The organism is Variovorax sp. Root434 (genome assembly GCF_001426595.1).
GTDB lineage: Bacteria > Pseudomonadota > Gammaproteobacteria > Burkholderiales > Burkholderiaceae_C > Variovorax.
In genome coordinates, this window is sequence record NZ_LMEK01000025.1 from 567,793 (window position 1) to 624,062 (window position 56,270).

52 protein-coding genes (2 of these 52 only partly in view) are annotated in these 56,270 nt (G+C 66.9%); 24 read left to right on the plus strand and 28 right to left on the minus strand.

The window, feature by feature from the left end; all coding sequences use genetic code 11:
• From ASD05_RS23360 to ASD05_RS23375, 4 genes are all read right to left on the minus strand, one after another.
• Window positions 1-298 carry the start of an NYN domain-containing protein gene (locus ASD05_RS23360; RefSeq protein ID WP_056597546.1) on the minus strand. Its footprint begins 536 nt before the window's first position, so the window shows 298 of its 834 coding nt (coding positions 1-298); the start codon lies at window positions 296-298; its stop codon lies beyond the left edge, outside the window.
• Window positions 299-458: 160 nt separating this feature from the next.
• On the minus strand, window positions 459-1,490 hold the full coding sequence (pyrC, locus tag ASD05_RS23365; RefSeq protein WP_056597547.1) for a dihydroorotase: 1,032 nt from the start codon (window positions 1,488-1,490) through the stop codon (window positions 459-461).
• Window positions 1,487-2,029 (minus strand): RNA polymerase sigma factor, encoded by a 543-nt coding sequence (locus tag ASD05_RS23370; protein WP_056597548.1) that lies wholly within the window; start codon window positions 2,027-2,029, stop codon window positions 1,487-1,489. Before ASD05_RS23370 ends, pyrC begins: the two co-directional genes overlap by 4 nt.
• Window positions 2,030-2,032: 3 nt before the next feature.
• On the minus strand, window positions 2,033-2,248 hold the full coding sequence (locus ASD05_RS23375) for a DUF2892 domain-containing protein (protein ID WP_056597549.1): 216 nt from the start codon (window positions 2,246-2,248) through the stop codon (window positions 2,033-2,035).
• A gap of 175 nt (window positions 2,249-2,423) precedes the next feature.
• Between ASD05_RS23375 and ASD05_RS23380 the strand changes: the two genes are divergently transcribed.
• From ASD05_RS23380 to ASD05_RS23395, 4 genes are all read left to right on the plus strand, one after another.
• On the plus strand, window positions 2,424-2,780 hold the full coding sequence (locus tag ASD05_RS23380) for a TfoX/Sxy family protein (protein ID WP_056597550.1): 357 nt from the start codon (window positions 2,424-2,426) through the stop codon (window positions 2,778-2,780).
• A gap of 146 nt (window positions 2,781-2,926) precedes the next feature.
• Window positions 2,927-3,268, plus strand: coding sequence for a Rieske (2Fe-2S) protein (locus ASD05_RS23385; RefSeq protein WP_056597551.1), 342 nt, complete (start codon window positions 2,927-2,929; stop codon window positions 3,266-3,268).
• Between the two features lie 26 nt (window positions 3,269-3,294).
• On the plus strand, window positions 3,295-3,870 hold the full coding sequence (locus ASD05_RS23390; protein WP_056597552.1) for a YbhB/YbcL family Raf kinase inhibitor-like protein: 576 nt from the start codon (window positions 3,295-3,297) through the stop codon (window positions 3,868-3,870).
• A gap of 75 nt (window positions 3,871-3,945) precedes the next feature.
• A complete protein-coding gene (locus ASD05_RS23395) occupies window positions 3,946-5,445 on the plus strand; it encodes a GGDEF domain-containing protein (protein ID WP_200955475.1) in 1,500 nt (499 codons plus the stop codon).
• A gap of 7 nt (window positions 5,446-5,452) precedes the next feature.
• On the opposite strand, the gene ASD05_RS23400 is transcribed toward ASD05_RS23395, so the two are convergent.
• A complete protein-coding gene (locus tag ASD05_RS23400; protein WP_056597553.1) occupies window positions 5,453-6,367 on the minus strand; it encodes a LysR family transcriptional regulator in 915 nt (304 codons plus the stop codon).
• Between the two features lie 142 nt (window positions 6,368-6,509).
• Here ASD05_RS23400 and ASD05_RS23405 point away from each other — a divergent pair, with 142 nt between their 5' ends.
• From ASD05_RS23405 to ASD05_RS29710, 13 genes are all read left to right on the plus strand, one after another.
• Complete coding sequence (locus tag ASD05_RS23405; protein WP_056597554.1) at window positions 6,510-8,645, plus strand: 3-hydroxyacyl-CoA dehydrogenase NAD-binding domain-containing protein; 2,136 nt, start codon at window positions 6,510-6,512, stop codon at window positions 8,643-8,645.
• 32 nt (window positions 8,646-8,677) lie between these two features.
• Window positions 8,678-9,868: an acetyl-CoA C-acyltransferase gene (locus tag ASD05_RS23410; RefSeq protein WP_056597555.1), complete on the plus strand. Its 1,191-nt coding sequence runs from the start codon at window positions 8,678-8,680 to the stop codon at window positions 9,866-9,868.
• Window positions 9,869-9,878: 10 nt separating this feature from the next.
• On the plus strand, window positions 9,879-11,087 hold the full coding sequence (locus tag ASD05_RS23415) for an acyl-CoA dehydrogenase family protein (RefSeq protein WP_056597556.1): 1,209 nt from the start codon (window positions 9,879-9,881) through the stop codon (window positions 11,085-11,087).
• Window positions 11,088-11,098: 11 nt separating this feature from the next.
• Complete coding sequence (locus ASD05_RS23420) at window positions 11,099-12,253, plus strand: acyl-CoA dehydrogenase family protein (protein WP_056597557.1); 1,155 nt, start codon at window positions 11,099-11,101, stop codon at window positions 12,251-12,253.
• Window positions 12,250-13,065 (plus strand): oxepin-CoA hydrolase, alternative type, encoded by an 816-nt coding sequence (locus ASD05_RS23425; protein ID WP_056597558.1) that lies wholly within the window; start codon window positions 12,250-12,252, stop codon window positions 13,063-13,065. Before ASD05_RS23420 ends, ASD05_RS23425 begins: the two co-directional genes overlap by 4 nt.
• A gap of 70 nt (window positions 13,066-13,135) precedes the next feature.
• The gene (locus ASD05_RS23430; RefSeq protein WP_056597559.1) at window positions 13,136-14,344 is read left to right on the plus strand and encodes a CaiB/BaiF CoA transferase family protein; all 1,209 of its coding nucleotides are present in this window, start codon (window positions 13,136-13,138) and stop codon (window positions 14,342-14,344) included.
• 40 nt (window positions 14,345-14,384) lie between these two features.
• Entirely contained in the window at window positions 14,385-15,374 is a 990-nt protein-coding gene (locus tag ASD05_RS23435) for a Bug family tripartite tricarboxylate transporter substrate binding protein (RefSeq protein WP_056597560.1), read from the plus strand.
• Between the two features lie 105 nt (window positions 15,375-15,479).
• Window positions 15,480-17,366 (plus strand): acyl-CoA synthetase, encoded by a 1,887-nt coding sequence (locus tag ASD05_RS23440; RefSeq protein ID WP_414930060.1) that lies wholly within the window; start codon window positions 15,480-15,482, stop codon window positions 17,364-17,366.
• 32 nt (window positions 17,367-17,398) lie between these two features.
• Entirely contained in the window at window positions 17,399-18,394 is a 996-nt protein-coding gene (locus tag ASD05_RS23445) for a Bug family tripartite tricarboxylate transporter substrate binding protein (RefSeq protein ID WP_056597561.1), read from the plus strand.
• Window positions 18,395-18,440: 46 nt separating this feature from the next.
• Window positions 18,441-19,190, plus strand: coding sequence for an electron transfer flavoprotein subunit beta/FixA family protein (locus ASD05_RS23450; protein ID WP_056597562.1), 750 nt, complete (start codon window positions 18,441-18,443; stop codon window positions 19,188-19,190).
• Between the two features lie 84 nt (window positions 19,191-19,274).
• Window positions 19,275-20,207 (plus strand): electron transfer flavoprotein subunit alpha/FixB family protein, encoded by a 933-nt coding sequence (locus tag ASD05_RS23455; RefSeq protein ID WP_056597563.1) that lies wholly within the window; start codon window positions 19,275-19,277, stop codon window positions 20,205-20,207.
• Between the two features lie 15 nt (window positions 20,208-20,222).
• Window positions 20,223-21,194 carry an NAD(P)H-dependent flavin oxidoreductase gene (locus ASD05_RS23460; RefSeq protein ID WP_056597564.1) on the plus strand — a complete coding sequence of 324 codons (972 nt, stop codon included), beginning with the start codon at window positions 20,223-20,225 and terminating at the stop codon, window positions 21,192-21,194.
• A 472-nt stretch (window positions 21,195-21,666) separates the two neighbouring features.
• A complete protein-coding gene (locus ASD05_RS29710) occupies window positions 21,667-21,936 on the plus strand; it encodes a hypothetical protein (protein ID WP_082572263.1) in 270 nt (89 codons plus the stop codon).
• A 490-nt stretch (window positions 21,937-22,426) separates the two neighbouring features.
• Here the strand turns inward: ASD05_RS29710 and ASD05_RS23465 are convergent, their stop codons facing one another.
• Both ASD05_RS23465 and ASD05_RS23470 read right to left on the minus strand, forming a co-directional pair.
• Window positions 22,427-25,762 (minus strand): hypothetical protein, encoded by a 3,336-nt coding sequence (locus ASD05_RS23465; RefSeq protein WP_157610240.1) that lies wholly within the window; start codon window positions 25,760-25,762, stop codon window positions 22,427-22,429.
• A 544-nt stretch (window positions 25,763-26,306) separates the two neighbouring features.
• Window positions 26,307-27,272 carry a GlxA family transcriptional regulator gene (locus tag ASD05_RS23470; RefSeq protein ID WP_056597566.1) on the minus strand — a complete coding sequence of 322 codons (966 nt, stop codon included), beginning with the start codon at window positions 27,270-27,272 and terminating at the stop codon, window positions 26,307-26,309.
• Between the two features lie 106 nt (window positions 27,273-27,378).
• Between ASD05_RS23470 and ASD05_RS23475 the strand changes: the two genes are divergently transcribed.
• The 4 genes from ASD05_RS23475 to ASD05_RS23490 all read left to right on the plus strand — a co-directional run bounded on the left by ASD05_RS23475 (window position 27,379) and on the right by ASD05_RS23490 (window position 30,886).
• Window positions 27,379-27,846: a tautomerase family protein gene (locus tag ASD05_RS23475; RefSeq protein WP_056597567.1), complete on the plus strand. Its 468-nt coding sequence runs from the start codon at window positions 27,379-27,381 to the stop codon at window positions 27,844-27,846.
• A gap of 18 nt (window positions 27,847-27,864) precedes the next feature.
• Entirely contained in the window at window positions 27,865-28,692 is an 828-nt protein-coding gene (locus ASD05_RS23480) for a dienelactone hydrolase family protein (RefSeq protein ID WP_056597568.1), read from the plus strand.
• A gap of 68 nt (window positions 28,693-28,760) precedes the next feature.
• Window positions 28,761-29,732, plus strand: coding sequence for a nucleoside hydrolase (locus ASD05_RS23485; protein ID WP_056597569.1), 972 nt, complete (start codon window positions 28,761-28,763; stop codon window positions 29,730-29,732).
• Between the two features lie 104 nt (window positions 29,733-29,836).
• The gene (locus ASD05_RS23490; RefSeq protein ID WP_056597570.1) at window positions 29,837-30,886 is read left to right on the plus strand and encodes an alpha/beta hydrolase family protein; all 1,050 of its coding nucleotides are present in this window, start codon (window positions 29,837-29,839) and stop codon (window positions 30,884-30,886) included.
• 85 nt (window positions 30,887-30,971) lie between these two features.
• Here the strand turns inward: ASD05_RS23490 and ASD05_RS23495 are convergent, their stop codons facing one another.
• From ASD05_RS23495 to ASD05_RS23520, 6 genes are all read right to left on the minus strand, one after another.
• On the minus strand, window positions 30,972-31,709 hold the full coding sequence (locus ASD05_RS23495; RefSeq protein ID WP_056513337.1) for an amino acid ABC transporter ATP-binding protein: 738 nt from the start codon (window positions 31,707-31,709) through the stop codon (window positions 30,972-30,974).
• A 39-nt stretch (window positions 31,710-31,748) separates the two neighbouring features.
• Window positions 31,749-32,438, minus strand: a complete 690-nt coding sequence (locus ASD05_RS23500; RefSeq protein ID WP_007838246.1) for an amino acid ABC transporter permease — start codon at window positions 32,436-32,438, stop codon at window positions 31,749-31,751.
• Window position 32,439: 1 nt separating this feature from the next.
• Window positions 32,440-33,171, minus strand: a complete 732-nt coding sequence (locus tag ASD05_RS23505) for an amino acid ABC transporter permease (protein WP_056597571.1) — start codon at window positions 33,169-33,171, stop codon at window positions 32,440-32,442.
• 97 nt (window positions 33,172-33,268) lie between these two features.
• Entirely contained in the window at window positions 33,269-34,168 is a 900-nt protein-coding gene (locus ASD05_RS23510) for an amino acid ABC transporter substrate-binding protein (protein WP_056597572.1), read from the minus strand.
• Between the two features lie 168 nt (window positions 34,169-34,336).
• The gene (locus ASD05_RS23515) at window positions 34,337-35,791 is read right to left on the minus strand and encodes an aspartate ammonia-lyase (protein ID WP_056597573.1); all 1,455 of its coding nucleotides are present in this window, start codon (window positions 35,789-35,791) and stop codon (window positions 34,337-34,339) included.
• Between the two features lie 171 nt (window positions 35,792-35,962).
• A complete protein-coding gene (locus ASD05_RS23520) occupies window positions 35,963-36,952 on the minus strand; it encodes a LysR substrate-binding domain-containing protein (RefSeq protein WP_056597574.1) in 990 nt (329 codons plus the stop codon).
• Between the two features lie 60 nt (window positions 36,953-37,012).
• On the opposite strand from ASD05_RS23520, the gene ASD05_RS23525 reads away from it, so the two are divergent.
• Window positions 37,013-38,458: an amidase gene (locus ASD05_RS23525; RefSeq protein WP_056597575.1), complete on the plus strand. Its 1,446-nt coding sequence runs from the start codon at window positions 37,013-37,015 to the stop codon at window positions 38,456-38,458.
• A gap of 281 nt (window positions 38,459-38,739) precedes the next feature.
• Here the strand turns inward: ASD05_RS23525 and ASD05_RS23530 are convergent, their stop codons facing one another.
• Both ASD05_RS23530 and ASD05_RS23535 read right to left on the minus strand, forming a co-directional pair.
• Window positions 38,740-39,678 carry a 2-hydroxyacid dehydrogenase gene (locus ASD05_RS23530; RefSeq protein WP_056597576.1) on the minus strand — a complete coding sequence of 313 codons (939 nt, stop codon included), beginning with the start codon at window positions 39,676-39,678 and terminating at the stop codon, window positions 38,740-38,742.
• A gap of 40 nt (window positions 39,679-39,718) precedes the next feature.
• Window positions 39,719-41,551 carry an ABCB family ABC transporter ATP-binding protein/permease gene (locus tag ASD05_RS23535; RefSeq protein WP_056597577.1) on the minus strand — a complete coding sequence of 611 codons (1,833 nt, stop codon included), beginning with the start codon at window positions 41,549-41,551 and terminating at the stop codon, window positions 39,719-39,721.
• Window positions 41,552-41,592: 41 nt separating this feature from the next.
• Here ASD05_RS23535 and ASD05_RS23540 point away from each other — a divergent pair, with 41 nt between their 5' ends.
• On the plus strand, window positions 41,593-42,018 hold the full coding sequence (locus ASD05_RS23540; RefSeq protein ID WP_007834091.1) for an acyl-CoA thioesterase: 426 nt from the start codon (window positions 41,593-41,595) through the stop codon (window positions 42,016-42,018).
• Window positions 42,019-42,024: 6 nt separating this feature from the next.
• Here the strand turns inward: ASD05_RS23540 and ASD05_RS23545 are convergent, their stop codons facing one another.
• The 13 genes from ASD05_RS23545 to ASD05_RS23605 all read right to left on the minus strand — a co-directional run bounded on the left by ASD05_RS23545 (window position 42,025) and on the right by ASD05_RS23605 (window position 55,710).
• Window positions 42,025-43,131 (minus strand): ABC transporter substrate-binding protein, encoded by a 1,107-nt coding sequence (locus ASD05_RS23545; RefSeq protein WP_056597967.1) that lies wholly within the window; start codon window positions 43,129-43,131, stop codon window positions 42,025-42,027.
• A gap of 183 nt (window positions 43,132-43,314) precedes the next feature.
• Window positions 43,315-44,079 (minus strand): enoyl-CoA hydratase, encoded by a 765-nt coding sequence (locus ASD05_RS23550; protein WP_056597578.1) that lies wholly within the window; start codon window positions 44,077-44,079, stop codon window positions 43,315-43,317.
• Window positions 44,080-44,117: 38 nt separating this feature from the next.
• Window positions 44,118-44,711 carry a 2-hydroxychromene-2-carboxylate isomerase gene (locus ASD05_RS23555; RefSeq protein WP_056597579.1) on the minus strand — a complete coding sequence of 198 codons (594 nt, stop codon included), beginning with the start codon at window positions 44,709-44,711 and terminating at the stop codon, window positions 44,118-44,120.
• A 306-nt stretch (window positions 44,712-45,017) separates the two neighbouring features.
• Window positions 45,018-45,764, minus strand: coding sequence for an SDR family oxidoreductase (locus ASD05_RS23565; RefSeq protein WP_157610242.1), 747 nt, complete (start codon window positions 45,762-45,764; stop codon window positions 45,018-45,020).
• A gap of 5 nt (window positions 45,765-45,769) precedes the next feature.
• Window positions 45,770-46,606 (minus strand): acyl-CoA thioesterase, encoded by an 837-nt coding sequence (locus tag ASD05_RS23570; RefSeq protein WP_056597582.1) that lies wholly within the window; start codon window positions 46,604-46,606, stop codon window positions 45,770-45,772.
• Between the two features lie 29 nt (window positions 46,607-46,635).
• A complete protein-coding gene (locus tag ASD05_RS23575) occupies window positions 46,636-47,535 on the minus strand; it encodes an alpha/beta fold hydrolase (protein ID WP_056597583.1) in 900 nt (299 codons plus the stop codon).
• A 130-nt stretch (window positions 47,536-47,665) separates the two neighbouring features.
• Window positions 47,666-48,862 (minus strand): acetyl-CoA C-acyltransferase, encoded by a 1,197-nt coding sequence (locus tag ASD05_RS23580; RefSeq protein ID WP_056597584.1) that lies wholly within the window; start codon window positions 48,860-48,862, stop codon window positions 47,666-47,668.
• Window positions 48,859-49,275 carry an endonuclease domain-containing protein gene (locus ASD05_RS29720; RefSeq protein WP_157610243.1) on the minus strand — a complete coding sequence of 139 codons (417 nt, stop codon included), beginning with the start codon at window positions 49,273-49,275 and terminating at the stop codon, window positions 48,859-48,861. Before ASD05_RS29720 ends, ASD05_RS23580 begins: the two co-directional genes overlap by 4 nt.
• Before the next feature lie 59 nt (window positions 49,276-49,334).
• Entirely contained in the window at window positions 49,335-51,734 is a 2,400-nt protein-coding gene (locus ASD05_RS23585) for a 3-hydroxyacyl-CoA dehydrogenase/enoyl-CoA hydratase family protein (RefSeq protein ID WP_056597585.1), read from the minus strand.
• Window positions 51,735-51,774: 40 nt separating this feature from the next.
• A complete protein-coding gene (locus ASD05_RS23590) occupies window positions 51,775-52,209 on the minus strand; it encodes a DUF2147 domain-containing protein (protein WP_056597586.1) in 435 nt (144 codons plus the stop codon).
• A 46-nt stretch (window positions 52,210-52,255) separates the two neighbouring features.
• On the minus strand, window positions 52,256-54,052 hold the full coding sequence (locus ASD05_RS23595; protein ID WP_007834069.1) for an acyl-CoA dehydrogenase C-terminal domain-containing protein: 1,797 nt from the start codon (window positions 54,050-54,052) through the stop codon (window positions 52,256-52,258).
• A 73-nt stretch (window positions 54,053-54,125) separates the two neighbouring features.
• Window positions 54,126-54,812, minus strand: coding sequence for a TetR/AcrR family transcriptional regulator (locus ASD05_RS23600; protein WP_056597587.1), 687 nt, complete (start codon window positions 54,810-54,812; stop codon window positions 54,126-54,128).
• A gap of 139 nt (window positions 54,813-54,951) precedes the next feature.
• On the minus strand, window positions 54,952-55,710 hold the full coding sequence (locus ASD05_RS23605) for an SDR family oxidoreductase (protein WP_056597588.1): 759 nt from the start codon (window positions 55,708-55,710) through the stop codon (window positions 54,952-54,954).
• Window positions 55,711-55,818: 108 nt separating this feature from the next.
• On the opposite strand from ASD05_RS23605, the gene ASD05_RS23610 reads away from it, so the two are divergent.
• Window positions 55,819-56,270, plus strand: the 5' portion of a protein-coding gene (locus ASD05_RS23610) for a LysR family transcriptional regulator (protein WP_056597589.1). The gene runs 436 nt beyond the window's last position; the window shows 452 of its 888 coding nt (coding positions 1-452); it begins with the start codon at window positions 55,819-55,821; the stop codon falls past the right edge of the window.

The following is a 56,270-nucleotide window of genomic DNA, read 5'->3' on the forward strand; positions in this document are numbered from 1 at the left end:
GCGCGAAGTCGGAGTCGGACGACACCAGCACCACCACGTCGGGACGCTCGTCGATCACGAGGTCGATGGCGTCGACGGCCAGCGCGATGTCGGTGCTGTTCTTTCCGGTCGACAGGTTCACCATCGGCCGCACCGAGAGGCGCTTGAAGAGCGCCTGCCGGTTCACCGCCATCTCGGCATTGCAGTAGGCGCGGCGCACGTGGATGGCGCCGTACTCGTCCATCGTGCGCTGCACGGCCTGCTCGATCACGTCGGCCGAGACGTTGTCGGCGTCGATCAGCAGCATCACGCGAGCCATTGGCTCACCCCCAGGCTGCGCGCACTTCGTGTCGCTTCTCCCACCCCCTCACCGGGGGCAACACCAACGGCCCGGCAAAGCCGGTTCCGTGGTTTTTCTCGACGGGATCTTGCCAACCTCAGATGCCGCGCGTTGAGCGACTGATCGCGTGATGAAGTACTCACAAGAGCTTCCAGTTCACGGTTTCGCCGCCGCGCAGCGGCTTCAGCGTGGCATCGCCATAGGGCACGGTTTCCGGCACGGTCCAGCTTTCGCGCTTGAGCGTGATGGTGTCGGTATGACGCGGCAGGCTGTAGAAGTCGGGGCCGTGGAAGCTCGCGAAACCTTCGAGCTTGTCGAGCGCTTGCGCGTTGTCGAAGGCTTCGGCATACAGCTCGATGGCGGTGAGCGCGGTGTAGCAGCCGGCACAGCCGAGTGCGTGTTCCTTCAGGTGCGCCGGGTGCGGCGCGCTGTCGGTGCCCAGGAAGAAGCGGTCGCTGCCGCTGGTGGCCGCCTCGACCAGCGCCACGCGGTGCGTCTCGCGCTTGAGCACGGGCAGGCAGTAGTAGTGCGGGCGGATGCCGCCGGTGAAGATGGCGTTGCGGTTGTAGAGCAGGTGGTGCGCCGTGATGGTGGCTGCCGTGAAGCGGCCGGCGTCGCGCACGTAGTGGGCGCCTTCCTTGGTGGTGAGGTGCTCGAACACCACCTTCAGTTCGGGGAAGTCGCGGCGCAGCGGAATCATCACGCGATCGACAAACACGGCCTCGCGGTCGAACAGGTCGATGGCGGGGTCGGTCACCTCGCCGTGCACCAGCAGCAGCAGGCCGTGCTTCTGCATGGCCTCGAGCGTCTTGTAGGTCTTGCGGATGTCGGTCACGCCGGCATCGCTGTTGGTGGTGGCGCCGGCCGGGTAGAGCTTGAGCGCGCGCACGCCGGCCTCGGCGGCCAGCGCGATTTCCTCGGGCGGCAGCTTGTCGGTCAAGTAGAGCGACATCACGGGCTCGAAGGTGGTGCCGTCGGGCACGGCGGCGCGGATGCGGTCGCGGTAGGCCATGGCCTGCGCGGCGGTGGTTACGGGGGGACGCAGGTTCGGCATGATCAGCGCGCGGCCGAACTGGCGCGCGCTGTGTGGAACGACGGCTTCGAGGGCGGCGCCGTCGCGCACGTGCAGGTGCCAGTCGTCGGGGCGGGTGATCGTGAGGGTGTCTGTCATGGCCCGGCAATTGTCGCATCGCCCCCCAGCAAATACTCGCGCACCAGCGCCCGCGCGCGGTGCAGCCGGCTCTTCACTGCGCCCGGCGGTTCGTCGAGCCGTTCGGCGATCTCGGCGATGGTCAGCTCCTCGAAGTCGCGCAGCAGCACCACTTCGAGGTAGTGCGCGGGAAGCGACTCCAGCGCGTGCGCGAGGTCGATGCGCAAAGCGCCGTCGCTGCGGCTGGCCAGCTGCCGCTCGGCCACCTCGTCGTCGAGCGGTTCGTGCCGGAACATCGCGCGCTGCAGCCTGAGGCATTCGCGCCGGATGACGGTGAAGAGCCACGACGAGAAGGCCGCGGCCGCCTTCAGCCCCCGGACCTTGCGGGCGATCACCAGCAGCGATTCCTGCACGGCGTCGTCGACGTCGCTGGCCTGGCAGTGCCGCCAGGCGTAGCGCCGCGCATCGGCCTGGCAGACCGCGAGCAGGCCCGCGATGGCAGCGGGGTCGCCGGTCTGCGCGGCCTGGATCAGGCCGGTGCGGTCGATGCCCACGCCCATGGCTCAGCGCCCCTTGACAGGCTTGCGCCCGACCATGGCGCACATCGGGCAGAAGCCGAACAGGCCCGTCAGCGCGAGCGTCGCGCCCGTGAGCCCGGCGATCACCGCGAGCCCGAAGCCGGCCGTGCCCCAGCTCATGGCGGCGAAGAGCAGGCCGGCGAGGCCCATGACGATGCGCAGCGCGCGTTCCCAACCGGGGACATTCTTGACGTAGACCATGGTGACTCCTTCGATCCTTGGGTGCATGAGGAAGACCCTCGGAAACAAGGAGGCGTCGAACCCGCCGAACGGTTCGCGGGAATCCACAAATTTTCCACTGCCGTGAGCCGACGCAGCGTGGCCGGACTCGGCGACACTGAGCTCTTTTCATCGCGCGCCTGGCGCCAGCAGCATCATGTCGGAAGCCTCGTCGCAGTTCGTCGACTTCATCATTGACCGTCTCCGCGGAATCCCGCGCATCGCCAAGACCCGATTCTTCGGCGGAACGGGGCTGTCGGCCGACGCCACGCAGTTCGCGATGATCATGGGCAGCACCGTGTACTTCGTCGTGGACAAGGACACCCGGCCGAAGTACGAGAAGCTGGGCAGCAAATGCTTTGCCTACGACACGAAGGCTCGGCGGGTCCAGGTCAGGAAGTACTTCGAGGTCCCCATCGAGATCATCGAAGACCATGAAGCGTTGGCAGCCCTGGCAAGGGAAGCTGTTCTGGTGGCACAAAGCCTGAAGAAGCCGGCCGGCAGGGGCACGTAGCCTTGCGGGTCGACGGGAGCGGCATCGCTCATGCGCTCCTACGCGAGATCGGCCATGCAGACTGCTTTGCCTCGCCCCACCTCGCAGGAGATACTGTTTCCTTCGCTCAGGCCGCCCAGGCTTCCTTGCGAAATGCAGTCAAAAGAATGATGAGCACGACAGAGCCCCAGTTGATCTCCCCGGCACTCGCCGACAACGGCCCCGCTGCGCTGTTCACCGCGCCCGGCGGCGCCCAGGCCTTTGCCGTGCGCTGGCAAGGCGGCGTGCACGGCTATCTCAACCAATGCCCTCACGCGGGCGGCCCGCTTGATTTCGAGGGCCAGGTGCTGGAGAGTTCAGGCCGCTTTCTGATGTGCGCGCGGCACGGCGCCATCTTCGAGCCCGACACCGGCAAGTGCGTCGGCGGTCCCTGCCGCGGTGCGCGGCTCACGCCGCTGGCGGTGCACGAAGGAGCGGACGGCAGCGTGTGGCTCGGCCGGGCCGAGTGAAGACAACCCTTCAGGAGAGAAAAGAAATGCGCAACAACAATCCTCTTGCCCTGTCGATCGCGGCGCTCGCGCTCAGCGGCCTCATGGCGGGCTGCACGGGCATGTCGGCCGGCAGCGGCAAGGCCTTCACGGGCATGAGAGTCACGTCGAGCGCTTTCGGCGACAACGGCGTCATTCCGTCCGACCACGCGGGCGACTGCGGCGGCAAGAACGTCTCGCTGCCCGTGGCGTGGAGCAACCTGCCGGCCAAGACGAAATCGGTCGCCGTGCTGGTGTTCGATCCAGACGGCGCGGCCGGCCTCGGCGTGTCGCACTGGGTGGCCTACAACATCGCGGCCGAGCGCGGCGAGCTCAAGGCGGGCGAAGGACAGGCAGGCTCGAACTTCAACTTCACCATGGGCCCGAACGTGGCCGGCGCGCCCGCCTACCGCGGCGTGTGCCCGCCGGTGGGCGACCGGCCGCACCACTACGTGCTGACTGTGATTGCCACCGACCTCGCACCGGGCAGCCTGCCGGCCGGCCTCGCGCGCGACGCGCTGCTGGCCGCGCTCAAGGGCCATGCGCTGGGCGGCCAGAGCGTGGTGGGTCTCTACAGCCGCTGATCTCCCGTTATTAAATGTAATAATTAAGTCCTAATTTCACCGACATCCACAGCCGCTTCCTCGAAAGCTTCATCGATGGCCCTGCCCGCAGCCGCGTTCGCCCCCTCTTCGGTTTCGCCGACCAGCGACGACCTCGACGGCATGTTCGACCTGGCGCCCGTCTCGCTCTGGATCGAGGACTACGGCGACCTGAAGCGCAAGCTCGACGGCTGGCGCGCCGAGGGCGTCACCGACCTGGTGGCGCACCTGTCGGCGGACCCGCAGCGGGTGAGCGACTGCATGGCGCTGCTGAAGGTGCTGCGGGTCAACCAGCACACGCTGAAACTCTTTGCCGCCGACAGCCAGCAGACCCTGCTGGGCGCGCTGGACCGCGTGTTCCGCGGCGACATGTCGGCCACCGTGGTGCACGAGCTCGACCAGCTGTGGCGCGGCCAGCTCACCTTCGAGAGCGAAACCGTCAACTACGCGCTCGACGGCCGGCGGCTCGACGTGCGCGTTCGCGCCCGCGTGCTGCCCGGCCACGAAGACTCCTGGAGCCGCGTGCTGGTGTCGCTCGACGACGTGACCGAGCGCGTGGCCGCGCAGCGCCTGCGCGACGAGAGCGCGAAGCACGCGCGCAGCCTGTTCGACCGCTCGCCCGTGTCGCTGTGGGTGGAAGACTTCAGCGCGGTGCGCTCGCTGCTCGAGAGCATCCGCGCGCGCGGCATCACCGACTTCGCCACCTTCATCAAGGTGCACCCCGAATTCGTCACGCGCTGCATGCACGAGATCCGCGTCGTCGACGTGAACCAGGAAACGCTGCGCATGTTCGGCGCGCCCGACCTGCAGACCCTGCTGGGCAGCATCTCGCGTGTCTTCCGCGACGAGATGCGCGAGTCCTTCGCCGAGCAGCTGCAAGACCTGTGGAACGGCAAGACGGTGCAGCAGCGCGAGGTGCTCAACTATTCGCTGTCGGGCGAGGCGCTGAACATCCACATGCAGTTCGCGGTGCAGGACGACCGGCTCGACGCCTGGGACCTGGTGCTGGTGTCGCTGGTCGACATCACCGCGCGCAAGAAGGCCGAGGCCTACCTCGAATACCTCGGCAAGCACGACGTGCTCACGCAGCTGTGCAACCGCACCTACTACACCGAGGAGCTCAACCGCCTGTCACGCAAGGGGCCTTGGCCGGTGTCGATCGTGGCCATCGACCTCAACGGGCTCAAGCAGATCAACGACCACGAAGGCCATGCCGCCGGCGACTCGCTGCTGCGCCGCATGGGCGAAGTGCTCGACAAGGCCGTCGCCCTGCCCGCCTGGTCCGCGCGCATCGGCGGCGACGAGTTCGCGGTGCTGCTGCCCATGACCGACGAGCGCGGCGCCGAGGCGATGCGCGAGCGCATCCTCACGCTGCTCGAAATGAACAACCAGTTCCACGCGGGCCAGAGCGGCCATGCGCTGAGCCTGGCCATCGGGCTGGCGACCTGCCACGGAGACGAGTCGCTGGAGGCGGCGCTGCAGCGGGCGGACCGGGCGATGTACGTGGACAAGGCGCAGCACTACGAGAGCACCGGGGTGGAGCGGCGCCAGGCGTAGCCGCCGGCTATCGCGCCTCCGGCGCCTGACCGGGCACCGGCCGCGCCCGCTGCAGAATGAAATCGATGAAGGTCCGGATCGCCCGCGTGTGCTGGCGGTTCGGCATGTAGAGCATGAACATCTGCGTGCCGAATATGGACAGGCGCCAGTCGTCGAGCGTGGTCACGACGTCGCCGCGGCGCACGTCTTCCTGCACCACGTAGTCGGGCACGAGGCCGATGCCCAGGCCCGCGAGGACGGCCTGGCGCAGGAACAGGAAGTTCTCGGAAATGAGCGTCGGCTCCAGGATCACCTCGCGCCGTGTCTCGCCCTGGTAGGCCGACACGCGCAGCTGCCGGCCGATGACGGCGGCCGTGACCACCGGCGCGCCCTGCAGCGCGTCGAGCTGCACCGGCAGGGGGTTCTTCGCCGCGTACTCGGTCGAAGCACAGGCCACGTAGCGCACCGGCCCCATCTCGCGCGCCACGAGGTTCTGCGGCGGCTCGGGAATCACGCGGATCGCGATGTCGACTTCGTCGCGCAGCAGGTCCTCGATGCGGTTCTCGAACACCACGTCGAGCACGATGCCGGGGTACTGGCGCTTGAAGTCGATCAGCCAGTCGGCCATCACGAGCTGGCCGTAGCCGCTGGGCACGCTCAGCCGCACGCGGCCCTGCAACTCCTGGCCCAGCGTGGTGACCGATTCGCGCGCGGCCAGCAACTCGCCCTGGATGGCGATGCCGTGCTGGTAGAGCCGCAGGCCGATTTCGGTCGGCTCGGCGCGCCGCGTGGTGCGCCGTACCAGCTGCGCGCCCACCGAGCGCTCCAGCTGGTTCAGGTGGTAGCTGACGTTGGCACGGCTCATCTTGAGGCGGCGAGCCGCCGCGCTCAGGTTGCCGGCGTCGAGGATTTCCACCAGCAGGGTGAGCGATTGGAGGTCCATGCGGCGATTGTGTCAAAAATTCTTTGACAGTCTGTCAACCGTCTATGCAATTGTCAAAGAGGCGGCGCGGTCCAAGAATGCGGGGTTCACCCCAGAGCCTCGGGCCCGCCGGCCCGCAACGCAAGAGACAAGCGATACGCACATGGCCACCAGCACTCCCAGCCCCTCCACGTCCACCGGTCCCGTCACCTTCGAACGTCTTGGCGACGTGTTCGTGGTGACCATCGACAACCCGCCCGTCAATGCCCTGGGCGTGGATGTGCGCCGCGGCCTCGTGGCCGCCATCGACGCGGCCGAGGCCGACGGCGCCGCCAAGGCGGTGCTGATCGTCGGCGCAGGCCGCAACTTCATCGCGGGCGCGGACATCCGCGAGTTCGGCAAGACGCCGCAGCCGCCCTCGCTGCCCGAGGTGTGCCTGAGGATCGAGAACTGCACCAAGCCGGTTGTCGCAGCCATCCACGGCGCCGCGCTCGGCGGCGGGCTGGAAGTGGCGCTGTCGGCGCACTACCGCATCGCATCGCCCACCGCCAAGCTCGGCCTGCCCGAAGTGGCGCTCGGCCTGCTGCCCGGCTCGGGCGGCACGCAGCGCGCGCCGCGCCTGATCGGCGTGAAGCCCGCGCTCGAGCTGATGCTCAGCGGCCGCCATGCCGGCGCCAAGGAAGCGCTGTCGCTCGGCCTCGTCGACCGGCTCGGCAACGACGCCGACGCGCTGGCCGAAGGCCTCGCCTACGCGCAGGAACTGGTTGCCGCGAAGGCCCCGGTGCGCCGCACCCGCGAAGCCGCCGGCCTCGCCGACACCGCAGCCAGCCGCGCCGCCCTCGAAGCCGCGCGCGCCGACACCGCCAAGAAGAGCCGCGGCCTGTTCTCGCCGATGAAGATCATCGAAGCCGTCGAAGGCGCGCTCACGCTGCCGTTCGACGAAGGCATGGCGCTCGAGCGCAAGCTGTTCCTGCAGTGCATCGACAGCCCGCAGCGCGCGGGCCTGATCCACGCCTTCTTCGCCGAGCGCGAAGTGCTGAAGGCGCCCGAGACCAAGGCCGCCAAGCCGCGCGCGCTGGAGTCGGCCGGCATCGTCGGCGGCGGCACCATGGGCGCGGGCATCGCGGTGGCGATGCTCGACGCGGGCCTGCCCGTGACCATGATCGAGCGCGACGACACCCAGCTCGCGCGTGGCCGCGCCAACGTCGAGAAGGTGTACGACGGCCTCATCGCCAAGGGCCGCATGACGCCCGAAGCCAAGGCCGCCGTGGTGGCGCGCTTCAGCGGTTCGACCTCCTATGACGCGCTCGCCAACGTCGACATCGTGGTCGAGGCCGTGTTCGAAGAGATGGGCGTCAAAAAGGCCGTGTTCGCCGAGCTCGACCGCGTGTGCAAGCGCGGCGCCGTGCTCGCCACCAACACCTCGTACCTGGACATCGACGAGATCGCCGACAGCATCTCGCGGCCGCAGGACGTGGTCGGCCTGCACTTCTTCTCGCCCGCCAACATCATGAAGCTGCTGGAGATCGTGGTGCCCGCCAAGGTGAGCGCCGACGTGGTCGCCACCGGTTTCGAGCTTGCGAAGAAGCTGAAGAAAGTGCCGGTGCGCGCCGGCGTTTGCGACGGCTTCATCGGCAACCGCATCCTGGCCGTGTACCGCCAGGCCGCCGACCACATGATGGAAGACGGCGCCTCGCCCTACGAGATCGACGCGGCCGTGCGCAACTTCGGCTACCCGATGGGCCCGTTCCAGGTGTCGGACCTCGCGGGCGGCGACATCGGCTGGGCCACGCGCAAGCGCAAGGCCGCCACGCGCGACCCCGAGGCGCGCTACGTGCAGGTGGCCGACCGCATCTGCGAGCGCGGCTGGTTCGGCCAGAAGACGCAGCGCGGCTACTACCTGTACCCCGAAGGCGCACGCACCGGCGTGCCCGATCCCGAGGTGCTGGCCATCATCGACGCCGAGCGCGCGCGCGCGGGCATCACGCCGCGCCAGTTCACCGAAGAAGAAATCATGCGCCGCTACATGGCCGCGATGATCAACGAAGGCGCCAACGTCGTGCTCCAGCGCATCGCGCTGCGCCCGCTCGACGTGGACGTGACCTTCCTCTACGGCTACGGCTTCCCGCGCCACCGCGGCGGCCCGATGAAGTACGCCGACACCGTGGGCCTGCCGAAGGTGCTGGCCGACATCCGCGAGTTCGCGAAAGAAGACCCGATCTTCTGGAAGCCGTCGCCGCTGCTGGTCGAGCTGGTCGAACGCGGTGCCGATTTCGCCAGCCTCAATCAATCCGAGTAATCCACACCGTCCGCCGTACAGGAGCCATTCCCATGCGTGAAGCCGTCATCGTTTCCACCGCCCGCACCCCGCTCACCAAGGCGCACCGCGGCGAATTCAACATCACCCCCGGCGCCACGCTGGCCTCCTTCGCCGTGAAGGCAGCGGTCGAGCGCTCCGGGCTCGACCCGGCGCTGATCGAGGACGCGATCCTCGGCTGCGGCTACCCCGAGGGCACCACCGGCCGCAACATCGCACGCCAGTCCATCATCCGCTCGGGCCTGCCCATCAGCATCGCCGGCACCACGGTGAACCGCTTCTGCGCCTCGGGCCTGCAGGCGATTGCCATGGCCGCCGGCCGCATCGTCGTGGACGGCGCGCCGGCCATGATCGCGGGCGGCGTCGAAAGCATCTCGCAGATCCGCGGCCGCAGCCCCGGCGACGGTGGCGACCTCAGCCTGGACCCGTGGATCGTCGAGCACAAGCCCGAGCTCTACATGGCCATGATCGACACGGCCGACATCGTCGCCAAGCGCTACAACATCAGCCGCGAAGCGCAGGACCGCTTCTCGGCCGAGAGCCAGCGCAAGACCGAAGAGGCGCAACTGGCCGGCCGCTACAAGGACGAGATCGTGGCCTGCACCACCACGATGGCCGTGACCGACAAAGAGACCAAGGAAGTCACCTACCGCGAAGTCACCGCCACCGAGGACAACTGCAACCGCCGCGGCACCACCTACGAAGCGCTCGCCAAGCTGAAGCCGGTGATGGGCGAGGACAAGTTCATCACCGCCGGCAACGCCTCGCAACTCTCCGACGGCGCATCGGCCTGCGTGCTGATGGAAGCTAAAGACGCCGAACGCGCCAACATCAAGCCGCTGGGCGCCTTCCGCGGCCTCGCGCTGGCCGGCTGCGAGCCCGACGAGATGGGCATCGGCCCGGTCTTCGCGGTGCCCAAGCTGCTCGCGCGCCACGGCCTGAAGGTCGAGGACATCGGCCTGTGGGAACTCAACGAAGCCTTCGCCTCGCAGTCGATCTACTGCCAGGACAAGCTCGGCATTCCGTCGGAGCGCTTGAACGTGAATGGCGGAGCGATCTCCATCGGCCATCCTTTCGGCATGACCGGCGCGCGCCTGACGGGCCACGTGCTCATCGAGGGCAAGCGCCGTGGCGCCAAGTACGCCGTGGTCACGATGTGCATCGCCGGCGGCATGGGCGCGGCCGGCCTCTTTGAAATCTACTGAGGAGCCCGCGATGGACCTGAACTTCACCTCCGAAGAAGAAGCCTTCCGCAGCGAAGTGCGCGCCTTCCTGGCCGCCAGGCTGCCGGTGCGGCTGTCCGAGAAAGTGCGCAGCGGCAAGATCCTCGAGAAGGCCGACATGGAGGAATGGCACGCCATCCTCAACGCGCGCGGCTGGCTCGCCAACCACTGGCCCGAGCAGTACGGCGGCCCCGGCTGGACGGCGGTCGAGAAGTTCATCTTCGAGCACGAGTGCGCGCTGGCCTTCGCGCCGCGCATCGTGCCCTTCGGCGTGAACATGCTCGGACCGGTGCTCATCAAGTACGGCAACGAGGCGCAGAAGCGACACTGGCTGCCGCGCATCCTGAACGGCGACGACTGGTGGTGCCAGGGCTACTCGGAACCCGGCGCGGGCTCCGACCTCGCGGCGGTGAAGACCTCGGCCGTGCGCGGCATCGACGCGCAGGGCGACCACTTCATCGTGAACGGCCAGAAGACCTGGACCACGCTGGGCCAGCACGCCAACATGATCTTCTGCCTGGTGCGCACGAACCGCGAGGCGAAGAAGCAGGAAGGCATCAGCTTCCTGCTGATCGACATGACTTCGCCCGGCGTGGAAGTGCGCCCGATCATCACGCTCGACGGCGAGCATGAAGTGAACGAGGTGTTCTTCTCCGACGTGCGCGTACCGGCCGAGAACTTGGTCGGCGAGGAGAACAAGGGCTGGACCTGCGCCAAGTACCTGCTGACGTACGAGCGCACCAACATCGCGGGCGTGGGCTTCTCGGTGGCCGCGCTCGAGCAGCTCAAGGGCATCGCCGCGAAGCAGACGAAGAACGGCAAGCCATTGAACGAAGACCCTGCGTTCGCGGCACGCATGGCACGCGTCGAGATCGACCTGGAGAACATGAAGACCACCAACCTGCGCGTGATCGCGGCAGTGGCCGGCGGCGGCGTGCCGGGTGCGGAAAGCTCGATGCTCAAGATCCGCGGCACCGAGATCCGGCAGGAGATCTCGTCGCTCGCGCGCCGCGCGATGGGCGTCTACGGCCGGCCCTTCATCGCCGAATCATTGAAGGACGGCTATGAAGGCGAGACCTTCGGCCCGGCCTATGCATCGGCGGCCGCATCGCGCTACTTCAACAACCGCAAGCTGTCGATCTTCGGCGGCTCGAATGAAATCCAGAAGAACATCATCAGCAAGATGATCCTGGGCCTGTAAGGAGACATGCAATGAACTTCGAACACACCGAAGACCGGCGCATGCTCGCCGACAGCCTGAACCGCTTCATCAGCGAGCAGTACGCCTTCGATGCGCGCGACCGCATCGCGAAGTCGCAGCACGGGTTCAGCAAGGAAATCTTCCAGCAGTTCGCCGAACTGGGCGTGATCGGCGCGCTGTTCGGCGAGGCCGATGGCGGCTTCGGCGGCGGCGGCTTCGACATAGCCGTGGTCTTCGAGGCGCTGGGCCGTGGGCTCGTGGTTGAGCCGCTGCTGGGCGCGGTGATGGTCGGCGAGGCGATCAGCGCCGCCGGCAGCGACGCGCAGAAAGAGAAGCTCGGCGACATCATCAACGGCGTGACCGTCGCGGCCTTCGCGCACGACGAAGCCGACACGCACTACGAGCGCACACGCGTGCAGACCAGGGCCGAGCGCAACAGCGACGGCTGGGTGCTGCACGGCGCCAAGGCGGTGGTGCCGCAGGGCGAGCAGGCCGACCTGTTCCTGGTTTCCGCGCGCACCTCGGGTGCGGTGGACGACGAAGCCGGCATCTCGCTGTTCCTCGTGCCCGCCAAGACCGCGGGCCTCACGGTGCGCGGCTGCCCCTCGATCGACGGCGGCCGGGTCGCCGAGCTCGCGTTCGACGGCGTCAAGCTGGGCGCCGACGCGCTGCTCGGCACCGAAGGCCAGGGCCACGCCACGCTGGAACGCGCCATCGGCCGCGGCGTGCTCGCGCTGTGCGCCGAAGCGCTGGGCGCGATGGAAGCCGCCAAGACCGCCACGCTGGAATACCTGCGCACGCGCAAGCAGTTCGGCATTCTCATCGGCAGCTTTCAGGCGCTGCAGCACCGCATGGCCGACCTGCTGCTCGAGATCGAACAGGCCCGCTCGGCCGTGATCAACGCCGCGGCCGCCATCGACGGCACGGACCGCGTGGCACGCGAGCGCGCGCTCTCGGCCGCCAAGTTCAGCATCGGCCGCATCGGTGCGCTGGTGGCGGAAGAAAGCATCCAGATGCATGGCGGCATCGGCATGACGTGGGAGCTGCCCCTGCCCCACTACGCCAAGCGCCTCGTGATGATCGACCACCAACTGGGCGACGAAGACCATCACCTGCAGCGCTACATCGCCCTGGGCAAAGAGTCCGGCAAGGAGCTGGCGGCATGAGCGACAACAAGACTGTGCTGATCTCGCAGGAAGGCGCCGTCCGCATCCTGACCAACAGCAACCCCGCCGCGCGCAACGCGATCACGCCGACGCTGTACGCCGAGCTCTCGGCCGCGCTCACCGATGCGCAGAACGACCCCGAGGTCGGCGCCATCGTCTTCACCGGTGCAGGCGATTTCTTCTGCTCCGGCGGCGACCTCAACCTGCTGGCCAAGCGGCGCGAGCTGCCCACGGCCGAGCGCCGCGAGATCCTCGAAGGCCTCAACAACCTGATCCGCGCACTGCGCGATTGCAGCAAGCCCGTGATCGCGGCCGTGGAAGGCGGCGCGGCCGGCGCGGGCCTGTCGATGGCGCTGGCCTGCGACATGCTGGTGTCGGCGCGCGATGCGTTCTTCACGGTCGCCTACGTCAAGGTCGGCCTCACGCCGGACGGTGGCGCCACGGCCTTCCTCGCTGAGTTCGTCTCGCGCCAGGTGCTGACCGAGATGTGCCTGACCGGCGACCGCATGCCGGCCGAGCGCCTGCATGCGCTGGGCGCCGTCAACCGCCTCACCGACAAGGGTGCCGCGCTGGCCGAGGCCATCGCGCTCGCGGCCAAGGTCGCGACCGGTCCGCAGCGCGCGAGCGCACGCATCAAGACGCTGTGCCGCCAGGCGCACCACGCCACGCTCGAAGAGCAGCTCGACACCGAGGCCGTGTTCATGGTCGAGTCGCAAGGCGACGCCGAATCGGCCGAAGGCATCGGTGCGTTCCTCGGCAAGCGCAGCGCCGATTTCGTCGCGCTGCGCCGCCGCAAGCAGGCCGAGTCCTGACGCGCGCCGTGCCCATTCCTCCAGGCCCCTGCGCGCGGGTGCAAGGGTCTTCAATCTTTCCGGAGTTGCCATGTCCTCGCTGAATTCCTCGCTGCCGCTGGCCGGCGTGCGCGTCCTCGATCTGTCCCGCATCCTCGCGGGGCCCTGGTGCGGCATGGTGCTAGCCGACATGGGCGCCGAGGTCATCAAGGTCGAGCACCCGGGCCGCGGCGACGACACGCGCGACTGGGGCCTGCGCGTCGGCAAGACCGAGACGGCCTACTTCAACAGCGTGAACCGCAACAAGCGCTCGGTCACGCTCGACCTGCAGACGCCCGAAGGCCAGCAGCTCGCGCGCGATCTTGCGAAGCAGTGCGACGTGGTAATCCAGAACTTCAAGTTCGGCGGCATCGACAAGCTGGGCCTCGGCTACGAGCAGTTGAGCAAGGAGCAGCCGGGCCTCATCTACTGCTCGATCTCGGGCTACGACCGCACCGGGCCCGAAGCCGCGCGGCCGGGCTACGACCTCGTCGTTCAAGGCGAGGCGGGCCTGATGGCGCTCAACGGCGAAGCCAACCAACCGCCGCTGAAGTTCGGCGTGGCCGCGGTTGACCTGTTCACCGGCATGTACTCGGCGCAGGCCATCCTGGCCGCGCTCTACCAGCGCGAGAAGACCGGCAAGGGCCGGCACGTGGAGATGGCGCTGTTCGACTGCGGGCTGATGATCACCGCCTACTACGGCCTCGAGGCGCTGCTGATGGGCGAAGACCCGCCGCGCTACGGCAACTCGCATCCGTCGATCGTGCCGTACGGTGTGTTCGATGCGGCCGACGGCCCGCTCGTCATCACCGTGGGCAACAACTCGCAGTTCGCGCGCTTCTGCACCGAGGTGATCGAGCGGCCCGACCTCGCGGCCGACGAGCGCTTCAAGACCAACATCCTGCGTTCCGCGAACCGCGCGGTGCTGCTGCCCGAACTGCATGCCGAGCTGGCGAAGCGCCAGCGTGCCGACCTGCTCGCCAGGCTCACGGCTTCGGGCATTCCGTGCGGCGAGGTGCTGGGCCTGCTGGAGGCGCTGCAATCGAAGCGCGCCACCGACGCCGGCCTCGTCACCACGCAGCCGCACCCGGTGGCCGGCACTGTCAACGTGCTGGCGCCGCCCTACCGTTTCGACGGCGAGCGCCTGCCCGTGCGCAGCGCGCCGCCCACCCTGGGCGAAGGCACGCACGACGTGCTGCAGTCGCTGCTCGGCCTTTCGGACGAAAAGCTGGCGGCGCTGAAAACGAGTGGCGTCGTCTGAAGAAGACAGGCGTCCGAATTTCCAAAGTAGACAAGACCCAATGGCATCCCTTTCCCTTCGCAGTCCCGTTCGCCGCGCCCTTCTCGCCCTCGCCCTGCCGCTCATCGCTGGCAGCGCCTTCGCACAGGCCTGGCCCGCCAAGCCGATCACGCTGATCGTGCCCTTCCCGCCCGGCGGCCCGACCGACGTGGCCTCGCGCATCGTGGCGCAGAAGATGTCGGCCGCGCTCAAGCAGAACATCGTGATCGACAACCGCAGCGGCGCCTCGGGCACCGTGGGCGCCGCCACCGCGGCCCGCGCCGCGCCCGACGGCTACACCTTCGTGATGCTGGCCACGCCGACGCTGCTGGCCGCGCACCTGTACGGCCCGACCGGCTACGACATCTTCAAGAACTTCACGCCCGTGGGCTCGGTGTACGACCTGCCGATCGTGCTGGTGGTCAACCCCAAGTCGCTGCCCGAGGTGAACAGCCTGCAGGGCCTGATCGCGAAGGCCAAGGCCGAAGGCGGCAAGCTCAACTACACGACGGCCGGCGCCGGCAGCTTCGGCCACCTGACGACCGAACAGATCAAGACCATCGGCAAGTTCGACATGCAGCACGTGCCCTACCGCGGCAGCGCACCGGCCGTGACGGACCTGATCGGCGGCCAGGTGCCCGCGATGTTCTCGGACCTCGTGGGCGTGCTGCCGCACATCCGCTCGGGCAAGCTGCGCGCCATCGCGGTCGGCTCGGGCCAGCGCGTGAGCCTGCTGCCCGACGTGAAGACGGTGGCCGAGCAGGGCTTCCCCGGCTTCGACGCGACCTCTTGGGGCGGCCTGCTGGCGCCCGTCGGTACGCCCAAGGACGTGATCGACCGCATGAGCACCGAACTGAAGGCGGCGCTGGCCGACAAGGAAGTGCAGGACAGACTCCAGAGCGTCGGCTCCTTCGCGGCCTACCGCACGCCCGAGCAGACCGGCGCGCGCATGCGCGAGGATTTCGAACGCTGGGGCAAGGTCATTCGCGACAACCACATCACGACCCAGTAAAACGGCAGGCGGCCGATGACCGGCATCAAGGAGACAGGCATGACAGACAACGAAAACAAGAATCACAAGACCCCGGTCGGCGCGCCGTTCCGCCCCGCATTTCCCGTGCGCAGCCTGGCGGACATCCACCGGCTCGAAGAGACGCCGCTGGAACAGGCGCTCACGGTGCGCAGCACCTACGAGATCTTCCGCAACGCGGGCCATGCCTTCGGCGGCAAGACCGCGCTGACCTTCCTGCGCACCGGCAACCCGGCCGACGAGCCGATCCGCTGGTCGTACGCCGAACTGCTCGCGCGCATCCACCAGACCGCGAACATGCTGCACGCGCTGGGCGTCGGGCCCGACGACGCGGTCGCGGTGCTTTTGCCCGGCTGCCTGGAGTACCACCTCGCGCTGTGGGGCGGAGAGGCAGCCGGCATCGTGCAACCGCTGAACCCGCTGCTGACCGACGAGAAGCTGGTCGCGCTGATGACCGCCGCGCGCGCCAAGGTGCTGATCGCCTACGGCTCGGACGCCGAATCGGGCATGTGGTCGAAGGCCATGCGCCTGCGCGGCCAGGTGCCCACGCTGACCACCGTGCTGCGCGTGGCGCCGCACGACGAAGCGCCCGGCGCGGCAGGTGCGCTGCCTGAAGGCGTGGCCGAGTTCGACGTGCTGCGCGCCGCGCAACCTGACGACCGACTCGTGAGCGGCCGCGACATCGCGCCGACCGACATCGCCGCCTACTTCCACACCGGCGGCACCACGGGCGCGCCGAAGCTCGCGCGCCACAGCCACGGCGCGCAGGTGTTCACCGCCTGGGCCAGCGTGCAGGTCGCGGGCATGAACGAGAACGGCATCTCGATCAACGGCTACCCGCTGTTCCATGTGGCGGGCGTGCTGCCGGCCTCGCTGGCGGCGCTGTCTGCGGGCGTGGAGGTCATCATTCCCACGACCTCGCTGCTGCGCAACAAGGAGGTGCTGGCCAACTACTGGAAGCTGGTGGAGAAGTACCGCCCGACCTCGCTCTCGGCCGTGCCCACCGTGCTCGCGGCGCTGGCCAACGTGCCGCTGGACGGCGCGGACATTTCGTCCATCACCTACTGCCGCACCGGCGCCGCCGTGCTCTCGCCGGAACTCGCGGCGCGCTTCGAGCGCCTGTTCGGCCTGCACGTGCACGAGAGCCTGGGCATGACGGAGATGGCCGGCATCTCGACCATCACGCCGCCCGGCGTGGACGGGCCCGCGGGCTGCGTGGGCTTTCGGCTGCCGTACATGCAGATGCGCGTGGTGGCGCTCGACGAGAACGGCAATGCCAGCGACCGCGAGGTGGCGCCGGGCGAAACCGGCATGGTGCTGTTCAAGTCGCCGAACCTGTTCTCGGGCTTCGTGGACCCGGCCGACAATGCCAAGGCCTTCACGGCCGACGGCTGGCTCGCCACCGGCGACCTGGGCTGGATCGACGGCCAGGAGCGGCTCAACCTCACGGGCCGCTCGAAGGACCTGATCATCCGCAGCGGCCACAACATCGACCCCAAGACCATCGAGGACGCGCTGGGTGCGCACCCGGCCGTGCAGCTCTGCGCCGCGGTGGGCGCGCCCGATGCCTATGCGGGCGAACTGCCCGTGATCTTCGCGACGCTGGTGCCCGGTGCATCGGCGACGGAAGAAGAGCTGCTCGCCTTCACCGCCGCGCGCGTCGATGAGGCGCCGGCGCGGCCCAAGTGGGTCTCGGTGATCGGGGCCATGCCGATGACCAACGTCGGCAAGATCTACAAGCCCGAACTGCGCGCGATGGCCGCGCTCTACGTGGTGAACGCAGCCGTCGCCGAAGCCTGCGCCGAACTCGGCGTGCCAGAGGCCGCGCTGCCCGTCGTGAAGACCGAAGGCGAGAGCCTGGTGCGCGTGCAGATCGACAGCGCCGCGGCAGGCGCGCTCGCCGCGCCGCTGCAGGAGCGGCTGCGCAAGGCGCTGGAGCCACTGCCCTTCAAGACGCGCATCGCCGCGCAGTGACCTTTTTCAGAAACCATAGACAGAGACAAGCCATGACCTTCCACCTTCCGACCCGCCGCGCGCTGCTGCTGTGCGCCACTGCTTCCGTCGCCGCGCTGTGCATGCAGGCAGAAGCGCAAAACGCCTACCCGAACAAGCCGATCCGCATGGTCGTGCCCTTCGCTGCCGGTGGCGCCACCGACGTGCTGGCGCGCGTGCTGGGCCAGAAGATGTCGGCCGGCCTGGGCCAGCCCATCATCATCGACAACAAGCCCGGCGCGGCCGGCATCATCGGCACCGACGCGGTCGCCAAGTCGGCACCCGACGGCTACACCATCGTGCTGGGCCTGAGCAATTCGCTGATGACCAACGAGTTCCTCTACGAGAAGCTGCCCTACGACACGCAGCGCGACCTCACGCTGGTCTACCAGATTGCGATGGCGCCGCTGGTGCTGGTGGTGCACCCCAGCGTGCCGGCGAAGACCGGGCCGGAGCTGCTGAAGTACGTCGTCGCGAACAAGGGCAAGGTGGCCTACGGCTCGTACGGCGTGGGCGCGTATCCGCATCTGGCCGGCGCGCACATGAGCCTGGCGACGCAGTCGGACATGAGCCACGTCGCCTACAAGGGCGAGGCGCCGATGATGCAGGACCTGATCGGCGGCCAGATCCAGATGGCCTACGCCAGCGCGCTGGTGGCCAAGCCGCATATCGATTCCGGAAAGATCCGTGCGCTGGGCGTGACCGGCGAGCGCCGCATGAGCATACTGCCCAACGTGCCCACGCTGGCCGAGCAGGGCATGAAGGACGAAGCCTATCGCGTGACCGGCTGGCTCGCCGTCGCCATGCCCGCGAAGACGCCGAAGCCCATCGTGGACCGCATCGCCGAAGAAGTGCGCAAGGCCACGCAGCAGCCCGACGTGCGCGAGCGCGTGGCGGCCATGGGCTTCGAGATCAAGGACAGCTCGCCCGAGCTCTTCGCCGCAGCCTGGAAGGCCGAGCGCCCCGTGTGGGAGCGCCTGATCAAGCAGTCGGGCGCGAAGCTCGAGTAACTCATTTCCTCATTTCTTCTCTTCTTCGTCATTCAAAGGAACAGCCATGAAGGTTCTGGTCCCCGTCAAACGGGTCGTCGATTACAACGTCAAGGTGCGCGTGAAGAGCGACGGCACCGGCGTGGACATTGCCAACGTCAAGATGAGCATGAACCCCTTCGACGAGATCGCGGTCGAAGAAGCGGTCCGCCTGAAGGAAAAGGGCGTGGTCACCGAAGTGATCGCCGTCTCCTGCGGTGACGCCAAGTGCCAGGAAACCCTGCGCACCGCCATGGCCATCGGCGCCGACCGCGGCATCCTGGTCGAGACCACCGAAGAACTGCAACCGCTGGCCGTCGCCAAGCTGCTCAAGGCGCTGGTCGACAAGGAACAGCCCCAGCTGATCATCCTCGGCAAGCAGGCCATCGACGACGACGCCAACCAGACCGGCCAGATGCTGGCTGCGCTGGCCGACCTGCCGCAAGCCACCTTCGCCTCGAAGGTCGACCTGGCGGCTGACAAGGTCACCGTGGCACGCGAAGTCGACGGCGGCATGGAAACGCTGACGCTCACGCTGCCGGCGGTCATCACGACCGACCTGCGCCTGAACGAGCCGCGCTACGTGACGCTGCCCAACATCATGAAGGCCAAGAAGAAGCAGCTGGACACCTTCAAGCCCGAGGACCTGGGTGTGGACGTCAAGCCGCGCCTGAAGACCCTGAAGGTCGCCGAGCCGCCCAAGCGCGGCGCCGGCATCAAGGTGCCCGACGTTGCCACCCTGGTGGACAAGCTGAAGAACGAAGCCAAAGTGATCTGAGGAAGAGAACGACATGACCGCACTTGTTATTGCCGAACACGACCACGCGACCGTCAAGCCCGCGACCCTCAACACCGTGACGACATGACCGCACTTGTTATTGCCGAACACGACCACGCGACCGTCAAGCCCGCGACCCTCAACACCGTGACCGCGGCGCTGGCCTGCGGCGGCGACGTCCATGTGCTCGTGGCCGGTGCCAATGCCGCCGAAGCCGGCAAGGCCGCCGCGCAGATCGCGGGCGTGGCCAAGGTCATCGTGGCCGACAGTCCGAGCCTGGCCGAGAACCTGGCCGAGAACGTCGCCGCCCAGGTGCTGGCGATTGCCGCCAACTACAGCCACATCCTGTTCCCCTCGACCGCCAACGGCAAGAACGTCGCGCCTCGCGTGGCCGCCAAGCTCGACGTGGCGCAGATCAGCGACATCACCAAGGTCGACAGCCCCGACACCTTCGAGCGCCCGATCTACGCGGGCAATGCCATCGCCACCGTGCAGAGCGCAGACCCGATCAAGGTCATCACCGTGCGCACGACCGGCTTCGATGCCGCAGCTGCGACCGGTGGCAGCGCAGCGGTCGAAACGGCCGAAGGCGTGGCCGACAGCGGCAAGAGCAGCTTCGTGGGCCGTGAAGTCACGAAGAGCGAACGCCCCGAGCTGACGGCCGCCAAGATCATCGTCTCGGGTGGCCGGGCGCTGGGCAGCGCGGAGAAGTTCACCGAGGTGATGGCGCCTCTGGCCGACAAGCTCAACGCGGGCCTGGGCGCCAGCCGCGCGGCCGTCGATGCGGGCTACGCCCCGAACGACTGGCAGGTGGGCCAGACGGGCAAGATCGTCGCGCCGCAGCTGTACATCGCAGCGGGCATCTCGGGTGCCATTCAGCATCTGGCCGGCATGAAGGACTCCAAGGTGATCGTGGCGATCAACAAGGACGAAGAAGCGCCGATCTTCTCGGTGGCCGACTACGGGCTCGTGGCCGACCTGTTCACGGCGGTGCCGGAACTGGTGACCACGCTGTAAGAGGACCCGGCACCGATGAAGACCCGCATCACCGAGCTGCTCGGCATCCGCTATCCCATCGTCCAGGGCGGCATGCAGTGGGTAGGCCGCGCCGAGCTGGCCGCGGCCGTGTCGAACGCCGGGGGCCTGGGCATCGTGACGGCGCTCACGCAGCCCACGCCCGACGACCTGCGCAACGAAATCGCGCGCACGCGCACGCTGACCGACAAGCCCTTCGGCGTGAACCTCACGATCCTGCCGGCGGTGAAGCCACCGCCGTATGCGGAGTACGTGCAGGCCATCATCGACAGCGGCGTGAAGATCGTCGAGACCGCGGGCAACAGCCCGAAGGACTTCATCGAAGCGCTGAAGCGCCACGACGTGAAGATCGTGCACAAGTGCACCTCGGTGCGCCATGCACTCTCGGCGGAGCGCAACGGCGTCGATGCAGTGTCGGTGGACGGCTTCGAATGCGCGGGCCACCCCGGCGAGGACGACGTGCCCGGCCTGGTGCTGCTGCCGGTCGCGGCGCGCAAGCTGCGCATTCCGATCATCGCCTCGGGCGGCATTGCCGACGGGCGCGGCATGGCCGCCGCGCTGGCGCTGGGCGCCGAGGGCGTGAACATGGGCACGCGCTTCTGCGTGACCAAGGAAGCGCCGATCCACGACAACATCAAGCAGGCGCTGGTCGATGCCACGGAGCGCGACACGAAGCTGATGTTCCGCACGCTGCACAACACCGCGCGCGTGTTCCGCAACGCCATCTCCGAAGAGGTGGTGGCCACCGAGAACCGTCCGGGCGGCTGCGAGTTCGAGGATGTGCGCCCACTGGTGGCCGGCGCGCGCGGCCGGGCCGCGCTGGAGTCCGGCGAGGTGCACAACGGTGTGGTCTCGGCGGGCCAGTGCATCGGGCTGATCGACGACATTCCGACTTGTGCGGAACTGCTGGAACGCATGGTGCGCGAGTGCCGCGAGCATCTGGACCGGGCGCGGTCCTGGATGCATTGAGCCTTTCTGCTCGCATCCGGGGGGCGCTCACGCCGACGGGGTACCTTGCTCCGCGAATGTCCCCCGCCCTTCGGGCTCCTCCTTTATTTCGCTGCGCAAGGCACCCCATCGGCCTGAGCGTTGAGAGCCGCTGCTGACTGACACGACACTGGCCCATGAGGTCCGCGCGCGGCGCATTGCGGAAGCTGCATTTGTTGGCGGTTGCCGAGACTTCGTGCCGGATGGAACGGCTGCTTCGCCGGGTTCTTCTCTAAAGTGGATGCCCCTGTCACTCCATACCCCAACAAGGGAACAAGGAAGGCGCAACACACCAAGCCACCGTGATGTTTGAAGGCTGCTTGCCTCGCGGCAGGTCGTCGGTGCGAAAGCAGCGATACAGATGCGAGGTATCAAAAGGCGACGGCCAGGGTGTTACTAGCACCCCAGCCGTCTAACCAAGTTCGTGCACGACCCTCGAAAGGAACGCACAAAAATGGCTACCAAGACTATAGCCCGGCCTCGCACGCCGGTAGCTTCCGAAGAAAACGCCCAAGACCCGGCGGATCTTCTTGAAAACACCCTCTCTCAGCTCGAAGCCCTCCTATGGGTCTGCCACGGGGAAGAGATCGACTGGTGCAGCGGAGATGGGCCTCGGCAACTGAACAACCTGCTTTGGCTTGCGGCTGAACTGGCTCGTAAGGCTGGGGAGCTGTTTCAGGTGAGCGAGAAGGCGCGACGTGGGGCGCCTGAGACTGGCGATTAGCGGCTGGTCTGCGGGCTGCGGGTTTCGCGGCCCGCCTGAGGAACGGGGGCTTTGAGATGGAACGACTGAAGCATTCGTGATGGAGAGAATTCGGCTTGGTTGAGGTTGCTTGTGGGGTAGGTCTCAGTGGCAGCTATGTATCCCAGCTGATCGTCGACCGACAATGCGAGCACCCGCTTTGCAGCGGGAGCGGTAATTCCACCCTGCTTCTCGGGCCGCCCGGTCTGTGTCCTTGAGCAGTCGTACACAGCGAGCTGCCGTATGTGAGGAGGCAGTTGTATGCGCACGCTCGAGGAGCGCTACGCCGTCTGGGAATTCGCGCTTGATGAAGATGGTAATGAGGGGTAGGACGAAGCGGCAGTCCGGCCATACGAGGGGGGCGGACAACTCGCCCCGCCTGCAAGAACGGTCGTCGCTGAAGGCACCCTCAACCCTCACAGATAGAAAGTTCGCAAACCAAGTAAGGAGCCTTCTTGTGTCCGCGGGGAGCTCAGGCTGGCTTGAAGGCCCCAGAAAGCTCGGCTCGCCAATGAAGCTGAAACAGCACGCTGTCGGGCTCCTGAACTTGGAGCTCGTGCTGCAGCACCGTGCCGTCTGGTTGTTGCTCAAAGACAAGGCAATCGAACCAGGCGGCGGGCACTAGGAAGATTCGGTTGTCCGGCGTCAGCATGTCGAAGACGAGCGCGCCGTTGACCATCCAATTTGCGAACGGTCCCTCCCTATCTTGACGTGCCGTGAACTCAACGCCATGAGGTGGCCCTGAGCGGCCTTCCACTTGCCAGTACATCTCCTCGACTATGTGACCGGTTGGACCGCGCGGCACAAGGACAACCGGCGTCCTGCCTGACAGCCGGTCGGCGCGAATCGCCGCTGCGAGATTCAGCAATTGCTCGCCCCCTGAGGCGCCTTCAATGGGTTTGATGGCCTTGATCTTTAGCGCTTCGTTGAGGGCCAACGGCAGAGTGACCCACGCAATCTGCCGCGCCCACCGCTGGACGTCCGCTTGAGGGAACTCTTCCTCGGTAGGCCGCAGGAATGTGGCCTTTTTGTGGCGACTCCGCCGCACCGACCACATTTCCTTGGACATGGCCACAGCCCCCACGCCTGTCCGAATGTGGCCATTCCAAGCCTTGCCGTCGGTCGGGTTCAGCAACTCGGCCTGCAGGCGGTCCACGAGTGTCCTCGCGGCATCTCGCGGCACAACGACCTTGCGCAGCTCTGCGTCGATTTGTGCATTGACTACCTGCCGCAGTTGCTTCAACTTGCTTCGCCATGGCAGCAATGGCGACACCTGACGCATGGGCAAGCCGAAGCTGGCGCGCAGAGCGGCTGCGGCAATTGGCAGCTCCCTCCGGAACGGCCGTTGCACCTCGGCGACGAGCAGGGATAGGACTTGGGACAGAGCACGCATCGTATCCAGCCCCTGCAGGTCCCTACACAAGCCGGTCGAGTCGCGAAGCACAAACCTGCCCGCGCCCGTCGACGCGAGCAGCAAAGTCACGAACCCTTTTGCCTGCGACTCTGGATTGCTTTGATATCCGTGGCCCGTGTAGGTCCAGCCGTTGATGACGGGTCCATCGTTCCCTCTCCGCAGTATTCGGGCGACGAGTGAAGAGGACTGCGCGCGCGAGTGTGGATCGAGGCAGCAGAGACTGAGATACGTGCTCAGAAGCTGGTCTGGATCAAGTAGGCTCTGAGGATCGGCTGACGGCCCAGGATTGAAGAACGTAAGGGTCAGTACGTGGCCCGCGACGCGGTGCGCGAGTTCTTGGAAGGTGCCGTGAACTTCGTCGCGCAAGAGAAGCAGCGCGCTTGTAAATCGCACGACCTCCCAATGACGCTGGAGGCTTGCCCAAAGAACGTGGACCGCGTCATCAAGGGTGGCGTCGCCCTGGATGGCCGCGGAGATTTGCTGGCGCGCTTTGGACCAAGAAATGTCCAACTCTCCGAACTTGACCGCAGGCAGGTCGGCCGCGTATTCGAAACGGCGAGCGCCATATTCGTAGGCACGGTCAGAGAGCCAGTGGCTCAGGCAATCGCTGTACCACTCGGACGCAACCTTGTCGCCGCGGCGGACCGCGCGTATCAACAGCCTGACGCACATGTCGGCATGCGTCATCCACGTCACCGTGGCCCTCAGGCGCGCTACCCAGCGTTGCTCGTCCTTGCCCCCCTTCTCGTCGAACGGCACAACCGCGACATTCAGCCCATTGACGACGGACGTGACGGCGTCCCTGTAGTCGGAGGCCATCGGCTCTGGGAGCTGTGCACCGGTCGCCGCAAAGACAGCTTGTGAACGATGAGCTTCGCGAGTCCACCACGTCCCGAGAAAGTGGTCGATGAGCTCGTACTGCTCAAGGATGTCGTATGTCATCCGCGCGTCCTGCGGACTTGCACAACGGACCAGCTCAGCAGGAAGCCTGCACAGGTCGCGCCAGAGGCCCTGGTTGGCAGAAATTTTGTTCGCCGTCGCCTCAAACAGCGGCCGGTAGGGGTCAAGCCAGTGGTCGCTGACGCTGCGGTGTCCTGCCGACCATGGCGCCGAGGCGCTCGCGAGATTCGAGTGCTGATCTGTGTTCGAGTTGTGGAGAAATGCTTCGTGCAGACGGCGCATCTTTTTGAAGGCCGAAGCGGCTTCGTCAAACCTTCCTTGCTCCAGTTGCGACTGCACCTCGCTGGCGAGCTCTTCCAGCAGGCCCTTGGTATTGCCGTTGAAGAAACGGGGAGGTGGGGGTGCGAAAACGTATGCCTGCAAAAGGTCGCGACGCTCTCGTGGCGTAAGGTCTGGCCCGTCTGTAACGCGGGCAATGTGTACTCGGCCGGTGTATTCGCCCCAGAACGACGGCAGAAGTTCCAAGGTTGGGGGCCTCTGCTTCGCTCCCTTTTCGATGGGATGGCCCACGGCGCGTTTTGCCCACCTGCGGGCTACTCGATTCACAAGAAACAGGTCAACGTCGACCAGCTCGTTCTTGCCGGACAGGGTCGTGGAAACGGTCGGCTCTCCTGAACGAATTGCCATCGTGCGGACAAGCGGCTCGACGCGCCCGCTTCGGTATTCCCCGATGTTGGGTCCACCGGCCTCATAGAGGGCAGCCGTCTCTGCTTCCTCGAGGTCCGACCAAAGCACGTAGCCGAGCGATAGGCGCCTGTAGGTCGTCTCGCCGATGTCTTCCTCGACATAGCGCACGGTCTTCACCAAGAAGTAGCCTGTCATGCCTATGTTGGCCAGCAGCCAGAGGCCATCGAACACGGCTCCGAAGAGGAAGAGCTCACGCGACACGTAGTACGCGGCAAGGTATTGCCCCGACAGCACTAGCAGAAGCAACAGGGAGCTCGTGCCCGCCGGCAGCACGGCTGACTCGCGCATGTAGAAGGCCAGCGCGAACTTCGACGATGCCCGTCGCTGTAGCAGGATGGGTACGAAGGTCAGGACGATGGGGTAGACGAGAGCGATGAGGGTCGCCTGTACGGTCCAAATGGTCCCGAAGAAGGCCGCGTGTGTGTAGTCGGTGGGGAGGTCGGGAAATGGGATGACTACCCATTCGGGGAACGGCGCGGGCCAGCAGGCAAGGGCCAAAATGGCGCATGCGAAGCCAACGAGCGCCGCGAAGATGATTGGGTGTGAACCTCCCCAAAGCACGGTGCTTGCGAACCAGCCGGGGTAGTCGTTGTGGGCGGCGTGGTCCCGTCGCACCTTCGCGATTCGTGCCGCTGCCAGCGTTGCAATAGAGCGCGCCAAATCAGCGGTCTCGTCCTTGGGCTGCTTCCCCAGCGCGTCCTGGATACGCGCCAATGCCGCTCGGGCGAGCCGCCGGAATGGATGCATGCCTCGCACTCCCTATGTTGATTCTTCGAGATTGTCGCGTACATCGCCAGCAGCCGGGGCTGCCAACCTCCCGCAAGTGGCCGAACCGGCGGCTGGTGGTCTGACTGCCTTGGGCCGGCAAGCTGTCGCTCACGACCTTCGAGGTGAAAGACCGCACCCAGCCTGAAGCGAACATCGAACGCAGTCACACCAAAGTCGACCGCAACCGACACCAGCCCTTCGGAGTTCTGCTTGTCCACCTCCCGTCTCTCACGAAAGCTCAGTAGTACGCCCCCGCACGTCCATCTGCAATCCGCCGCAGCGGTCGAACCGCCAACCTCACAGCCGCACTCATCGTGCGCAGGGCATCGGGTACTCCCCGCAGCGAAATAAAGGAGGAGGCCGCAGGCCGGGGGACATTCGCGGAGGGGAGTACTCGGTGCCCTGCGCACACGCCCCGAAGGCGCCCCACAAGCCAGCTCGCATCTGGCTGCTGGTGGTGGCGAATGCAGTGAAGGCAATTGCCGCGCGCAATAAGCAGGCACCGCAGTTTGCTGCGGGCGCATCAGCCGCGGTAGCGGCTCGGGTTAGCGCCCGCCACTTTCTTCATCAACCGCCGCAGCGCCGTGGCGTCCTGGTAGCCCACGGCGCCGGCCACCTGCTCGACCGTCATGCGGCTGGTTTCGAGCAGCGCGCGGGCGCGCCGCAGCCGCACGCCTTGCACCAGCGCCTGCGTGCTCTTGCCGGTGGCTTTCTCGATGTGACGCGACAGCGTGCGCTGCGACATGCAGAACTCGCGCGCCAGCTCGCTCACGGAGGGTAGGTCCGGCAGCGCCGACTCGACCCGTGCGGTGAGCCGCGTCACCAGCTCGTTGCCGTTGGCCAGCATCTCCGTCACGATGAACGGCGACTGCGCCTGGCGGCCATCGATGAGCAGCATGCGCGAGACCAGATCGGTGAGCGCGCTGCCGCAACGCTCGCGCAACAGGTGCAGCATCAGGTCGGTCTGCGCGAACGCGGCGCCAGCCGTGACGACAGGGCCGTCGGAGCACACCATGCGGTCGGCATCGACGGTGCAGCCGGGCGCCATGCGCGCGAGCAGCGGTGCGTACCACCATGAAACGGTCGCGCGCCGGCCCTGGAGCAGGCCGGCGGCATTCAGCAGGAACACGGCCGAGCACGAAGCCGCGACCTGCCCCCCTGCCTTTGCGTGACGCGCGAGGCCCGCGATGGCCTTGGCCGCGTCGGCGCTCTCCAGGCACTGGCGGATCTCGCCGGGCGTGTTGAGGCCGAGCCCCGGCACCACCCACGTAGAGCGATCTACGCGGGGGCGCACGGGCAGGCGCGTGGTGTCCAGGCTCATGCCGGCGCGCAGCTGCACCGGGCCGCCGTGCACCGAGCACAGCCGCCACCGGGGCGGCGCGACGCCTGCGCGCGCAGCCATCGCTTCCGCGGCGCCGAGGACGTCCATCGTGACCGCCACGCTGGAGTTGAAGGCGCCGGGCAGTACCAGCACGGTGAAGTCATGCATCTGGATGTTGGCCGATAAAGCCTTAAAGGAGTCGAATTGGACACTGCCATTCTGGCGAGGCCGAACGTCCAATACAAGCTTCACAGTTCCCTCAGGCCACATCCGCATGCCCACCATCCTCGTGAAGATTCCTCATGGCTCGTTTCCCGGCGAGAGCCGCGCCGCGCTGGTTCGCAAGATCAACGAAGCGGCAGCAGCGGCTGAGCAGATGCCCGACGAGCCCCGTGCGCGAAGCATGTGCTGGGTGCTGGTCGAGGAAGCCGCCGCCGGCGCATGGACCTGTGGCGGCGTCGACGCGACAGCGCGGCTCTTGCCCTGCACCGTGCTCGCGTACCTGCCAGCCGGTGTGCTCGATGACACATCGCGCGAGCTCTTCGTCGCACGCATTCACGCATCGTTCGAGGAAGCACTGCCGGCGGACGACCGGCGCCGGCTCGCCACGTCCGTGGTGATGAACGAAGTGCCCGACGGCGCCTGGGGCGTGGGCGGCAAGGTCTGGCATTTACCCGACTTCGCACGCAGCGCGGGCTATGCGCATCTGCAGCATCTCGTCGATTCGGCACCGGCCGCCTGAACACCGAAGGAGAGTCCCATGGCACAACGCCCCATGAACGAAGACGACACGCTCGACGACTTCACTCCGCGCCAGATCACGCTCGATGGCATCGAAAAGAAGGTCTACGTCATGGGCCGGGGCCCCGCCGTGATCGTGATGACCGAGATGCCCGGCATCAGCCCCCACGTGGCGCGCTTCGCCCGCTGGGTGCGCGGCGCGGGCTTCACCGTCTACATGCCCTCGCTGTTCGGCCGGGACGGCGCGGTGCCCGGAACCGAGGAAGGCGTTGCGGTGTTCAAGCGGGCCTGCGTCAGCGCCGAGTTCCGGGCCTTCGCATCGAACGCTTCGAGCCCGGTGACGCAGTGGCTGCGCGCGCTCGCGCGGCTGGCGCACGAAGAATGCGGCGGGCCCGGCGTGGGCGCGATCGGCATGTGCTTCACGGGCAACTTCGCGCTCTCGATGATGATGGAGCCCGCCATGCTCGCACCGGTGGTGTGCCAGCCTTCGCTGCCGATGGACGAGCCGGCCGGCATGAACGTGGCGGCCGACGAACTGGCGGCCGTGCGCGAGCGCCTGGAACGCGAAGACCTGACCGTGATGGCCTATCGCTTCGACGGTGACCGGTTCTGCAAGGCCGAGCGCTTCGCGGCGTTCTCGCAGGCACTGGGCGATCGCTTCGTTGCACGCGTGCTGCCCGACAGTGCCGCCAACCCCGACACGCCGCCCTTCTTCGCGCAGGTGGTGGCCAGCCCGCACAGCGTGGTGACCGCGCACCTGATCGACGAAGCCGGCCAGCCGACGCTGGCGGCGCGCGACGAGATCCTGGCGTTCTTTGCGCGACGGTTGCTCGACGACCCACGCTGACGGGCGCTCGCGCTCTGGCAGACTTGCCCAGCAGGGCGCACCGTTCGCGCTCGCCGAGGAACCTTGTCATGCAAACCACGCCATCCACCGACGCCACGGTGCACACGCTCATCATCGACACCGACCCCGGCGCCGATGACGTGATCGCGCTGCTGTTCGCGATGGCTGCGCCCGAGCGGCTGCGCATCGAGGCGCTGACGACGGTGGCCGGCAACGTGCCGCTGGCCAAGACCTCGCGCAACGCGCGGCTGGCCTGCGAATGGGCCGGGCGGCCGGAGATGCCGGTGTACGCGGGCGCCGAGCGGCCCCTGCAGCGCACGCCGATCTACGCAGCCAACATCCACGGCAAGGAGGGCCTCACGGGTGTCGATGTGCACGAGCCCGCCGCGCCGCTGGCCGATGGCCATGCGGTCGACTACCTGGTGCGCACGCTGCGCGCAGCCCCCGAGAAGAGCGTGACGCTCGCGATGCTCGGCCCGCAGACCAACCTTGCACTGGCGCTCGAGCAAGCCCCCGACATCGTGCGCGGCCTGCGCGAGCTGGTGCTCATGGCCGGCGCACATTTCAACGGCGGCAACATCACGCCGGTGGCCGAGTTCAACGTGTTCGCCGATCCGCATGCGGCCGAGGCGGTGCTGCTGGAGAGCGGCGTGCCCATCACCATGCTGCCGCTGGACGTGACGCACAAGATCCTCACGAGTGACGAACGCATCGCGCGGCTGCGCGGCCTCGGCAACCGGGCCGGCGCGATCGTCGCGGACATCCTCGACGCCTACGCGCCCCAGGAGATGAAGCACTACGACATGCCCGGCGGCCCGGTGCACGACGCCACGGTCACGGCCTACCTGCTGCAGCCTTCGCTCTTCAAGGGCAGGCGCATCCACGTGGAGGTCGACAGCCGCGAAGGCATGGGCTTCGGGCAGACGGTGGCCGACTGGTACGGCAGCCTGCACCGCACGCCCAACGTGAACTGGATCGTCGACGGCGATGCGCAGGGCTTCTTCGATTTGCTGACGGAACACATCGCGCGGCTGCCCTGAGCACTTTCGCGCCGCGTTTCACGCACTTCATCGCAATCCAGTGGCAGCCGCGCAGCGGCGCGGCCACCATGCGGACTCCATCGACACCGTCCAGGAGATCCACGATGCGCACCGTTTTCCGCCAGGTCCTGCTGCTCGCCTCGGGCTTGCTGCTGTCGTTCCAGCTCATGGCCGCCGAAGCCGGCTGGCGCCAGCTGAGTCTTCCGGTTGCGACGCCGGACGCCGCGCCCGTCGTGGTCGCGCTCTACTACCCGACACAGGCCGCCGCCCGCGCCATTCCCATGGGGCCGTTCACGGTCCGCGTGGCCATCCAGGCGCCACCCGAGGAGCGCTTCAAGGGCCTGATCGTGTTGAGCCACGGTGTCGGCGGCACCGAACTGGGCCACACCAGCCTGGCCGAAGCGCTCGCGCGGGACGGCTACCTGGTCGCGGCGCTGCGCCATCCGGGCGACAACTGGCAGGACGGCGCACTGCTGCGTCAAGGCGCGGCGGCCTACTTCACGCAACGGCCGCAGCAGATCTCCCACGTGATCGACGTGCTGTTGAAAGACCCGATGTGGAAGGACCGGATCGCTGTCGACGCGCAAGGCCCCCGCATCGGCGCACTGGGTCATTCGGCCGGCGGCTACACGGTGTTGGCGCTCGCGGGCGGGCAGGCCGACCTGTCACGCATCGCCAGCCACTGCGCGAGCGAGCGCGCCGCCGACCCGATCTTTTGCGGCATCGGCCGCAACGCTGGAGCGCCGACCGGCACAGTGGCGGCCCCGGCATCGCCGCTGCTGCCTTCACTGCGCGACCCTCGGGTACGCGCGGTCGTGGCGATGGCTCCGGCCGGCGTTCCCTTCACGGCCGCTTCGCTCGCGGACATCCGCGTGCCCACGCGGGTCTACGAGGCGCAGCTGGACCGTTTCCTCGTTCCGCGCTTCCATGCCGAATGGGTCGCGCAGAACATGCCGGGCGCCGAACTCCAGCGGATTCCCGACGCCTGGCACTTCGCCTTCATGGACACCCCCTCGAGTGCGATCCCGACGGACGACGGGGACGTTCGGGCCGATCCGCCAGGCTTCGACCGCAAGGCGCTGCTGGCGCGGCTGGGCAGCGAGATTCCGGCGTTCTTCGACAAGGTGTTTGCGGCGAGCCCCAGCACGAAATAGATCGCGTGCACAGGGCCACCGCCAATGAAAAAGGGGCCGCGCTCTCGAAGCGCGGCCCCTTTTGCCTGAACCCGGCAGCGGCTTGTCAGTGCTGCAGGATCTTGTTCAGGAAGTCCTTGGTGCGCGGCTGGCGGTTTTCCGGGTGGTTGAAGAACTCGTCCTTCGGGCAGTCTTCGAGGATCCTGCCGCCCACGTCGATGAAGATCACGCGGCTCGCAACCTTGCGGGCGAAGGCCATTTCGTGCGTGACCACCATCATGGTCATGCCTTCCTTGGCCAGGCTCACCATCACGTCGAGCACTTCGCCGACCATCTCGGGGTCGAGCGCCGAGGTGGGTTCGTCGAACAGCATCACGATCGGGTCCATCGACAGCGCACGGGCAATCGCCACGCGCTGCTGCTGGCCGCCGGACAGCTGGCCTGGGAACTTGTCCTTGTGCGCCATCAGGCCCACGCGGTCGAGCATCTTCAGGCCGCGGGTCTTGGCTTCGTCGGGCGTGCGGCCCAGCACCTTGATCTGCGCGATCGTGAGGTTCTCGGTCACCGACAGGTGCGGGAACAGCTCGAAGTGCTGGAACACCATGCCGACCTTGGAGCGCAGCTTGGGCAGGTTGGTCTTGGGGTCGTGCAGCGGAATGCCGTTGACGGTGATCTCGCCCTTCTGGAAGGGCTCGAGTGCGTTCACGGTCTTGATGAGGGTGGACTTGCCCGAGCCCGAGGGCCCGCACACCACCACCACGTCGCCCTTGGAGATGTTCACGTTGCAGTCGTTGAGCACCTGCACCGGGCCATACCACTTCGATACGTTCTTGATTTCAATCATTTTTTCGGACATTTCTTTCTCTCCGGTTCAGCCACTCAATCAGCGAATGATGGCGATCTTCTTGTGCAGGCGTTTCACCAGCCAAGAAAGGGCGTAGCACATGACGAAGTACACGACGGCCGCGAGCAGGTACGCCTCGATCGGACGGCCGAAGTTCTTGCCCGCGGTCTCGAAGCCCTTGAGCATGTCATAGGCGCCGATGGCGTAGACCAGCGAGGTGTCCTGGAACAGGATGATGGTCTGCGTGAGCAGCACCGGCAGCATGTTGCGGAAGGCCTGCGGCAGCACCACGAGGCGCATGTTCTGGCCGTAGGTCATGCCCACCGCCTGGCCCGCGTTCACCTGGCCGCGCGGGATCGACTGGATGCCCGCGCGCATGATCTCGCTGAAGTACGCTGCCTCGAACGCGACGAAGGTGATCACGGCCGAGATTTCGGAGCGGTAGTTGGAACCGACCGAACCGAACAGCGAATAGAACGATGCCGGCACCAGCAGGAAGAACCACAGGATCACCATCACCAGCGGGATGCTTCGCATGCCGTTGACGTACAGCGCCGCGGGCGCATCGAGCCACTTCTTGCCCGACAGGCGCATGAGCGCCAGCAGAGTGCCGAAGATCACGCCGCCGATGGTGGCCACTATCGTCAGCATGATGCTGAAGTAGAAGCCCTTGACGACGAAGTTGCTGATGACGTCCCAGTTGTAGAACGACAGGTCGAGATTCATCATGTCAGTGTCCTCCGCCGCCGCTGCTGGCCGAGACGATGAAGCCCGGCACGCGGGTCTTCTTCTCGATGAATGCCATGAGCCGGTTGATGAGCAGGGCCGACACCACGTAGCACGCCGTCACCGCGAGGTAGACCTCGATGCCGCGCGAGGTTTCTTCCTGCGCCTGCATGGCGAACATGGTGAGCTCGGCGACCGACACGGCGAACGCGACGGACGAGTTCTTGAAGATGTTCATCGTCTCGCTCGTGAGCGGCGGGATGATGATGCGGTAGGCCATCGGCAGGATCACGTAGCGGTAGTACTGCGCGGTGGTGAAACCCACCGCCATGCCCGCATAGCGCTGGCCCTTGGGCAGCGCCTGGATGCCCGAGCGCACCTGCTCGGCGATACGCGCCGAGGTGAAGAAGCCCAGCGCCAGCACCACGAGGATGAAGCTCGGCACGCCCTTCATCACCGGGATCAGCGCCGGGATCACGTGGTACCAGAGGAAGATCTGCACCAGCAGCGGGATGTTGCGGAACAGCTCCACCCACGCATTGCCCAGCCGCACCAGCCACGGGCTGTCAGGCAGCGTGCGGATGATGCCGATCAGCGAGCCCAGCACCAGTGCCACGATCAGCGCCAGCAGCGCGACCGACACCGTCCAGCCCCACGCCGAGAGCATCCATTGCAGGTAGCTCGGATATTCCCCCCCGGGGTCTTGCAGGAACACCTGCCAATCCCAGTTGCCCATTTGTATTTACTCCTTCTTCACCGTCTCTTCGAAAACCAGTCCCTTGAAAAGAAACGCCCACCGCGAAAGGTGGGCGTCATCACGCAGCGACGCGCGCTTATTCCTTGGTGACGTACTCTTCGGCCGGCTTGTCGTTCGGGTTGGCCCAGGCGTTCTTGGTGGCTTCGCCCAGCGGCAGGCCGATGGTCACGCCAGCCGGCGGGATCGGCTTCAGGAACCACTTGTCATACAGCTTGGCGAGCTCGCCCGACTTGGCCTGTGCCTTGATGCTGTCGTCCACGGCCTTCTTGAAGGCCGGGTCGTCCTTGCGGATCATGATGCCGATGGGTTCGACGGCCAGCACGTCCGGCAGGATCTTGTAGTCCTTGGGCGACTTCGACTTGGCGGCCAGCGCGGCCAGGATCGAGCCGTCCATCACGAAGGCGTCGGCACGGCCGGTTTCCAGCAGCAGGAAGCTGTCGGAGTGGTCCTTGCCGTAGACCTCCTTGAAGGTCAGGTTCTCGGCGCGCTTCTGCTTGCGCACGGTCTGCAGCGGCGTGGTGCCGGTGGTGGTGGCGACCGTCTTGTCCTTCAGGTCGGCCAGCGAGTGGATGCCCGAGTTGGCCTTGACGACGATCTTGGTTTCTTCGACGTAGGTGGTCACGCCGAAGGCCACGTCCTTCTGGCGGGTGGCGTTGTTGGTGGTGGAGCCGCACTCGATGTCCACGGTGCCGTTCTGCACCAGGGGAATGCGGTTCTGCGAGGTCACGGGCTGGTACTTGACTTCGAGCTTCTTGCCGATGGACTTCTCGAGGTCCTTGATGATGTTGGCGCAGACGTCGTAGTGGAAGCCGGTGTATTGGCCGTTGCCCAGCGTGTACGACAGGCCCGAGGATTCACGCACGCCTTCGGTGATGGTGCCCGAAGCCTTGATCTTGGCCAGGGTGTCATTGGCCTGAGCGAAGACGCCGCTGGTGGCGAGCGCCGCGATTGCCAATGCCATTGCTTGTTTTTTCATACAGAAAACTCCTGAGGGTGACTGAAACAGATACAACTAAATTCTAGACATTCACATTTTGCGTGATACCCGGACCAACCCGGTGCATTCACACCCACGCTGCACCGGCCATGCGCATTGCAGCGCCAGCCTGGTGCGATCCTGCCTCCTGGCATTGTCCGACTTTCACTAAGCAGCCTTTGTGCCCGAAGGCTCGGCAGCCGGCGGAACCGGCGCCACCGACAGACGCACCGGCTGCGTCAGGTTCTCGGGCACGAGCAGCGCGTCCATCTCGGCGCGCGTCATGATGCCCAGCGACTCGGCCACCAGGTCGATCGGCCCGCCCGTGGCGAGCGCGGTCTTGGCAATGAGCGCGGCCTTCTCGTAACCGATGAGCGGGTTGAGCGCCGTGACCAGCGTGACCGATTCGCGCACCCGCTTGGCGAGGAACTCGCGGTTGGCCTCGATGCCGACGACGCAGTTCTTCTCCAGCGTGTTGCAGGCCCGGCTCAGGTGCTGGATGCTCTTGAACAGGCTCCAGCCCATGATCGGCTCGAAGGCGTTGAGCTGCAGCTGCCCGGCCTCGGACGCCAGCGTCACGGTGATGTCGTTGCCGATGACCTCGAAGGCGACCTGGTTCATCACTTCCGGGATCACCGGGTTGACCTTGCCCGGCATGATCGACGAGCCCGCCTGCCGCGCCGGCAGCCGGATCTCGCCGAAGCCGGCCTGCGGGCCACTGGACAGCAGGCGCAGGTCGTTGCAGGTCTTGCTGAGCTTGGTCGCCACGCGCTTGAGCACACCCGACAGCTGCACGAAGGCGCCCGTGTCCTGCGTGGCCTCGATGAGGTTGGCGGCCTGCTTGAGCGGCACGCCGGTCTGTTCGGCGAGGTACTGGCAGGCGAGGTTCGCGTAGCCGTGTGGCGCGTTGATGCCGGTGCCGATGGCGGTCGCGCCGAGGTTGATTTCCTCGATGAGGGCGCGTGCCTCGCCCAGCCGGGCCTCGTCTTCGCCGATCATGATCGCGTAGGTCAGGAACTCCTGGCCCAGCGTCATCGGCACGGCGTCCTGCAGCTGCGTGCGGCCGATCTTGAGGATGTCCTTGAACTCGAGCGCCTTGGCCTCGAAGCTGCGGCGCAGCGACGCCATCGATTCGAGCAGCCGGTCGATGGCGAACCACAGCGCCAGGCGCACCGCCGTGGGGTACACGTCGTTGGTGCTCTGCGAGGCGTTGACGTGGTCGTTGGGGTGCAGCACGTCGTAGCGCGCCTTCTCGTGGCCCAGCTTCTCGAGCGCGAGGTTGCAGATGACCTCGTTGGCGTTCATGTTGGTCGAGGTGCCCGCGCCGCCCTGGATCACGTCGACCACGAACTCGTCGAGCAGCTTGCCGTCGATGAGGTCCTCGCAGGCCAGGATGATGGCCGCCGCGCGGTCGCGGTCGATGGCGCCCAGGTCGGCGTTGGCGCGGGTGGCGGCCTTCTTCACGTAGGCCAGCGCACGCACCAGGTCGGGCATGGCCGAGATGCGCGTGCCGGAGATGGGGAAGTTCTCGACCGCGCGCGCCGTGTGCACGCCCCAGTAGGCGACGGCGGGGATCTGCTTGTCGCCGAGGAAGTCGTGTTCAGTCCTGAAATTGGAGCTCATGGAGGTTCCTCGGCTTAAAAAAAAGCACGCGCAGGGCGCGTGCCGGGTCGTGCTGCTTGCAACGGCAAAAAAACTGCCGCGACTGTAGTGGCGCCGGTTCAAGGGCGCCAATGCCGTTTGCGGGGTGTCCTATGCGTGGCATTTATAGATTGTGCGTTGCACAAAATCCGGTCATCGACGCTGGGGCTGGGTGCCGACCAAATAAGACCATAACGCATCGGCAGTGCGTTTGGGCTGCAGGCCCTCGGCGGTCGAAGCCTTCGCAGCGCGGCCGCCACCGGCCCTTAGCGGGGCCGCCATGCCGGGCCGCTCGCGGTAGGCGCGGATCTCCATCGTCGCCTCCAGGCTGTCGATCTCGGGCGGCAGCGCACTCACGAGCTTGCGCGCCTTGATCTCCTTGCGCACCGCGCTCTGCGGCAAAAAGGCGATGCCATGGCCTTCGAGCGCCATGACCTTCAGGCCTTCGGCCATGTCGGTCTCGTAGACCCGGTCGAGGTGAATGGCGGTGCCCGACTCCTTCAGCAGCTGGTCGACCACGCGGCCCAGGTAGGCGCCGGGCGCGTAGCCCAGGTACGGCAGAGGCTGGCCGGGGCGCCCCGGCAGCCGGTAGCGCGGCGCGCCTTCGGCGTCGGCCTTGACCCAGGGGGCCACGGTTTCCTCGCCGAGGCTGACCATCTCGTACTTGTTGGCGTCGAGCTGCAGCGGCTGCGAGGGGTGGTGATAGGCGATCAGCAGGTCGCAGCTGCCCTCGACCAGCCGCAGCACCGCGTCATGCACGTTGAGCGCGATGAGGCGGCTCTTGATCGGCCCGAAATGCTCGCGCAGGCTGGTCACCCACGAGGGGAAGAAGGTGAAGGCCAGCGTGTGCGGAACCGCGATCTCGATCACGTCCTGCCCGGCGGCCGAATGGCCGCGCAGCATGGCGCGGGTGCTCTGCAGCGACTGCAGCATCTCGATGGCCTGGCCGTAGAGCGTCTGGCCCGCGGGCGTGAGGCGCGTGGGGTAGGAGCTGCGATCGACCAGGTCGGTGCCGGCCCAGCCCTCGAGCGCCTGGATGCGGCGCGAGAACGCGGGCTGCGTCACGTGTCTCAATTGAGCCGAGCGGCTGAAGCTGCGGGTTTCCGCCAGGCTGATGAAGTCTTCGAGCCACTTTGTTTCCATACGCGGCGATTATGCGAGCGCCGCGCCATACTGGACGCCCCTCCTTTTCCCGCACTCGCCATGCCTTCAGCCGACGACCTGCTCGCCCTCAGCGCCACCGAACTCTCCCGCCGCATCGCCGCGCGCGACGTGTCCTGCCGCGAAACGATGCAGGCCTCGCTGGCCCGCATCGAGGCGCTGAACCCGCGCTTCAACGCCATCGTGTCGCTGCGCGATCCGGCGCAGCTGCTGGCCGAGGCCGGCGAGCGCGACGCCGAACTTGCACGCGGCGAACGGCGCGGCTGGATGCACGGCTTTCCGCTGGCGGTAAAGGACCTGAGCCATGCCGCAGGCCTGCCGACCTCGATGGGTTCGCCGTTGTCGCCGCGCTCGCCGGCACGCACCGACAGCCTGCACGTGGCGCGCGCCAGGGCAGCCGGCGCCATCGTGATCGGCAAGACCAACACGCCCGAGTTCGGGCTCGGCTCGCACACCTACAACACGGTGTTCGGCATCACGCGCAACGCCTACGCGCCCGATCGCAGCGCAGGCGGCAGCAGCGGTGGCGCCGCCGTGGCGCTGGCCCTGGGCATGCTGCCCGTGGCGGACGGCAGCGACATGATGGGATCGCTGCGCAACCCCGCGGCCTTCAACAACGTGATCGGCATGCGGCCCTCGCGCGGACGCGTGCCGGGCAATCCGGACGAGGAACTCTTCTTCCAGCAGCTGGGCTGCGAAGGCCCGATGGCGCGCACGGTGGAAGACGCGGCGCGGCTGCTGGCGGTGCAGGCCGGCTTCGACACGCGCGTGCCGCTGTCGTCGCCCAACGCCCTGCCCTCGCCCGATGCACTGCAGCTCGACGGCGACGGCAAGGGACTGCGCATCGGCTGGCTCGGCAGCATCTGGCCCGACCTGCCGCTCGCGCCCGGCATCCGCGAACTGGGCGAGAAGGCGCTCGACACCTTCCGCACCATCGGCTGCGAGGTCGAGCCCTGCACGCTCGACGTGCCACGCGAGCACAACTGGAGCGCATGGCTGCGGTTGAGGCAGCTGCTGGTGGGCGGCAAGCTGGGCGCCTACCTGAGCGACCCGAAGCTGTTCGCGCAGCTCAAGCCCGAGGCGCAATGGGAGATCGAGCAGAGCCGTCACCTGGATGCGGCCTCGCTCTACCAGGCCTCGGTTTACCGCTCGAACGTGTACCGCGCGTTCCTCAGGCTGTTCGAGCGCTTCGACTTCGTGCTGGCGCCGACCGCGCAGGTGTTTCCGTTCGACGCGGAAATGCACTGGCCGAAGGAAGTCGCTGGCGTGGCGAGCGACACGTACCACCGCTGGATGGAGATCGTCACGCCGTTCACGCTGGCGGGGCTGCCAACGCTGAATGTGCGCGCCGGCTTCGGCGAAGGCGGGTTGCCGATGGGGCTGCAGCTGGCGGGGCCGATCCACGCGGACCTCGATGTGCTGCGGCTTGGGCATGCGTATGACCAGGCATGCGGCTGGGCTTCGCAGCGCCCTCCCGTATTGGCTTGACTCCCTCCCCCGCTGGGGGAGGGCTGGGGTAGGGGCACGCGGCGTATCCATTGGGCGCTCTGCCTGCCCCCATCCCAACCTTCCCCCAGAGGGGGAAGGAGCAAGATGCTGGATGGAGATCGTCACTCGCTCACGCTGACGGAGCTTCCCATTGCCCTCCGGTCTTGGCTTGACTCCCTCCCCCGCTGGGGGAGGGCTGGGGTGGGGGCAAGCGGCGTATCCATCGGGCGCTCTGCCTGCCCCCATCCCAACCTTCCCCCAGAGGGGGAAGGAGCAAGGCATCAGATGGGGGTGAGGACGCCGCGCCCCGCGAAGTGCCCTTCGGCATTCGCAAGGAAATGGTCCACCGACTTCTGCGTCGCCTCGGGCGACCAGCCGGCCATGTGCGGCGTCAGCAGCACGTTGTCGAGGCCGACCAGCGGCTCGGGCCGCTTCGGCTCGCTCTCGTACACGTCGAGGCCGGCTCCCGCAATGCGGTTCTCGCGCAATGCCGCCGCCAGCGCCTCGGTATCGACCACGCTGCCGCGCCCGATGCTCACCAGGTAGCCCTGCGGCCCCAGCGCGTCGAGCACTTCGGCATTGACCAGATGCTTCGTCGCGGGTCCGCCCGGCGCGGCCAGCACCAGGAAGTCGGCCCAGCCTGCCATCGACTTCAGGTCGTCGAAGTAGCGGTGCGCGGAGCCTTCCTTCGGCTTGCGGTTGTGATAGCCGACCTCCATGTCGAACGCCGCCGCCCGCTTCGCGATCTTCTGTCCGATGGTGCCCATCCCCAGGATGCCCAGCTTCTTGCCCGACACGTTCGGCGGCTGCGGAATCGCTTCGCGCCACACGCCTTCGCGGCACAGCCGGTCGAGCTTGCGGAACTCGCGCACGATGCCGATCAGCAGGCCGAAGGCGTGATCGGCCACGCAGTCGTCGTTGGTGCCCGCGCCGTTGGCCGTGGCGATGCCGCGCGCACGCGTCACCTCGAGCGGCACGCCCTCGTAGCCCGCGCCCATGCAGCAGATCAGCTCCACCGCCGGCATGGCCGCGATCTCCTCGGGCGTGATGCCGATGACGCCGATGGTCAGCACCGCGCGGAACTTCTTGCCGTGCTCGGCGATGGCAGCCGCGCGCTGCACGTCGCCGAAGGCATAGGTCATGTCGTAGACCTCGGCAATCTGGGCCTGGTGGGCGCTCGACAGGCTGTTGAGCACCAGCAGGGGAATCTTGGTCGACACGTGGGAACTCCTGAACGAAAAAATGAAATGGATGATCGCGCTACATCAGCGGCGCCGCTTCGCTCTTCTGCAAAGCCCACATCTGGGCATAACGGCCCTGCTTCGCGAGCAGCTCGGCGTGCGTGCCGCGCTCGACGATCACGCCGGCTTCCAGCACCAGGATCTCGTGCGCGTCGACCACCGTCGACAGGCGGTGCGCGATGACCAGCGTGGTCTTGTCCTGCGCGGCGCTCTTCAGCTCCGACTGGATGGCGCGCTCATTGGCCGAGTCGAGCGCCGAAGTGGCCTCGTCGAAGATCACGATCGGCGGGTTCTTCAGCAGCGTGCGCGCGATGGCCACGCGCTGCTTCTCGCCGCCCGAGAGCTTGAGCCCGCGCTCGCCCACGGTGGTGTCGTAGCCCTTGGGCGTGGCCGAGATGAAGTCGTGGATGCGCGCGGCGCGGGCGGCGGCCTCCACCTCTTCGCGCGAGGCGCCCGGGCGGCCATAGGCGATGTTGTATTCGACCGTGTCGTTGAACAGCACCGTGTCCTGCGGCACGATGCCGATCGCGCGGCGCACGCTCGACTGCGTGACTGCGCGGATGTCCTCGCCGCCGATCGTGATGCGGCCCTGCTGCACGTCGTAGAAGCGGTAGAGCAGCCGCGCGAGCGTGGACTTGCCCGAGCCCGAGGGGCCGACCACGGCCACCGTCTTGCCGGCCGGGATTTCGAAGCTCACGTGCTTGAGGATGGGGCGTGCGGGCTCGTAGGCGAAGCTCACGTCCTCGAAGCGCACGGTGGCGTCGGCGCCGGCCAGCGGCTGCGAGCCGGGCGCGTCGCGCACCTCGCGCTCCTTCTCCATCAGCACGAACATCTTGTCGAGGTCGGTCAGGCTCTGCTTGATCTCGCGGTAGATCACGCCCAGAAAGTTGAGCGGAATGTAGAGCTGGATCATGAAGGCGTTGACCATCACCAAGTCGCCCAGCGTCATGCGCCCGTCGACCACGCCCGAGGTGGCGCGCCACAGCATCAGCACCAGGCTGATGGCGATCAGCGCCTGCTGGCCGGTGTTGAGCATGCTCAGCGTGCGCTGGCTCTTGATGGCGGCCTTGCGGTAGCGGTCGAGGCTGGCGTCGTAGCGGCCGGCCTCGAAGTCCTCGTTATTGAAGTACTTGACGGTCTCGTAGTTCAGCAGCGAATCGACCGCGCGGCTCTGCGCCACCGAGTCGAGCTCGTTCATGGTCTTGCGGAACTGCGTGCGCCACTCGGTCACCGTGACGGTGAACGTGATGTACAGCACCAGCGCGGCCGCCGTGATCCAGACGAACAGCGAGTCGAACTTCACGCCCAGGATGGTGAGCACCAGCACCAGTTCGATGATGGTCGGCACGATGCTGTAGAGCGACATCGAGATCAGCGAGTGCACGCCGCGCGTGCCGCGCTCGATGTCGCGCGTCATGCCGCCGGTCTGGCGCTCCAGGTGGAAGCGCAGGCTCAGCGAATGCAGGTGGCGGAACACCTCCAGCGCGATCTGCCGCGCCGTGCCCTCGGTGGCCTTGGCGAAGATCAGCTCGCGCAGCTCGCCGAACAGCGAGGTCGAGAAGCGCAGCAACCCGTAGGCCAGCAGCAGCCCGATGGGCACGATGAGCAGCGCCTGCGCCATGTCAGGCTTGGGCGTCATCGTGTCGACCAGGTTCTTCAACAGCACCGGCACGCCGACGTTGGCAACCTTGGCGCCCACCATGAAGCCCAGCGCCGCGGCCACCCGCCACTTGTACTGCCAGAGGTAGGGGAACAGACGGCGAAGGGTCGCCCAGTCGGAACGGTCGCTGCGCGCCGGCGGATGGCTGCCGGCCGTGTGGGGGGAAGGAAGGGCTTCGCCGCTGCGGCGCATAGGGGACAATCGTGGTTGCTTGTTTGTTCCAGATTGTGCCCATGTCAGATACTTCCAGTGCCGCCGCCGCGGCCACCCTCAAAAGCCTGCCCACCGACATGGAGCTGGTGCTCAAGGTCATTCCGATGCCGGCGGACTGCAACGCCAACGGCGACATCTTCGGCGGCTGGGTCATGGCGCAGTGCGACCTGGCCGGCTCGGTGATTCCGGCTCGCTACGCCAAGGGCCGCCAGGCCACGGTGGCGGTCAACGAATTCATCTTCAAGCAGCCGGTGCGGCTGGGCGACATTCTTTCGTTCTATTCGAAGCTGGTGCGCATCGGGCGCACCTCGGTCACGGTGACGGTCGAGGTGTTCGCCGAGCGCTTCCGTGCGCAGGGCGAGTACATCAAGGTGACGCAGGCCACCTTCACCTACGTGGCGATCGACGACAACGGCCGCCCGCGGGTGATCGAGCAACAGCCCTGAACGAGCTCAGACGCCCGGGTCGCGTACGCGCTCGAAGTGCTCGAACTCGCGGTTGACCCAGCGCCCCTCGCGGCGCTCGACGCGGCGGATGTACACGGTCTGCACGATGTCCCGCGTGTGCGCGTCGATCTCTATCGGGCCGCGCGGGCTGTCGAGCCGCACACCCCGGAACGCGTCCACCAGCCGCTCGCCAACCGCGCCACCGTGCGCCGCGGGCGAGGCCATCGCCGCGTCGATGGCCGCGAGCGCATCGTGGGCCGCGACCGCGAAATATCCCGGACGCAGGTGATCGCCGTACTCCGCCTGGAACGCCGACGTGAACCGGCGGTTGGCCGGCGACTCGTGCGCGAATGAATAGTGGTGGCTGGTGACGAGCCCGTCGGCCAGCTCGCCGATGCCCTCGAGGTAGTGGTCGTCGGTGGCGTCGCCGGTCGCGAGCAGGCGGATGCCGGCGTCGGCCATGCCGCGGTCGCGCCAGAACTTCAGGAAGGTGGCCGGCATCTGCCCCGACGGCAGGAAGAAGAACACCGCCTGTGGCTTGAGTTCGCGCAGCCGCAGCATGTAGGCCGAGTAGTCGAGCGTGGCCAGCGGCACCCGCAGCATCGCGCCGACCCGACCTCCACCCGCGGTGATGCCCGATACGAAAGCGCTTTCGGCATCGACGCCCGAGGCGTAGTCGGCCACCACGGTGCAGACGTCGCGCAAGCCTTGCTGGAGTGCCCAGCGCGCCAGCGGCAGCGTGACCTGCCCGATGGTGAAGGACACCCGCACCGCGAACGGGCAGCGCGCCGTGATGCCCGAAGAGGCCGCGTTCATCACCACCAGGGGCAGCTTCGCCTGCGTGGCAACGCTGCCCACGGCATAGGCGTTGGAGCTGAAATCCAGGCCCGCCAGCAGGTCGACGCGCTCGCTTTCCACGAGGTCCAGCGCATGGCGGCGCGCCTGGTCGGGCGCGCTGCCGGGCACATCGCGCCGCAGCAGTTCGACCGGCCGGCCCGCGATATTCTGGTTGTGTGCCGCCAGCCAGACGGCCATGCCGGCATCGAACTGCCGGCCACCGCCCGCATAAGGGCCGGACCACGAACCGATGACGCCGATGCGCAGCGGGCGCACCCGCGCCAAGGCCAGCGAGGGGGCTGCCAGGGCACCTGCCAGCAAACCGAAAGTACGCCGGCGCGAAATGCGAAATGCTACTTTTTCAGTAGCATTATTTGCCTGCGGGCCGGGCGTTGCGGGGGTTCTTTTCTCTTGCACGCCGCGCAGTGTACGTATGCAGGCCCCGGCCCGGGAGGCGCGTCAGACCTTGGAGAAATCCGGCTTGCGCTTCTCCATGAACGCGCCGAAGGCCTCGCGCGCCGCCGGTTCGCGCAGCATGCGGCCGAAGCTCGCACCCTCCTCGCCCATGCGCTCCAGCACGGCGGGCATCTGCGCCTTCTTCAGCAGGCGCTTGGTTTCCACCAGCGCGCTCAGCGGCTTGGCGGCGAGCTTGCGGGCCTGCGTCTGCGCGATGGCGTTGGCCTCGGTCGGCGGCACCACGCGGTTGACCAGGCCCACCTCCAGCGCGGCCTCGGCCATGAAGGGCTCGCCCAGCAACAGCGCCTCGGCCGCACGGTGGTAACCCAGCATCTGCGGCACCAGCAGGCTGGACGCCGCTTCGGGGCACAGGCCGAGGTTCACGAAGGGCATCGAGAAGGCGGCGTTGTCGCCCGCGTAGACGAGGTCGCAGTGGAACAGCATCGTGGTGCCGATGCCCACGGCCGGGCCGCACACGGCCGCGACGATGGGCTTGGGGAAGGTCGCGATGCCGCGCAGGAAGCGGAACACCGGCGACTCCTGCGTGGACGGCGGGGCGTTGAGGAAGTCGCCGATGTCGTTGCCCGCGCTGAAGATCGTCGGGTCGCCCTGGATCAGCACGCAGCGCACGGCCGCATCGCTCTCGGCGGTGGCCAGCGCATCGGCCAGTTCGGCGTACATGCCGCTGGTGATCGAGTTCTTCTTGTCGACGCGGTTGAAAGTGAGGGTCATCACACCGGCTTCGGTGTGGACGAGGATGTCGCTCATGGGTGGTCCTTGGATGAATGGATGGATTGGCGCCGCAGTCAGGCGCAAAGGGCTTCGCGGACGAAATCGAGGCGGTCTTGCCCCCAGAACATCTCGCTGCCGACGAACATGGTGGGAGCGCCGAACACGCCGCGCTCCACGGCTTCCTGTGTGACGGCCTTGAGGCGGTCCTTGGTTTCCTGCGCCCCGGCCAGCGCGAGCAGGCCCGCGGCGTCGAAGCCCGCATTCTGCAAGACGGCACCGACGATTGCCGGGTCGTTGAGATTCTTCGGCTCGACCCACATCGCGTGGAAGACCGCGTCGACATACGCACCGAAGCGCGCCGGCTCCTTCATCTGGATGCCGGTAGCGCCGCGCATCAGCAGCAGCGTGTTGATGGGGAAGTGCGGGTTGTGCACGAAGGGCACGCCGTAGCGCTTCGCGAAGCGCTGCAGGTCGACGGTCATGTACGGGCCCTTGGGCTTGATCTCGGCGGGCGAATGGTTGCCCGTGGCCTGGAACACGCCGCCCAGCAGCATGGGCTTCCACACCAGCTCGGCGCCGGTGTCGGCGCATACGTGCGGCAGCTGCGTTGCGGCCAGGTAGGCGGCGGGGCTGCCGAAGTCGAAATAGAAGTCAACAGATTTGGTCATGGGTGCCTTCTCAAGGGAGCTTTGCGTTCGAGAGCTGCTGTTCAGGGCGCGTGCTCAGGCCACCGGGTACTCCCCTCCGCGAATGTCCCCCGCCTTCGGCTCCTCCTTTATTTCGCTGCGGGGAGCACCCGGTGCCCTGTGCACGATGGGCGCCGCCGTCGTGCTGGCCGATCAACAAGTGCTCTGATCGATCACGCTGGCGGGGTGCCTTGCGCAGCGAAATAAAGGAGGAGGCCGAAGGCCGGGGGACATTCGCGGAGCAAGGAAGCACCCCAAACCCGGCGATTCGAACAGCAAGCCGTCATCTCAGAATTTCTCGGACCAGGGCCGCAGATCGAGCTCGTGCGTCCATGCATCGCGCGGTTGCGAATGCAGCATCCAGTAGCTGTCGGCGATATGGTCCGGGTTCAGGATGCCGTCGCTTTCCTTCAGTGCATAGCGCTCGGGAAAGTTGCTGCGGATGAACTCGGTGTCGATGGCGCCGTCGACCACCACGTGCGCTACGTGAATGCCTTGCGGCCCCAGTTCGCGCGCCATCGACTGGGCCAGCGCGCGCAGTGCCATCTTCGCGCCCGAGAAGGCGCCGAAGTTGACCGCACCGCGCAGCGATGCCGTCGCGCCCGTGAAGATGATCGTGCCGCGATGCCCGCCTTCCGGCATGTCGCGCGCCACCATCCGCTTGGCCACCTCGCGCCCGTTGAGAAAGCCCGAGAAGCAGGCCATCTCCCACACCTTGAAGTACTTGCGCGCGGTCTCGCTCAGGATGCTCTCGGGCACGTTGGCCCCGATGTTGAACACCATCACCTCGATCGGCCCTACCGTCGACTCGATCTGCTCGACGAGCGCAACCACCTCCTCTTCCTTGCGCGCGTCGCAGGCGAAGGCATGTGCGCGGCCGCCGTCGGCCTCGATCTGCGCCACCAGCGGCTGCAGCTTGTCGAGGCTGCGCCGCGTGACGCAGGTGGCGAAGCCTTCGCGCGCGAAGCGGCGGGCAATGGCGCCGCCGGTGGCGTCGCCCGCGCCCACGATGAGTGCAGCCTTGGTGAGCGCCATGACGGTCATTCCTTGTAGTAGACGATCTGGTTGGAAGTGGCGAGCAACGTGCCGCCTTCGCTCCAGAGCTGCGCAGCCTGGTCGAAGAAGCCGCTGCTGAACTGCTGCCCCGTCGCGCTGCCGAGCAGGTAGCCCGTGCCGACCTCGGCCAGCTGCGCCGCATCGGCATGGAAATACGTGGTGATCGACACCGTGCCCACCGGCACCCGCGTGGCGCGGCGCAGCCACACGCGCGGGAAGAACAGGTCGCTCATGGCCGCGAGCGAGGCGAAGTCGAGCGCGCGTTGCTGCGCATCGCGCACCCAGAGCCGGCTCTCGCTGTGATGGCCGCTGCCGTCCCATTTCGCAGGAATGCTGCCGCTGATCGGCCGCATCTCGTACTGGCCGATCCACGCCACGCCCGACGGGCCGATGCTCATGCGCTCGACCATCTCGGGCCGCGGCACCTCGGGCATCGGCAGGTCGTTGCCGTTCCAGGTCTCGCGGCGCACGGCGGTCACCACGGTGGCGGTGGTCGTCATGCTTGGCGCTCCGCCGGGGCCGGCCTGCGTGATCTGCACCGTCCAGTGCTGCGTCGAGCGGTTGGTGCGCACGGCGGTGGCCTGGATGTCGAACGCGCCGGCTTCGAGCGCCGCCGCGTAGTTCACCGTGAGCGCGATCGGCACACCGAGCAGGTCGGGATGCTTCAGCACCGCCTGCAGCGCCAGCGCCGCGGTGGTGCCGCCGAAAGGGCCGACCATGTTCCAGTAGTCGGGACTGGTCATTCCCGTGAAGTGCCCCACGCGGATGTCGCTGTGGTGGATCGCCAGGGCCTTGTCGAAGGGGTGCGTGCTCGTCGTCATGATCGGCAGTGTGCCTCCGGTGGATGGCGTCACGCAGTCGTGTGCGGGACGTTGGCGTGCTGCAGCGCAGTAAGCGAGGCCAGCCGGTGCAGCTTGTCGAGCGTGCTCGGCCAGAGGCTCTGGCTGAACTGCTCGCGGAAGAAGCCGAAGTGGCCGATGCGCCGGGCCTGCACGTCGGCCGGCGCTATGCGCTCCACCGCGCTCGGCGCGCCGGCATAGAAGCTCACGAGGCTTTCGGTGCCGGCGAGCGTCATGAGTTCGTCGTCGGTCATCGACAGCGCGAGCACCGGGAAGCGCACGCGGCCGTAGCTGCGCAGTGCCGCCTCGCCTTCCGCGCCGACGCTGTAGCGCGGGTTCAGGCACCAGCGCCGCCATTGCAGGATCACGCCGCGCGGCAGGTCGCCGACCTTCTTCAGCCGGCGGCCCGGGAAGTAGCCGCACAGCCGCGTGACCAGCGGCACGAGCACGAACCAGAAATAGAGGATGCTGCGCTTGAGCTTGGGTGCGTTCTCGCGCCAGTAACCGCTGCCCGCGGCGATGCTGACGAGGCCGTCGACCTGCTCGGGACGCTGCAGGAAGCCCGGCAGCTGCGCGCCGAGGCTGTGGCCCAGCAGGTAGAGCGGCTGGCCGGGCAGCGCCGCCTTGGCCGCGTCGATCACCGATTCGTAGTCGCAAGCCCAGTCGAGCAGGTCGGCCTTGAAGCCGCGCAGCGGTGCATTGCCGCGCGAGTCGCCCGAGCCCCGGTAGTCGAAGGTCCAGACGCGCAGGCCCTGCTGCGCGAGCCATCGCGCGAAGGGCTCGTAGAAGGACTGGCGCACGCCCATCGCGCCACCGATCACGATGCTGGCGCGAGGCGTGCCGGCGGGTTCGTAGTGGCGCACCGCCAGTTGCTGTGCGCCGCCGTCGACCTTCAGAACTTCCTGATGCATGCTCGTTTCTCCAAAACGGTCACGGCTCATTCGCGAAACACCGCGGAACCGGCTTCGCCGGGCCGCAGGTGTTGCCCCCTGCAAGGGGGTTGGCGCAGCGACACGAAGTGCGCGAAGCCTGGGGGTTTGCTCAAACCCTTTCGAAGATCCCCGCAGCGCCCTGGCCCATGCCCACGCACATCGTGACCATGCCGTACTTGAGGTTCTCGCGGCGCAGCGCATGCACCACAGTCGCCGAACGGATGGCGCCGGTCGCGCCGAGCGGATGGCCCAGCGCAATCGCGCCGCCCATCGGGTTGACCTTCGACGGATCGAGGCCCAGCGTGTTGATCACCGCAAGCGATTGCGCGGCGAAGGCTTCGTTGAGCTCGAACCAGTCGATGTCCTCGTGCTTCAGGCCGGCATAGCGCAGCGCGGCCGGAATCGCCTCGATCGGGCCGATGCCCATGATGTGCGGCGGCACGCCCTTGCTGGCGAAGCTCACGAAGCGCGCGAGCGGCGTGAGGCCGTACTGCTTCACCGCCTTCTCGCTCGCGAGGATCAGCGCGCCGGCGCCGTCCGAGGTCTGCGAGCTGTTGCCGGCCGTGACCGTGCCGCGCGCGGCGAACACGGTGCGCAGCTTGGCGAGGCCTTCGATGCTGGTGTCGGGGCGCGCGCCTTCGTCGAGGTTCACGGTGCGGGTCTTGGCAATCGACTCGCCGGTCTCCAGGTTGGGCGCGCGGTCGGTCACTTCGATGGGCGTGATCTCGTCGGCGAACTTGCCGGCCTTCTGCGCGGCCAGCGCCTTCTGGTGCGAGGCGAGCGCGAACTCGTCCTGCGCCTCGCGGCTCACCTTCCACTGCTGCGCGACCTTCTCGGCCGTGAGGCCCATGCCGTAGGCAATGCCCACGTCGCCTTCGCGCTCGAAGATGGAGGGCGACAGCGAGGGCGAGTTGCCCATCATCGGCACCATGCTCATGCTCTCGACGCCAGCCGCGATCATCACGTCGGCCTCGCCGACGCGGATGCGGTCCGCCGCCATCTGCACAGCGGAAAGGCCCGAGGCGCAGAAGCGGTTCACCGTGATGCCACCGACGCTGGTCGGCAGGCCCGCCAGCACGGCGCCGATGCGCGCGACGTTCAGGCCCTGCTGCGATTCGGGAATCGCGCAGCCGCAGATGATGTCTTCGATGGCCTTCGGGTCGAGGCTGGGCACTGCGGCGAGCGCGGCGCGCAGCGTGGTCGCGAGCAGGTCGTCGGGGCGGTAGTTGCGGAAGTAGCCGCGGTGCGACTTGCCGATGGGGGTGCGGGTGGCGGAGACGATGTAGGCGTCTTGAATCTGTTTCATGGATGGCTCCTGGATTTGGCTCCTTCCCCCTCCGGGGGAAGGTTGGGATGGGGGCAAGCGGCCGTCAATTCACCCAGTCGATTGACGATGGCCTGCAACACCCCTTCAAAATTGACAAACGGATCGTTCGATCCAAATCGCAGCACATCGAACCCTTCAGCGCGCAGGAAAGCGTCGCGTCGTGCGTCATAGGCTTCTTGCGTCTGGTGCTGCGATCCGTCGAGTTCGACGATCAGCAAGGGATCAAGGCACGCGAAGTCGGCGATGTAATTTCCAATGGGATGCTGGCGACGAAATTTCACCCCCAGTTGTTCGCTTCGAATCCCGCTCCAGAGCCTGCGCTCGGAATCGGTCATCTCGCGTCGCAGGACGCGGGCGTTCTGCTGTGCTTTGGGAGTGGATTGGTTTTGCATAGGCCGATGCCCCCATCCCGGCCTTCCCCCAGAGGGGGAAGGAGGAAGGGGAAACCTCGTCAGTTACGCACCGGCTTCCCCGTGCTCAGCATCCCCATGATCCGCTCCTGCGTCTTCGGATGCACGATCAGCGAGCAGAACGCCTTGCGTTCCAGTGCCATCAGGTACTCCTCGGTCACGAGCGATCCCGCATCCACATCACCGCCGGTCACCACGTTCGCGATCAGGCTCGCGATGTGGAAGTCGTGCGCGCTGATGAAGCCGCCGTCGCGCATGTTCACGAGCTGGCCCTTGATGGTCGCGGCGCCGCTGCGGCCCGCCACGCGGAAGCTGCGGCGCAGCGGTGCGCGGTAGCCGGCGTCGGCCATGGCCTTGGCCTGCTGCAGCGCCACGTACAGCAGCTCGTCCTTGTTCGGCACGATCACGTCGCTGTCGAGCAAATACCCGAGCTTCTTCGAGTCGAGCGCGCCGGTGCCCACCTTGGCCATCGCGGCCGCGGTGAAGCCTTCGGTGAGGAAGGGCAGCAGGTCGGTACCTGTCGAGGCCGAGGCGTTCTCGGCCGCGCGGCGCGCGATGTAGGTCAAGCCGCCTGCGCCGGGGATCAGGCCCACGCCGACTTCGACCAGGCCGATGTAGCTTTCCATTGCCGCGACCCGTTTGGCCGAGTGGATGGCCAGCTCGCAGCCGCCGCCCAGCGCCATGCCGCGCACCGCGGAGATCACCGGCACGCTGGCGTAGCGGATCTTGAGCATCACGCTCTGCAGTTCCTGCTCGGCGCCCTCCACCGCGCCGATGCCCGCGACCACGAAGGCCGGCAGCATCGCCTGCAGGTCGGCGCCGACCGAGAACATCTCATCGGGCGACCAGATCACGAGGCCCTTGTATTCGGCTTCGGCCAGGTCGACTGCGGCGCCCAGCGCCTCGGCCACGTCAGGGCTGATGGCGTGCATCTTCGAATGGATGCTCGCGATGAGCACTTCACCATCCAGCGTCCACACGCGCACATCGCCTTCGTCGCTGATTGTGGTGCCCGCGGTGTTGGCGTCGGCCGCATTCGCACCGAGCACGCTTTCCGGGAACAGCTGGCGGTCATGCACGGGCAGCTTGCGCTGCGGCACGAACTTGTTCTGCGACGCGCTCCACGAGCCTTCGGGCGTGTGCACGCCGCCAGCCTCGGCCACCGGGCCTTCGAACACCCACTTGGGCAGCGGTGCGCTGCTCAGCGCCTTGCCGGCGTCGATGTCTTCCTGCACCCATTTCGCGACCTCCGCCCAGCCTGCTTCCTGCCAGAGCTCGAACGGGCCCTGCTTCATGCCGAAGCCCCAGCGCATCGCGAAGTCGATGTCGCGCGCGCTCTCGGCGATGTCGCCCAGGTGCACGGCGGCGTAGTGGAAGCCATCACGCAAGATGGCCCAGAGGAACTGGCCCTGCGGCCCTTCGCTCTCGCGCAGCAGCTTCAGGCGCTCGCCCGCGGGCTTCTTCAGCATGCGGCCGTACACCTCGTCGGCCTTGGCGCCGGCGGGCACGTACTCGCCGCTCTTCAGGTCGAAGCGCAGGATGTCGCGGCCGGCCTTCTTGAAGAAGCCGGCCTTGGTCTTCTGGCCCAGGTTGCCCAGCTCCAGCAGCTTGGCGAGCACCGGCGGCGTCGCGAAGTTGGCATAGAACGGATCGCTCTCGGCGTTGAGGTTGTCCTGCAGCGTCTTCACGACGTGGGCCATGGTGTCCAGGCCCACCACGTCGGCGGTGCGGAAGGTGCCCGAGCTGGCGCGGCCCAGCTTCTTGCCCGTGAGGTCGTCCACCACGTCGGGCGTGAGGCCGAACTTCTCGACTTCCTTCAGCGTGGCCAGCATGCCGGCGATGCCGACGCGGTTGGCGATGAAGTTGGGCGTGTCGTGCGCGCGCACCACGCCCTTGCCCAGCGTGCTGGTGACGAAGGCCTCGAGGTCGTCGAGCACCTGCGGCTGCGTGGTGGGCGTGTTGATCAGCTCCACCAGGAACATGTAGCGCGGCGGGTTGAAGAAGTGAATGCCGCAGAAGCGCGGCTTCAGCGCTTCGGGCAGCGCCTCACTCAGCTTGGTGATCGAGAGACCGGAGGTGTTCGAGGCCAGGATCGAATGCTTGGCCACGTGGGGCGCGATCTTCTTGTACAGATCGAGCTTCCAGTCCATGCGCTCGGCAATGGCTTCGATGACGAGGTCGCACTCGCCGAGCTTGGCGAGGTCGTCTTCGTAGTTGGCCTGTTCGATCAACACGGCATCGGCCACGTCGCCGAGCGGCGCGGGCTTGAGCTTCTTGAGGTTGTCGATGGCGCGCGTGACGATGCCGTTCTTCGGGCCTTCTTTTGCCGCCAGATCGAACAGCACGACGGGCACGCGCACGTTGACGAGATGGGCCGCAATCTGCGCGCCCATCACGCCGGCGCCGAGCACGGCGACCTTCTTCACTTGAAATCGGGACATGTTGCTTGGTATTTCTTGGATAGGTTGCGCGCAGACTTGGTTACTGCGCGCGGTTCCAGGTTTGGGTACGCCAGAACGGGCCCAGGTAGCCGCGCACCTCGAGCTTCTTGCCGCCCTCGATGGGCGTGAAGCTCGCGCGGTATTCCTTGCCGTTCTCGGGGTCGAGGATCTTTCCGCCTTCCCAGACGTCCTTGTTCTCGGCCTTCTTGCCGCCGCGGATGATGTCGAGGCCGACCATGGGCTTGTCCTTGCGGTCGTCGCTGCATTCGCTGCAGACCGCGCCGGGCTTGGCATCCTTGCCCAGCGCCTTCTCGATGCGCCCGGACAGCGCGCCGTGGGTCTCCGCGATGCTGATCTCGGCCTTGACCTCGCCGGTCTTGTCGTCCACGTTGCGCCACAGGCCCACCGGCGTGCTCTGGGCCATGGCCGAAGCGGCCGTGACGGTGAACAGGATGGCTGCGAGTGTTGTTTTCATGATCGGCGGCTCCTGGAGTTGAAGGAAGACGAGACGGTACTGCCGCTCAGGCCAGTGCCGCGTCGGTGTCCATCAGCACCTTGCTGCCGGCGCGCGCGGTGCGCATCAGCGTCGCGGTCTCGGGGAACAGCTTGGCGAAATAGAAGCGTGCGGTCTGCAGCTTGGCGACGTAGAACGGGTCGGTGTTGCCTGCGGCAATTTCGCGCAGCGCGACCTGTGCCATGCGGGCGAACAGATAGCCGAACACGAAGTGGCCGGCCACGCGCAGGTAGTCGACGGCGGCGGCGCCCACTTCGTCGGGGTTCTGGAAGCCCTTGAAGCCGATCTCGGTCGTGAACTTGGTGAGCTGGTCGCCCAGCATCGCGATCGGGTTGATGAACTCGGCCATCTTCTCGTTCACACCCTCTTCTTCCACCAGCTTGCCCACGAGCTTGCCGAACTTCTTCAGCGACGCGCCGTTGTTGCCCAGGACCTTGCGGCCCAGCAGGTCCAGCGACTGGATGGTGTTGGTGCCTTCATAGATCATGTTGATGCGGTTGTCGCGCACGAACTGCTCCATGCCCCATTCCTTGATGAAGCCGTGGCCGCCGAACACCTGCATGCAGGCGTTGGTGGAGATGTGGCCGTTGTCGGTGATGAAGGCCTTGACGATAGGCGTGAGCAGCGCGACCAGCTCGCCCGAGTCCTTGCGCACCTTCTCGTCGGGATGGTTGTGTTCCTTGTCGAGCAGCAGCGTGCAGAAGATCTGCAGCGCGCGGCCGCCTTCGGCGTACGCCTTGGCGGTGAGCAGCATCTTGCGCACGTCGGGATGCACGATGATGGGATCGGCTTCCTTGTCCTTGGCCTTCACGCCCGAGAGCGAGCGCATCTGCACGCGGTCTTTCGCGTAGGCCAGTGCGTTTTGATAAGCCACTTCGGTCAGGCCCAGCGACTGGTTGCCCACGCCCAGGCGCGCGGCGTTCATCATCACGAACATCGCGGCCAGGCCCTTGTTGGGCTCGCCCACCAGCGTGCCGGTGGCGCCCTCGATCACGATCTGCGCGGTGGCGTTGCCGTGGATGCCCATCTTGTGCTCCAGGCCGGCACAGAAGATCGGGTTGCGCTCGCCGAGCGAGCCGTCGGCCTTGACCTTGAACTTCGGCACCACGAACAGGCTGATGCCCTTGCTGCCCTTGGGCGCATCGGGCAGGCGGGCCAGCACCAGGTGAATGATGTTGCTCGTCATGTCGTGCTCGCCGGCCGAGATGAAGATCTTGCTGCCGGTGATGCGGTAGGTGCCGTCGGGCTGCGGCTCGGCCTTGGTGCGCAAGAGGCCCAGGTCGGTGCCGCAATGGGGTTCTGTCAGGCACATGGTGCCGGTCCACTCGCCGCTCGTGAGCTTGGGCAGGTAGGTCTTCTTCTGTTCGTCGGTACCGTGCGCCACCAGCGCTTCGTACGCGCCGTGCGAGAGGCCGGGGTACATGGTCCAGGCCTGGTTGGCGCTGTTGAGCATCTCGAACAGGCACTGGTTCACCACGAAGGGCAGGCCCTGGCCGCCGAAGGCAGGGTCGCACGACAGCGCGGGCCAGCCGCCTTCGACGTACTTGGCGTAGGCGTCCTTGAAGCCCTTGGGCGTCTTCACTTCGTGCGTGGTCTTGTCGAGCACGCAGCCTTCTTCGTCGCCACTGATGTTCAGCGGAAAGGTCACCTCGGCAGCGAACTTGCCGGCTTCCTCGATCACCGCGTTGATGGTGTCGGCATCGGTCTCGGCATGGGCCGGCAGCGCCTTGAGTTCCTCGGCGACGTTGAGCACTTCATGCAGCACGAACTGCATGTCGCGCACGGGTGGGTTGTAGGTAGGCATCCGGGACTCTCCTGGTCGAAGCTAGATAGAAAAAGAAAAAGGGGAAAACAGAAAAGGGGACAGGCCGCGCGCCTCAGCGCACGGTCTTGAGGCGGCGGGCCGCCGGCGCGGTGGCCCCGGCCTTCGGCGCGTCGGGCGTGGCGCTGCGCGCGAGGATGTTGTCGAAGCCGACGTTGGCGCGGCCGATGGAGCCAGGCACCTGAAGAAAGCGAGCTTCGTAATGCAGCGCGAGGATCAGGCCGTGGATCTCGAACGCCACCTGGCGCTCGTCGGCGTCGGCGCGCAGGTGGCCTTCGCTCTGTGCCTGCACGATGGCGCGCAGCACGGCTGCCTGCCAGATGCTGACCGACTCGACCAGCGCGTCGCGCACCGGACCCGGGCGGTCGTCGAATTCGGAGGCGCCGCTGATGTAGATGCAGCCCGAGTCGATCTCGGTCGAGGTGCGCTTCATCCAGTTGGCGAACATGGCGCGCAGGCGCGGCAGGCCGCGCGGCGCCTGGAGGGCGGGAAAGAACACCTCCTGCTCGAAGCGCGCGTGGTATTCGCGCACCACCGAGATCTGTAGTTCCTCGCGCGAGCCGAAGTGGGCGAACACGCCCGACTTGCTCATCTTGGTGATTTCGGCCACGGCGCCGATCGACAGGCCCTCCAGCCCGATCTGCGCGGCCAGCGCCAGCGCGGCGTCGACGATGACGGCCTTGGTCTGCTGGCCCTTCTGGGCGGCGCGGACGGGCTTGGCGGAAACGGCTGTGGCGGACATCGTGGAATTTCCCCGCAAAAAAACGAACGGTCGTTCTATTTTGCAGGGCTTTGCACTTTCGGCCACAAGAAACCTTCAGCGTTTGAAGGTTAATTGACGCGGGACGGGCCGCAACCGGCCCCGTCCCTGCCACTTCCTTTCAGAACTCCTGCGACACCGGCCGCAGCACGACTTCGTTGATGTCCACGTTCGCCGGCTGTTCCACCGCGTAGACGATGGCGCGCGCCACCGAATCCGCAGGGATCTGGTTGGCGTCGTAGAACGCCTTCACGCCAGCCGCGCTCTCGGCATCGCTGCTGCCGAATTTCAGCTCCGAATCGACCGCCCCGGGCGACACGATGGTCACGCGCACGCCGCTGTTGCCCACCTCCACACGCAGGCCCTCGGAGATGGCGCGCACCGCATGCTTGGTGGCGCTGTACACCGTGCCGATGGGCGTGAACACCTTCAGCCCCGCAATGGAAGCGACGTTGACGATATGCCCGCTGCCCTGCGCCTGCATGCGCGGCAGCACAGCGGCAATGCCGTAGAGCACTCCCTTGATGTTGACGTCGATGGTGCGGTCCCACTCGTCGACCTTGAGTTTCTCGAGCGGCGACAGCGGCATCACGCCCGCGTTGTTGACCAGCACGTCGATGCGGCCGAAGGCTTCGATGGTGGCGGTAGCGAGCTTGTCGAGTTCGGCGCGCTTCGACACGTCGGTCGCCACGGCAATGGCCTCGCCGCCGGCTTCGCGGATCTCGGCGACGAGCTTGTCGAGCCGGTCGGTGCGGCGCGCCGCGAGCACCACCTTGGCGCCGCGCGCGGCAAGGTGGCGCGCCGTCGATTCGCCGAGCCCGCTGCTCGCGCCGGTGACGATGGCGACCTTGCCCTTGATGTTGTCTTGAACGGATGTCATGGAAATTCCTTTCGGGTGTTTTGAAGAAGTGCATGCAGTGTGGAAAATCCAGGCGTTCCAGTAAATGAAACTCTGGCGACTTCAGAATTCCTCAAAAAGGAACACCCCGTGTCCAACCGCCTCGAAGCCCTGCGCGTCTTTTTCACCGCTGCCGATGCCGCCAACTTCCGCGAAGCTGCGGTGCGCCTGTCCGTGTCGCCGCAGGTGGTGACGCGTGCGGTGCGCGAGCTGGAAGAAGAACTGGGCGAGCCGCTTTTTCACCGCAGTACGCGCGGCGTGCAGCTCACCGACTTCGGCCGGCAACTCGCGGAGCGGGCGCGCGTGGCAGTGGGCGGCGTGGACGACCTCTTTCACCGCACCGACAGGCGCGCGCCATCGCAACACGCGGGCACGGTGCGGGTCACTGCGCCGGGCATCTTCGGACGCCGGCTCATTCCGCAGGCGCTGGCGCCGATGCTCGCCGCACACCCCGGCCTGGTGCTGGACCTGCGCGTGTCGGAGGAGCATGCCGACGTGGTGGATCAGCAGATCGACATCGGCGTGCGCGTGGGCCCGCTGCG

Excerpts from the sequence above, each read along its gene's own strand:
- ASD05_RS23375 (WP_056597549.1), bottom strand. The coding sequence starts at position 2,248 with ATGGTCTACGTCAAGAATGTCCCCGGTTGGGAACGCGCGCTGCGCATC.
- ASD05_RS23435 (WP_056597560.1), top strand. The coding sequence starts at position 14,385 with ATGGCATCCCTTTCCCTTCGCAGTCCCGTTCGCCGCGCCCTTCTCGCC.
- ASD05_RS23410 (WP_056597555.1), top strand. The coding sequence starts at position 8,678 with ATGCGTGAAGCCGTCATCGTTTCCACCGCCCGCACCCCGCTCACCAAG.
- ASD05_RS23430 (WP_056597559.1), top strand. The coding sequence starts at position 13,136 with ATGTCCTCGCTGAATTCCTCGCTGCCGCTGGCCGGCGTGCGCGTCCTC.
- ASD05_RS23450 (WP_056597562.1), top strand. The coding sequence starts at position 18,441 with ATGAAGGTTCTGGTCCCCGTCAAACGGGTCGTCGATTACAACGTCAAG.
- ASD05_RS23390 (WP_056597552.1), top strand. The coding sequence starts at position 3,295 with ATGCGCAACAACAATCCTCTTGCCCTGTCGATCGCGGCGCTCGCGCTC.
- ASD05_RS23575 (WP_056597583.1), bottom strand. The coding sequence starts at position 47,535 with ATGCATCAGGAAGTTCTGAAGGTCGACGGCGGCGCACAGCAACTGGCG.
- ASD05_RS23425 (WP_056597558.1), top strand. The coding sequence starts at position 12,250 with ATGAGCGACAACAAGACTGTGCTGATCTCGCAGGAAGGCGCCGTCCGC.
- ASD05_RS23565 (WP_157610242.1), bottom strand. The coding sequence starts at position 45,764 with ATGGCGCTCACCAAGGCTGCACTCATCGTGGGCGCGGGCGACGCCACC.
- ASD05_RS23595 (WP_007834069.1), bottom strand. The coding sequence starts at position 54,052 with ATGCCTACCTACAACCCACCCGTGCGCGACATGCAGTTCGTGCTGCAT.
- ASD05_RS23495 (WP_056513337.1), bottom strand. The coding sequence starts at position 31,709 with ATGATTGAAATCAAGAACGTATCGAAGTGGTATGGCCCGGTGCAGGTG.
- ASD05_RS23385 (WP_056597551.1), top strand. The coding sequence starts at position 2,927 with ATGATGAGCACGACAGAGCCCCAGTTGATCTCCCCGGCACTCGCCGAC.
- ASD05_RS23405 (WP_056597554.1), top strand. The coding sequence starts at position 6,510 with ATGGCCACCAGCACTCCCAGCCCCTCCACGTCCACCGGTCCCGTCACC.
- ASD05_RS23460 (WP_056597564.1), top strand. The coding sequence starts at position 20,223 with ATGAAGACCCGCATCACCGAGCTGCTCGGCATCCGCTATCCCATCGTC.
- ASD05_RS23415 (WP_056597556.1), top strand. The coding sequence starts at position 9,879 with ATGGACCTGAACTTCACCTCCGAAGAAGAAGCCTTCCGCAGCGAAGTG.
- ASD05_RS23590 (WP_056597586.1), bottom strand. The coding sequence starts at position 52,209 with ATGAAAACAACACTCGCAGCCATCCTGTTCACCGTCACGGCCGCTTCG.
- ASD05_RS23400 (WP_056597553.1), bottom strand. The coding sequence starts at position 6,367 with ATGGACCTCCAATCGCTCACCCTGCTGGTGGAAATCCTCGACGCCGGC.
- ASD05_RS23445 (WP_056597561.1), top strand. The coding sequence starts at position 17,399 with ATGACCTTCCACCTTCCGACCCGCCGCGCGCTGCTGCTGTGCGCCACT.
- ASD05_RS23380 (WP_056597550.1), top strand. The coding sequence starts at position 2,424 with ATGTCGGAAGCCTCGTCGCAGTTCGTCGACTTCATCATTGACCGTCTC.
- ASD05_RS23520 (WP_056597574.1), bottom strand. The coding sequence starts at position 36,952 with ATGGAAACAAAGTGGCTCGAAGACTTCATCAGCCTGGCGGAAACCCGC.
- ASD05_RS23515 (WP_056597573.1), bottom strand. The coding sequence starts at position 35,791 with ATGAGCTCCAATTTCAGGACTGAACACGACTTCCTCGGCGACAAGCAG.
- ASD05_RS23475 (WP_056597567.1), top strand. The coding sequence starts at position 27,379 with ATGCCCACCATCCTCGTGAAGATTCCTCATGGCTCGTTTCCCGGCGAG.
- ASD05_RS23470 (WP_056597566.1), bottom strand. The coding sequence starts at position 27,272 with ATGCATGACTTCACCGTGCTGGTACTGCCCGGCGCCTTCAACTCCAGC.
- ASD05_RS23485 (WP_056597569.1), top strand. The coding sequence starts at position 28,761 with ATGCAAACCACGCCATCCACCGACGCCACGGTGCACACGCTCATCATC.
- ASD05_RS29710 (WP_082572263.1), top strand. The coding sequence starts at position 21,667 with ATGGCTACCAAGACTATAGCCCGGCCTCGCACGCCGGTAGCTTCCGAA.
- ASD05_RS23540 (WP_007834091.1), top strand. The coding sequence starts at position 41,593 with ATGTCAGATACTTCCAGTGCCGCCGCCGCGGCCACCCTCAAAAGCCTG.
- ASD05_RS23500 (WP_007838246.1), bottom strand. The coding sequence starts at position 32,438 with ATGATGAATCTCGACCTGTCGTTCTACAACTGGGACGTCATCAGCAAC.
- ASD05_RS23535 (WP_056597577.1), bottom strand. The coding sequence starts at position 41,551 with ATGCGCCGCAGCGGCGAAGCCCTTCCTTCCCCCCACACGGCCGGCAGC.
- ASD05_RS23580 (WP_056597584.1), bottom strand. The coding sequence starts at position 48,862 with ATGAAACAGATTCAAGACGCCTACATCGTCTCCGCCACCCGCACCCCC.
- ASD05_RS23585 (WP_056597585.1), bottom strand. The coding sequence starts at position 51,734 with ATGTCCCGATTTCAAGTGAAGAAGGTCGCCGTGCTCGGCGCCGGCGTG.
- ASD05_RS23455 (WP_056597563.1), top strand. The coding sequence starts at position 19,275 with ATGACCGCACTTGTTATTGCCGAACACGACCACGCGACCGTCAAGCCC.
- ASD05_RS23605 (WP_056597588.1), bottom strand. The coding sequence starts at position 55,710 with ATGACATCCGTTCAAGACAACATCAAGGGCAAGGTCGCCATCGTCACC.
- ASD05_RS23490 (WP_056597570.1), top strand. The coding sequence starts at position 29,837 with ATGCGCACCGTTTTCCGCCAGGTCCTGCTGCTCGCCTCGGGCTTGCTG.
- ASD05_RS29720 (WP_157610243.1), bottom strand. The coding sequence starts at position 49,275 with ATGCAAAACCAATCCACTCCCAAAGCACAGCAGAACGCCCGCGTCCTG.
- ASD05_RS23570 (WP_056597582.1), bottom strand. The coding sequence starts at position 46,606 with ATGACGACGAGCACGCACCCCTTCGACAAGGCCCTGGCGATCCACCAC.
- ASD05_RS23505 (WP_056597571.1), bottom strand. The coding sequence starts at position 33,171 with ATGGGCAACTGGGATTGGCAGGTGTTCCTGCAAGACCCCGGGGGGGAA.
- ASD05_RS23600 (WP_056597587.1), bottom strand. The coding sequence starts at position 54,812 with ATGTCCGCCACAGCCGTTTCCGCCAAGCCCGTCCGCGCCGCCCAGAAG.
- pyrC (WP_056597547.1), bottom strand. The coding sequence starts at position 1,490 with ATGACAGACACCCTCACGATCACCCGCCCCGACGACTGGCACCTGCAC.
- ASD05_RS23420 (WP_056597557.1), top strand. The coding sequence starts at position 11,099 with ATGAACTTCGAACACACCGAAGACCGGCGCATGCTCGCCGACAGCCTG.
- ASD05_RS23370 (WP_056597548.1), bottom strand. The coding sequence starts at position 2,029 with ATGGGCGTGGGCATCGACCGCACCGGCCTGATCCAGGCCGCGCAGACC.
- ASD05_RS23555 (WP_056597579.1), bottom strand. The coding sequence starts at position 44,711 with ATGACCAAATCTGTTGACTTCTATTTCGACTTCGGCAGCCCCGCCGCC.
- ASD05_RS23525 (WP_056597575.1), top strand. The coding sequence starts at position 37,013 with ATGCCTTCAGCCGACGACCTGCTCGCCCTCAGCGCCACCGAACTCTCC.
- ASD05_RS23465 (WP_157610240.1), bottom strand. The coding sequence starts at position 25,762 with ATGCATCCATTCCGGCGGCTCGCCCGAGCGGCATTGGCGCGTATCCAG.
- ASD05_RS23395 (WP_200955475.1), top strand. The coding sequence starts at position 3,946 with ATGGCCCTGCCCGCAGCCGCGTTCGCCCCCTCTTCGGTTTCGCCGACC.
- ASD05_RS23550 (WP_056597578.1), bottom strand. The coding sequence starts at position 44,079 with ATGAGCGACATCCTCGTCCACACCGAAGCCGGTGTGATGACCCTCACT.
- ASD05_RS23510 (WP_056597572.1), bottom strand. The coding sequence starts at position 34,168 with ATGAAAAAACAAGCAATGGCATTGGCAATCGCGGCGCTCGCCACCAGC.
- ASD05_RS23480 (WP_056597568.1), top strand. The coding sequence starts at position 27,865 with ATGGCACAACGCCCCATGAACGAAGACGACACGCTCGACGACTTCACT.